The sequence below is a fragment of the Mucilaginibacter sp. P2_D11 genome (genome assembly GCF_056404435.1).
Map to the genome: position 1 here is coordinate 230,687 of NZ_JBFUEA010000010.1, position 49,324 is coordinate 280,010.

General features: G+C 46.0%; 48 protein-coding genes (1 of these 48 only partly in view). 19 read left to right on the forward strand and 29 right to left on the reverse strand.

Translation table 11 applies throughout. From position 1 onward, the window contains the following. Positions 1-380, forward strand: partial view of a Crp/Fnr family transcriptional regulator gene (locus tag AC1DXC_RS17430; RefSeq protein ID WP_477460445.1) — the 3' portion only. The gene continues 214 nt to the left of window position 1, outside the view; only the last 380 of its 594 coding nucleotides appear in the window; the start codon falls outside the window, past its left edge; the stop codon is at positions 378-380. Between the two features lie 62 nt (positions 381-442). Next, positions 443-1,261 (forward strand): sterol desaturase family protein, encoded by an 819-nt coding sequence (locus AC1DXC_RS17435; RefSeq protein WP_477460446.1) that lies wholly within the window; start codon positions 443-445, stop codon positions 1,259-1,261. A gap of 58 nt (positions 1,262-1,319) precedes the next feature. Here AC1DXC_RS17435 and bioD read toward each other — a convergent pair whose 3' ends face one another. From bioD to AC1DXC_RS17450, 3 genes are all read right to left on the reverse strand, one after another. Beyond that, positions 1,320-1,934, reverse strand: a complete 615-nt coding sequence (gene bioD, locus AC1DXC_RS17440) for a dethiobiotin synthase (RefSeq protein WP_477460447.1) — start codon at positions 1,932-1,934, stop codon at positions 1,320-1,322. Further along, entirely contained in the window at positions 1,924-3,054 is a 1,131-nt protein-coding gene (locus tag AC1DXC_RS17445) for an aminotransferase class I/II-fold pyridoxal phosphate-dependent enzyme (RefSeq protein ID WP_477460448.1), read from the reverse strand. The genes bioD and AC1DXC_RS17445 overlap by 11 nt, the downstream gene beginning before the upstream one ends. Before the next feature lie 72 nt (positions 3,055-3,126). Further along, positions 3,127-3,486 (reverse strand): Spy/CpxP family protein refolding chaperone, encoded by a 360-nt coding sequence (locus tag AC1DXC_RS17450; protein ID WP_477460449.1) that lies wholly within the window; start codon positions 3,484-3,486, stop codon positions 3,127-3,129. Positions 3,487-3,780: 294 nt separating this feature from the next. Between AC1DXC_RS17450 and AC1DXC_RS17455 the strand changes: the two genes are divergently transcribed. The 4 genes from AC1DXC_RS17455 to AC1DXC_RS17470 are packed head-to-tail and all read left to right on the forward strand — an operon-like array spanning position 3,781 to position 8,429. Next, the gene (locus AC1DXC_RS17455; protein WP_477460450.1) at positions 3,781-5,829 is read left to right on the forward strand and encodes a BatA domain-containing protein; all 2,049 of its coding nucleotides are present in this window, start codon (positions 3,781-3,783) and stop codon (positions 5,827-5,829) included. A gap of 27 nt (positions 5,830-5,856) precedes the next feature. Next, entirely contained in the window at positions 5,857-7,116 is a 1,260-nt protein-coding gene (locus AC1DXC_RS17460) for a dihydroorotase (RefSeq protein WP_477460451.1), read from the forward strand. Between the two features lie 2 nt (positions 7,117-7,118). Beyond that, positions 7,119-7,790: a hypothetical protein gene (locus AC1DXC_RS17465; RefSeq protein ID WP_477460452.1), complete on the forward strand. Its 672-nt coding sequence runs from the start codon at positions 7,119-7,121 to the stop codon at positions 7,788-7,790. Between the two features lie 27 nt (positions 7,791-7,817). Then, positions 7,818-8,429 carry a DUF4199 domain-containing protein gene (locus AC1DXC_RS17470; protein ID WP_477460453.1) on the forward strand — a complete coding sequence of 204 codons (612 nt, stop codon included), beginning with the start codon at positions 7,818-7,820 and terminating at the stop codon, positions 8,427-8,429. A 107-nt stretch (positions 8,430-8,536) separates the two neighbouring features. Here AC1DXC_RS17470 and AC1DXC_RS17475 read toward each other — a convergent pair whose 3' ends face one another. The 14 genes from AC1DXC_RS17475 to AC1DXC_RS17540 all read right to left on the reverse strand — a co-directional run bounded on the left by AC1DXC_RS17475 (position 8,537) and on the right by AC1DXC_RS17540 (position 24,634). Continuing rightward, positions 8,537-8,875, reverse strand: a complete 339-nt coding sequence (locus tag AC1DXC_RS17475; protein ID WP_477460454.1) for a hypothetical protein — start codon at positions 8,873-8,875, stop codon at positions 8,537-8,539. A 200-nt stretch (positions 8,876-9,075) separates the two neighbouring features. Beyond that, on the reverse strand, positions 9,076-11,334 hold the full coding sequence (locus AC1DXC_RS17480) for a M56 family metallopeptidase (protein WP_477460455.1): 2,259 nt from the start codon (positions 11,332-11,334) through the stop codon (positions 9,076-9,078). A gap of 11 nt (positions 11,335-11,345) precedes the next feature. Then, positions 11,346-11,702 (reverse strand): BlaI/MecI/CopY family transcriptional regulator, encoded by a 357-nt coding sequence (locus tag AC1DXC_RS17485; RefSeq protein ID WP_477460456.1) that lies wholly within the window; start codon positions 11,700-11,702, stop codon positions 11,346-11,348. A gap of 187 nt (positions 11,703-11,889) precedes the next feature. After that, a complete protein-coding gene (locus tag AC1DXC_RS17490) occupies positions 11,890-12,417 on the reverse strand; it encodes a DinB family protein (protein ID WP_477460457.1) in 528 nt (175 codons plus the stop codon). A gap of 237 nt (positions 12,418-12,654) precedes the next feature. Continuing rightward, entirely contained in the window at positions 12,655-13,956 is a 1,302-nt protein-coding gene (locus AC1DXC_RS17495; protein WP_477460458.1) for a DEAD/DEAH box helicase, read from the reverse strand. A gap of 148 nt (positions 13,957-14,104) precedes the next feature. After that, positions 14,105-14,521 (reverse strand): L-rhamnose mutarotase, encoded by a 417-nt coding sequence (locus AC1DXC_RS17500; RefSeq protein ID WP_477460459.1) that lies wholly within the window; start codon positions 14,519-14,521, stop codon positions 14,105-14,107. Positions 14,522-14,533: 12 nt separating this feature from the next. Next, positions 14,534-15,823 carry an alpha-L-fucosidase gene (locus tag AC1DXC_RS17505; RefSeq protein ID WP_477460460.1) on the reverse strand — a complete coding sequence of 430 codons (1,290 nt, stop codon included), beginning with the start codon at positions 15,821-15,823 and terminating at the stop codon, positions 14,534-14,536. 111 nt (positions 15,824-15,934) lie between these two features. Beyond that, positions 15,935-17,278: a BamA/TamA family outer membrane protein gene (locus tag AC1DXC_RS17510; RefSeq protein ID WP_477460461.1), complete on the reverse strand. Its 1,344-nt coding sequence runs from the start codon at positions 17,276-17,278 to the stop codon at positions 15,935-15,937. A gap of 100 nt (positions 17,279-17,378) precedes the next feature. Further along, entirely contained in the window at positions 17,379-18,512 is a 1,134-nt protein-coding gene (locus AC1DXC_RS17515) for an FAD-dependent oxidoreductase (RefSeq protein WP_477460462.1), read from the reverse strand. Positions 18,513-18,561: 49 nt separating this feature from the next. Next, positions 18,562-19,380: a DUF6597 domain-containing transcriptional factor gene (locus tag AC1DXC_RS17520; RefSeq protein WP_477460463.1), complete on the reverse strand. Its 819-nt coding sequence runs from the start codon at positions 19,378-19,380 to the stop codon at positions 18,562-18,564. A gap of 49 nt (positions 19,381-19,429) precedes the next feature. After that, positions 19,430-21,097, reverse strand: a complete 1,668-nt coding sequence (locus AC1DXC_RS17525) for a T9SS type B sorting domain-containing protein (protein WP_477460464.1) — start codon at positions 21,095-21,097, stop codon at positions 19,430-19,432. A gap of 96 nt (positions 21,098-21,193) precedes the next feature. Beyond that, complete coding sequence (locus AC1DXC_RS17530) at positions 21,194-21,859, reverse strand: Type 1 glutamine amidotransferase-like domain-containing protein (RefSeq protein WP_477460465.1); 666 nt, start codon at positions 21,857-21,859, stop codon at positions 21,194-21,196. Positions 21,860-21,963: 104 nt separating this feature from the next. Next, positions 21,964-23,490, reverse strand: coding sequence for an ATP-binding protein (locus AC1DXC_RS17535; RefSeq protein ID WP_477460466.1), 1,527 nt, complete (start codon positions 23,488-23,490; stop codon positions 21,964-21,966). Between the two features lie 16 nt (positions 23,491-23,506). Beyond that, positions 23,507-24,634: an FIST signal transduction protein gene (locus AC1DXC_RS17540; protein ID WP_477460467.1), complete on the reverse strand. Its 1,128-nt coding sequence runs from the start codon at positions 24,632-24,634 to the stop codon at positions 23,507-23,509. A 208-nt stretch (positions 24,635-24,842) separates the two neighbouring features. On the opposite strand from AC1DXC_RS17540, the gene AC1DXC_RS17545 reads away from it, so the two are divergent. Then, positions 24,843-25,379 (forward strand): glycosyl-4,4'-diaponeurosporenoate acyltransferase CrtO family protein, encoded by a 537-nt coding sequence (locus AC1DXC_RS17545; RefSeq protein ID WP_477460468.1) that lies wholly within the window; start codon positions 24,843-24,845, stop codon positions 25,377-25,379. Between the two features lie 73 nt (positions 25,380-25,452). On the opposite strand, the gene AC1DXC_RS17550 is transcribed toward AC1DXC_RS17545, so the two are convergent. Next, the gene (locus tag AC1DXC_RS17550) at positions 25,453-27,036 is read right to left on the reverse strand and encodes a hypothetical protein (protein WP_477460469.1); all 1,584 of its coding nucleotides are present in this window, start codon (positions 27,034-27,036) and stop codon (positions 25,453-25,455) included. Between the two features lie 271 nt (positions 27,037-27,307). Here AC1DXC_RS17550 and AC1DXC_RS17555 point away from each other — a divergent pair, with 271 nt between their 5' ends. From AC1DXC_RS17555 to AC1DXC_RS17565, 3 genes are all read left to right on the forward strand, one after another. Beyond that, positions 27,308-28,144, forward strand: a complete 837-nt coding sequence (locus AC1DXC_RS17555; RefSeq protein ID WP_477460470.1) for a phytoene/squalene synthase family protein — start codon at positions 27,308-27,310, stop codon at positions 28,142-28,144. 158 nt (positions 28,145-28,302) lie between these two features. Further along, complete coding sequence (gene idi, locus AC1DXC_RS17560; RefSeq protein ID WP_477460471.1) at positions 28,303-28,824, forward strand: isopentenyl-diphosphate Delta-isomerase; 522 nt, start codon at positions 28,303-28,305, stop codon at positions 28,822-28,824. Positions 28,825-29,079: 255 nt separating this feature from the next. Then, positions 29,080-29,763 carry a MarR family winged helix-turn-helix transcriptional regulator gene (locus tag AC1DXC_RS17565; RefSeq protein WP_477460472.1) on the forward strand — a complete coding sequence of 228 codons (684 nt, stop codon included), beginning with the start codon at positions 29,080-29,082 and terminating at the stop codon, positions 29,761-29,763. Positions 29,764-29,886: 123 nt separating this feature from the next. Here AC1DXC_RS17565 and AC1DXC_RS17570 read toward each other — a convergent pair whose 3' ends face one another. Then, positions 29,887-30,036 carry a hypothetical protein gene (locus AC1DXC_RS17570; protein ID WP_477460473.1) on the reverse strand — a complete coding sequence of 50 codons (150 nt, stop codon included), beginning with the start codon at positions 30,034-30,036 and terminating at the stop codon, positions 29,887-29,889. Positions 30,037-30,064: 28 nt separating this feature from the next. Here AC1DXC_RS17570 and AC1DXC_RS17575 point away from each other — a divergent pair, with 28 nt between their 5' ends. From AC1DXC_RS17575 to AC1DXC_RS17615, 9 genes are all read left to right on the forward strand, one after another. Continuing rightward, positions 30,065-30,655 (forward strand): Crp/Fnr family transcriptional regulator, encoded by a 591-nt coding sequence (locus AC1DXC_RS17575; protein WP_477460474.1) that lies wholly within the window; start codon positions 30,065-30,067, stop codon positions 30,653-30,655. Positions 30,656-30,824: 169 nt separating this feature from the next. Continuing rightward, the gene (locus AC1DXC_RS17580) at positions 30,825-31,403 is read left to right on the forward strand and encodes a YceI family protein (protein WP_477460475.1); all 579 of its coding nucleotides are present in this window, start codon (positions 30,825-30,827) and stop codon (positions 31,401-31,403) included. Between the two features lie 35 nt (positions 31,404-31,438). Then, on the forward strand, positions 31,439-31,975 hold the full coding sequence (locus AC1DXC_RS17585; RefSeq protein ID WP_477460476.1) for a nuclear transport factor 2 family protein: 537 nt from the start codon (positions 31,439-31,441) through the stop codon (positions 31,973-31,975). A gap of 76 nt (positions 31,976-32,051) precedes the next feature. Then, positions 32,052-33,740, forward strand: a complete 1,689-nt coding sequence (locus AC1DXC_RS17590) for a carboxylesterase/lipase family protein (protein ID WP_477460477.1) — start codon at positions 32,052-32,054, stop codon at positions 33,738-33,740. Positions 33,741-33,959: 219 nt separating this feature from the next. Then, a complete protein-coding gene (locus AC1DXC_RS17595; RefSeq protein ID WP_477460478.1) occupies positions 33,960-34,541 on the forward strand; it encodes a Crp/Fnr family transcriptional regulator in 582 nt (193 codons plus the stop codon). Positions 34,542-34,622: 81 nt separating this feature from the next. Continuing rightward, positions 34,623-35,513 (forward strand): MBL fold metallo-hydrolase, encoded by an 891-nt coding sequence (locus AC1DXC_RS17600; RefSeq protein ID WP_477460479.1) that lies wholly within the window; start codon positions 34,623-34,625, stop codon positions 35,511-35,513. Positions 35,514-35,581: 68 nt separating this feature from the next. Continuing rightward, entirely contained in the window at positions 35,582-35,980 is a 399-nt protein-coding gene (locus AC1DXC_RS17605) for a nuclear transport factor 2 family protein (protein ID WP_477460480.1), read from the forward strand. Between the two features lie 117 nt (positions 35,981-36,097). After that, the gene (locus AC1DXC_RS17610) at positions 36,098-37,447 is read left to right on the forward strand and encodes a PhoH family protein (RefSeq protein WP_477460481.1); all 1,350 of its coding nucleotides are present in this window, start codon (positions 36,098-36,100) and stop codon (positions 37,445-37,447) included. A gap of 214 nt (positions 37,448-37,661) precedes the next feature. Further along, the gene (locus tag AC1DXC_RS17615; RefSeq protein WP_477460482.1) at positions 37,662-37,898 is read left to right on the forward strand and encodes a hypothetical protein; all 237 of its coding nucleotides are present in this window, start codon (positions 37,662-37,664) and stop codon (positions 37,896-37,898) included. A 39-nt stretch (positions 37,899-37,937) separates the two neighbouring features. On the opposite strand, the gene AC1DXC_RS17620 is transcribed toward AC1DXC_RS17615, so the two are convergent. The 10 genes from AC1DXC_RS17620 to AC1DXC_RS17665 all read right to left on the reverse strand — a co-directional run. Continuing rightward, positions 37,938-38,987, reverse strand: a complete 1,050-nt coding sequence (locus AC1DXC_RS17620) for a hypothetical protein (protein WP_477460483.1) — start codon at positions 38,985-38,987, stop codon at positions 37,938-37,940. Between the two features lie 145 nt (positions 38,988-39,132). After that, complete coding sequence (locus AC1DXC_RS17625) at positions 39,133-39,828, reverse strand: adenylate/guanylate cyclase domain-containing protein (protein ID WP_477460484.1); 696 nt, start codon at positions 39,826-39,828, stop codon at positions 39,133-39,135. 199 nt (positions 39,829-40,027) lie between these two features. Further along, positions 40,028-41,278, reverse strand: coding sequence for a sulfate adenylyltransferase subunit 1 (locus AC1DXC_RS17630; RefSeq protein WP_477460485.1), 1,251 nt, complete (start codon positions 41,276-41,278; stop codon positions 40,028-40,030). Positions 41,279-41,431: 153 nt separating this feature from the next. Next, positions 41,432-42,337 carry a sulfate adenylyltransferase subunit CysD gene (cysD, locus tag AC1DXC_RS17635; protein WP_477460486.1) on the reverse strand — a complete coding sequence of 302 codons (906 nt, stop codon included), beginning with the start codon at positions 42,335-42,337 and terminating at the stop codon, positions 41,432-41,434. Next, positions 42,334-43,053, reverse strand: coding sequence for a phosphoadenylyl-sulfate reductase (locus AC1DXC_RS17640; protein WP_477460487.1), 720 nt, complete (start codon positions 43,051-43,053; stop codon positions 42,334-42,336). Before AC1DXC_RS17640 ends, cysD begins: the two co-directional genes overlap by 4 nt. Continuing rightward, a complete protein-coding gene (locus tag AC1DXC_RS17645) occupies positions 43,054-44,565 on the reverse strand; it encodes a TSUP family transporter (RefSeq protein ID WP_477460488.1) in 1,512 nt (503 codons plus the stop codon). After that, a complete protein-coding gene (gene cobA, locus AC1DXC_RS17650) occupies positions 44,543-45,334 on the reverse strand; it encodes a uroporphyrinogen-III C-methyltransferase (protein WP_477460489.1) in 792 nt (263 codons plus the stop codon). The genes AC1DXC_RS17645 and cobA overlap by 23 nt, the downstream gene beginning before the upstream one ends. Further along, entirely contained in the window at positions 45,331-47,424 is a 2,094-nt protein-coding gene (locus tag AC1DXC_RS17655; protein ID WP_477460490.1) for a nitrite reductase, read from the reverse strand. The genes cobA and AC1DXC_RS17655 overlap by 4 nt, the downstream gene beginning before the upstream one ends. 415 nt (positions 47,425-47,839) lie before the next feature. Next, positions 47,840-48,841: a hypothetical protein gene (locus tag AC1DXC_RS17660; RefSeq protein WP_477460491.1), complete on the reverse strand. Its 1,002-nt coding sequence runs from the start codon at positions 48,839-48,841 to the stop codon at positions 47,840-47,842. Between the two features lie 293 nt (positions 48,842-49,134). Next, positions 49,135-49,324, reverse strand: a 190-nt coding sequence (locus AC1DXC_RS17665; protein WP_477459077.1) for a hypothetical protein, incomplete at its 5' end; no start/stop codon positions are given.

The window sequence follows — 49,324 nt, forward strand, 5'->3', positions numbered from 1 at the left end:
TGCTGCTGCAGTGGGAGGGCAAGTTCATCGCCTCGCACGATGCCATCATCCACCAGCGGCCCTCTCGTTTTATTTACCAGGCGCTGGAGGATACCGTACTGATGGAGGTAGATTATGAAAAAGCGTTACCTGTGTTGAACAATAACCCCAGGCTATCATCAACCCAGGCCTCTTTTTTGCGAGGTATGCTGGCCGAATCTATGGCGCGGGTAGAATCCTTCATCCTGCTATCGGCAGAAGAACGTTATCAGCAACTCGTTCGCGAGAAGCCCGACATCGTAAACCGCGTGCCCGATAAATACCTGGCCACCTTATTGGGCATCACCCCGGTATCCTTAAGCCGTATCCGAAAACGTATTTCGATACAGGGTAAGCGTTAATTATCTTTTGTTAATTTTTTGCTGCGCAGCCTGCGCTAACTTTGGGCTATTGATATATAGATATGGAAAAGATATTGCAACCCATCATTACCATTTTCAGCATAACAGCTATCCGTTATTTTGTGCTGGCAGGCATACCTTTCCTGGTGTTTTATAAGCTGATAGCTAAATGGTACGAAAAAGGCAAGATTCAGGCCCGTGCGGCAAGCACCGCCGATTTTAAGCGCGAAATATTGCACTCAGTGCAAACCTCGGCCGTGTTTGCGGTTATCGCCTATATTATCCTGTTTACGCCGCTGCGCAAATACACGCTGCTTTACGATTCTTTTACCGACTTCCCGCTGTGGTACCTTCCTGTTAGCCTGGTGCTGAGCCTGGTGATACACGATACTTACTTTTACTGGATGCACCGCCTGTTACATCATAAAAGCCTGTTTAAATACGCGCATGTAACCCACCACCAAAGCACCAATCCCTCGCCATGGGCATCCTACTCGTTCCATTTTATCGAAGCATGGACAGAGGGCGCTGTATTGCTGGTCATCGTGATGGTGATGCCGATACATCCCGTAGTGGTAGTGTGGTTCACTATAGTCGGTTTCGTAATAAATGTTTACGGGCACCTGGGGTACGAGGTAGCGCCCAAATGGCTTCGGGGCTCGTTCCTGTTCCAGGTTGTTAATACATCCGTGTATCATAATATACACCACAGCAAATTCAAAGGGAATTACGGCCTCTACTTTAGGGTGTGGGACCGCCTGATGGGCACCGAGCACCCGGATTACGTAAAAGATTACGACCGGCTGCAGGCCAGCCGCTTCGGGAAGAAACAGGCTGAAAAAGAAAAAAATGTCGAAGACCCCGTATTGAATTTCGAATAATGACAACTTTTTACTTCATTATTCGATATTGGACATTCGGCGTTCGACATTCTTCTTCCTAAAAATCGAGGCACCCACCAGCCTCAGCAACGCTTAGTGGGTTGATATCGGTCAATGCCGGAATTCGGCCCAAAATCGGTATGCCGGTGTAAGCCAGGATATACTCTTCGGATGAAGCATCGGCATTGCCATTAAAAATAATGCCTTTGATCGTTATTCCCCGCTGTTTCAGTACATCTGCAGATAACAAAGTATGGTTGATGCTGCCCAGATAGTTTTGCGATACCAGTATTGCTTCCGCATCAAGTTGCTTTATTAAATCGACTATTAAAAAATGGTCGTTCAGCGGCACCATGAGTCCGCCTGCGCCTTCAATAATCAGCATATTATCTGTAGCAGGCGATATGATGGTATGCTCGTTGATGCCAATACTATCCAGCTTTGCCGATTTATGGGGCGAGTAAGGCTGCGTAAGCCGGTAAGCCTCAGGGTGGAAAACGGTTTGATGGTTAGAAACCAGGCTTTGCACCAACATGGTATCGGTGCTGTGCAAATCGCCGGACTGGATGGGTTTCCAGTAATCGGCCTTTAGTTTTTCTACCACAATGGCAGCTACCAGCGTTTTGCCAATGCCCGTGCCAATGCCGGTGATGAATAGAGGTTTATCCGGCATGTATTATCTTATTTAAGGTCGATGTCAAAAGGGTCATTTCATCTACGGTATTGAATGCGTGCAGGCATATACGGATACGTTCTGCCCCCGCAGCTACAGTTGGGCTTAAAATAGGGCGTACATCTAAGCCTGCGTTTTGCAGTTCCTTGGCTGCCTGCCTCGCATTTTCGTTACTGTGTAAAACCACGCATTGGATAGCGCTGTCGCTCGCCAATAGCGGGAACCGGGTGTTGGGTGCGATGTTTTCTTTAAAAAAAGCGATGTTTTGATGGAGTGAGGCTATTTCGTTACCCGCATCCACCAACAATTCGTAAGCCATTTTTACCGATGCTAACTGGTGGAACGATGCCGCCGTGGTGTAGATAAACGAACGGGCAAAGTTTATCAGGTACTCTCTTAGCGCATTGCTGCCAAGCACTATTGCTCCATGGCAACCTAATGCCTTGCCAAAAGTTACTATGCGGGCAAAAACGCGATGTTGCAGGCCCATTGTGGCTATTAGCCCGGCAGGGTAGAGGCCAACGGCATGCGCTTCGTCTATGATTAAATTCGCTCCGTAAAGTTCAGTTAGTTGCAATATCTCCATTATGGGAGGGGTGTCGCCGTCCATGGAGTAAACGCTTTCTATCACCACATAGCAATTGCCCTTGGCCTGCTTTAGCTTAGCCTCCAGGCTTTCCAAATCGTTATGGCGAAAGGTATATCGGTTGGCATGGCTCAACCTTGCACCGTCGATAACGGAAGCATGTATCAGTTCATCGTGGATAATGGTATCGCCTTTTTGGGGGAGGGAGGAGAATAGGCCAATATTGGCATCATAGCCTGAATTGAATAATAACCCTGCTTCAGCCTGGTGAAATTGGGCAATATGTTGCTCCAGCTCTTCGGCATACCTTAAATTACCGGATAGCAGCCGCGAGCCCGTAGAGCCATTTAAACTGTTAGGGTAGCGAGCTATTTCTTCTGCGATATGCTGTTTCAGCGTAGCCGACCGGGCAAACCCAAGGTAATCGTTGCTGCAAAAATCTATCAGATTATTCTCTGGTTTTAGCGCACGCAAAATGCCGGAGGCCTTCCGCTCGCCCAATCTCGTCCTGATAAATTCTTCTGCCGCTTTCAAATTGTGCTTAAATATGCGTCAAAAATAAAAAAAGCGGCTCATCGCCGCTTCCTTATTTTTCCTGTTAGGGAATTATTTCCGTGGAGGGGCACCGCCACCACCGCCTTGCTGCATGCGGGCGCGCATTTCGTCTATTTGTTTTTGCCATGCTGTGGCTTGCTCGGCAGTTAAAAGTGCTTTTACTTTATCATTTGTAGCTTGCCTAACCGGCATCATCGCCGACCTGTCGGCACCGGCACTGCGTAAGCTATCCATCTGTTTGGTTTGTGCCTCAAACAAAACGGTAATCTTGGTTACCTGATCGTCGGTTAATTTCAACGATTCTTTCATCGCCTTAACCCTATCGGCAGCGCTCATCCTCATACCGCCCTGCGCGCGGCTTACAGTTGCTATCCCGATAACGAAACAGCAAATCAACATGATCTTTTTCATTTTTGAATTTTTAGTTTTTAATTGATGTTTTGATAAAGATACTAACCAATAGTTTAAACGAAATGCTTGTAACTTAATTGTTGCCGTTTATGAGGCATGGTGTCGAACTTGTTACAAAACGGGGGAGGAGGTTGGAAAGTTTGAAAGTTGAAAAGTTAAAATGTTCTTCGATGTGGTGAGATCCGCACGTTCGCTCTTCATCTGCACATCTGAAATCTGCACACCTGCACATCTATCTAACCCTACATCCAATTTATTTTTGCAGATTTGTAGTACATCCAATCTGAGGCATACATGCACTTTTTGTATCCGGCTTTCCTGTTTGCACTATCTACCCTGGCTATACCTGTGGTGGTGCACCTGTTCAATTTCAGGCGGTACAAAAAGGTGTACTTCAGCAATGTGCAGTTCCTTAAAGAGGTGCAGGAGCAGCAGGCTTCGCGCCGAAACATTAAGGAGCGACTGATATTGGCCGCCCGAATGCTGGCCCTGGCCTTTTTGGTTTTTGCTTTCGCGAGGCCGTTTATCCCAGGCAAGGACGCGGCTGATGCAGGCAAACAGCAGTTGGTGAGCATTTTCGTAGATAACTCTTACTCTATGCAAACCCTCAACCGCGAGGGCAGCCTTTTAGATGAAGCTAAGCAAAAAGCCAAGCAGATAGCCTCCGCGTATTCGGTAAACGACCGCTTCCAGCTACTGAGCCAGGACTTCGAAGGCCGACACCAACGCCTGCTTAACCGCGACGAGTTCAACGATGCTGTAGATGCCCTCAGGATAAGCGCACAAAGCCGCAGCCTGACCCAAATAATTGCCCGGCAGCAGAGCCTGCTGGATATGCAGCCCGGCGCGCTGAAGCAACAGTATATCATCTCCGATTTCCAGAAGAATATGGCGGGCAGTGCAGATACCGCAAATAAAGATATAGCAGTAAACCTAATTCAGTTAAAAGCCAACGAATTGCCTAATGTAGCGGTAGATTCGGTATGGTTACTCAATGCTACGCACCGCCCCGGCGAAAGTGAGAAACTGGTGGTAAGATTAAAGAACTATGCCGGCAAAACCGCCGAGAAGATACCCCTGAAGCTTTTGATAAACGGTGAGCAAAAATCCCTGGGCAGCTTTACGGTTGCAGCCAATACCACCCAAACCGATACGCTCACCTTCTCGGGATTGCAGGCGGGGTGGCAGCGTGGCGAAATACAGTTGCAAGACAACCCAATCACTTTCGATAACTCCTTTTACTTCAGCTTCAATGTGAACAGTAAACTGAAGGTGCTGCTAGTAGATGGGGGCAAGCCAAACAAGTACCTCAACGCTGTTTTCGGCGCAGATGCTTTTTTTTCCATTTCCCGTACGCAGGACGGAAATGTAGACTATGCATCGCTTAGCACTTACCCCCTTATCGTGATGAGCGATATCGACGATGTATCTACAGGCCTGGCGCAACAATTAAAAGCGTATGTAAATAAAGGCGGCACGCTGCTGGTATTTCCGTCGGGAGAAGCTAACCTGCCATCATATCAGTCCTTTTTACAGCCGATGGGCACAGCTTACCCCGGCAAAACGATTGCCGAGGCAACAAAGGTTTCCAATCTAAACCTGCAAAGCGAGGTGTTTAAAAACATCTTTGAGTCTTTCCCGCAAAACCCGGATCTGCCACAGGTTAAAAAACACTACGCTTTAGGCGGAGCTACTAAACCAGCCGAAAGCCTGATGAAATTGCAAACCGGCCAGTCGCTTTGGGAGGGGTACAGTTTGGGCAAGGGTAAGCTATATCTCTCTGCCGTTGCACTTAATGAGGATTTCAGCAACCTGCCCCTGCACGCCCTGTTCGTACCCACTGTATTCAGGATTGCTTTGCTAAGCGGGCACGACCAGCCGCTGTCATACACGCTCGGCAGCAACCAGGCCATAGAAACGGTGCCGCTGCAGGCTACCGAAAAGCAACAGGTAAAATTGGTGAAGGGCAGCGAATCCGTTATACCCGATGTGCGGCAGCAGGAGGGGAGCACCATGCTTTATCTGCCGGGTCAGCTTAGCCAAACCGGTATATATGAGCTAAAAAAGCAGGACAGCACCGCAGCCGTACTGGCTTTTAACGATAACCGAAGTGAATCTGACCTCAGGTACCTCAGCAAGGGCGAACTGGCGAATTTATTCCGGCAAAAGGGTACCGTTACCGATGGCGAAAAATTTAACTTGAACAATATCAACACTGCCGAAAATTCGGGCCTGCAATTATGGAAACTTTGTATAATTTTGGCTTTGATATTTCTGGCCGCCGAAATATTGCTGATCAGGTTCTATAAAACCGGTTCGGGCATTGTGCAGCAGGCCGGATAATCATAAAACCCACCATAAACAGCGATAATGAATTTGCTTATCAAATCTGCCACTGTTGTCCATCCCGATTCTCCGTTCCATAACCAGGTTGCCGATATCCTCATCAAAGACGGTCTTATCAGCAAGATAGCTTCTTCTATCCCCGCAGAATATTCCGACGGCATAGATGCTACGGGCAAATACATCGCTCCGGGCTTCTTCGATCTGAATTGCAACGTGGGCGAACTGGGGCTGGAAACTAAGGAAGACCTCCAAACCGGTACCGCCGCCGCCGCAGCCGGTGGTTTTACAGGTATAGCCTTAATGCCTAATACACATCCACCCGTACACTCCAAAGCCGAAGTAGAATACCTGCTTAACCGCGCAAAAGGCAATCTGGTGGATATATATCCCCTGGGTACCATCTCCAATAAAAGGGAAGGGAAAGACCTATCAGAAATGTACGATATGTTCAAGAGCGGCGCAAGGGCTTTTACCGATGGTAACCGCCCCGTGCAGGATGCCGGCCTGATGGAACGTGCCTTGTTATACGTGCAGGGTTTTGGAGCCAAAGTGTTTTCTTATGCCGAGGATGCGTTCATAGCCGGCAAGGCCAAAATGAACGAGGGCGTGGTAAGCACTATGCTGGGCATGAAGGGCCTGCCATCGCTGGCCGAAGAGCTGATGGTAGCAAGGGACATTTACCTGGCCGAGGATTCGGGCACGGATATCCATTTTACCACCATATCAACCGCACGTTCGGTAGAGCTTATCCGCGAAGCCAAGAAACGTGGCCTTAAGGTAACCTGCGATACCGCTATCCACAATATTGTACTGACAGACGAGGCCCTGATGGGTTTCGACAGCTTGTATAAAGTAAAACCGCCGCTGCGCACCCAGGCCGATGTGGATGCACTGATTGCGGGGCTTAAAGATGGCACTATAGATGCCCTGGTAACGCAGCACACCCCGCACGAGATAGAGTTTAAGGATGTGGAGTTCGAGGTGGCAGAATATGGCATCATCGGCCTGCAGACGGCCTTTTCGCTGGCGCTTAAAGCCGGTCTGCCTATTGAGCTTATTGTACAGAAACTGGCCATTAACCCGCGGAAAATATTGAACGTTGACGTGCCGACTTTTGCTGAAGGGCAACCCGCCAACCTGGTTTTGCTGGATGCCGAAGCCGAATGGGAATACACCCGGGGCAGCAACCTTTCTAAAAGCTACAACTCGCCTTTCCTGGGGCAGAACTTAAAAGGAAAAGTTTTGTTAACCTGTAATAATCACCAAATAATTAACTCTAATTAACCATGACTGACCCGAAAGTAAGCAAAGGCCTTAGCGGCGCATTACAGGCTTTCACCGCATATGATGGCTTTGACGCTGTTGCCCTCAACGCTAAATTCGAAAAGCTTTTTTCATCCGACGATGATTTCCTGAAAAAAGTTGATTCTCTCGACGAGATCTTCAACGATAACCCTAAGTTGGAAGAATTGCACGAAGTGTTTTTCGATCTGCTGATGGTGAACTTTTTTAGCGAAGACGTAAAGAAGCTGGAAGACGATTACCTGGATACACCCGAATGGGAAAAAATAGAAGAACAAACGCTGGATAGGGGCACCGAACTGCTTAACCTGCTGCTGTACCTAAACGAATGCGAAGACGAAGGGATAGACCCCGAGCTGGACGATTACCTGAAAGAGTTTTTGCTGGTAGATGAAGACGAGTTTCAGGATGAGTACCGCATTTACGAACCGGTAATTGCCAACCAGATACTAATAGAAAGCCCCGCCGCCGAAATAGCGAAGGTGGCCGGTACGTTAGACGACGACTCGGAACTAAAGGAGTTATTTTACCCCATGATTTGCTTTTTCCAAAACCCGGAGCCAACGGCATCCGAAGAAAAAATTATCGCGGATAATGCTGTTGCGCCGGCTTTTGATATGGCGGTATTGGCTATTTTAACAAGCTTTAATTCATAAAGAAAATAAACTAAACCCTTAACCACCATGAGCGAAGAATTTGACAAACAACTAAAAAGCCAGAGCCTTAAAAAAGGCCTTATTTTAGGAATAATACTAGGCGTGCTTGGTATTCTTTCGTTTTATTTTATGACCACCATGGCCACATCCATGATGTTGGTAATTCTTGGGCCAGTATTGCTGTCTGTAATTATTCCTATCGTTATTTCCGTCCTTTTTTGCAGCGATCTCCGTAAAACTATCGGCGGATACTGGAATTTTAAGCAAGCAGTGACCGGCATTTTTATTATGTTTTTTGCGGCCTACCTGGTAAGTTATATTTTAAGCAGCGTGCTTTTTGCCAAAATTATCGAGCCAAATATGGTTGATAAAATGGAGGCAGCAATGGTTAACGTAACTACTTCGATGTTAGAGAAAAGCAACGCAGACCAAGCCGCTATAGATAAGCAGATGGAAAAAGTGCACCAGCAGTTTCAAGATCAAAAAAATGTTAGCATTGGCAAACAAATCCAATCCATTGTTATCGGCATTATCTTCGTATTTGTTTTTGCACTGATTTTTGCCGCCATCTTCAAAAAAGATCGGCCATTATACCTTAACGATACCGATGGGATAGATCCAACGGTAACCGAAGTTTAATCAGCACTCCACAGTATAAATGCAAACAAACAGGCCCCGGAAAACCCGGGGCCTGTTTGTTTATGGTTGATTTTTTTTGGGGGGATGTAAATTGATTCCTGTATTTATTACTCCAGGCAATCGATAGCGGTACCTACCACTTTTAGCAGTTTGGCATCCATATCCTGGCCAAGCAGTATTAACCAGTTATTTCCCTGGCGTTGCAGCCAATGGGTGCTGGTACCCTGGTTAAGGCTGCAGGGCATCACCACTTTATACATGGCTTCTTTCCCGGCATAAATCACTTTCATTACCTTGGTACGGTATGCTTTGTGCAAATAGGTGAACGATATACCGAATATCTTGGATGTGGCTACCTTGCTATTCGGGTTTTCGCTTGTAGTGCTTTGCGCATTAACAACCTTTAATTGAACATCGGTCGGGTTTTGGTATGCAGAGATAGACATATTTTGATATTTTTTAATAGATGTTTTAGGTCATTACCTGTTTATCAAAATCCCTGCCATGCGTGTTTTCTGCATAAAAAGTGCAAAATTATACCATCTATCGCCTTATTTACGCTACACAACCGTATAAAAATAAAACAGCGGGCCAGGCAAATCAATTGCCCGGCCCGCTGCTAATTAACTATATAAACCAGTCTAAATTATTTGGCTTTTTTGGTGAAGATGTAAACCACACCGTATTTGGCTTTGCTGCCGTATTTTTTCACGGTGTCGGCATCTGATGAGGTGCTCATCCTGTCGATATCGAAGGCCGAAAGTTTTTTCAAATCGCTTTCTGTAGCTTCTTTGCCATCGATAATGATGAGTTTATCGGATATACGGCTGATGTTTTTATCGTTGTAAAACAGGTTGCCTTGTAAGGCGCGCACCTCTACCACATCGGGGCTACCGGCAACAGCCCGGCCATATACTTTTACATTGTTAAGCTTACGGTTTACATCTGCCGATTTGTAGGTGAGCGCTCTTACCTGCACGTTATTTATGGTAGCGGCATCGCCGGTCAGCTGATTCAGCCTTACCGTGCCACCGCCTTTTAGTACAATAACCGAATCTATTTCCCGTGGCGAAAGGCCGGCATATACCAAATTGTCGCTTCCGTTGATTGTTACCCTTGTAAGTTTTTTGGTGGGTTTGCCCGCCCTTGCAATAACAATGGAGTCTATCTGGTGCGGCCTCATATCGCTGCCTATTTTCATGCGCTGGCCGTTCACGCTGATGCCGGTTACCCTTACATCGTTGAACTGTTCGGCCAGTTGCCTGCCTTTGTCAGAGTCGTTAGTGGCAATGAAAAGTATCTTGCTATTAGGTTTAAAATGCATGCTATCGAAGTCGTTCAGCATGGTTTTGGCAACTTCGGCAGTTACGATATTTACCGATACAATTTTGTTAGGGTCGATCTTATTGAACTCATCTATAGTAATCTTCTTTCCGTTCAATACATAGTTCAGTGAATCCAGCAGGCTGATGTTGTTTACTGTATAAACCGTCTTGAACTTTTGAATCGTATCTCTAACAAGCGCGCCGTAATTTTCTTTGTTGGGAGTAGAGGTGAAATTTTCTCTTACGTCTATTTGATCTGCATCAAATTCAGCAATCCTGTCATTGATCTTACGCAATGCTTGCGGGTTAAGTTGGTTACGTGCAATTTTATGCTCCGCAATCAGCTGCTCAATTTTATCTTTCATCACTTTTCCATCGGCAGAGTTTGCTGTAAAGGCAAAAGCAACGTTCTGTTTTCCATCGCCGGCATGGAAGTATTTTTTGGCGTTTGCGGCATTCAAAAAATACATACTTTCTGTATTGCTGGAAAACTGTGGCCCATCCTTATCGCTTTTTACACCGTTTACATAAAACATATAGCCTGCGGAAGCGTCTATGGCCGAAGTATCTGTATCATCTATCCCAAATATTTTTTTAGCGTTATCGGCCAGTAAATCCGGCACAACTGATTTTAACTCAATAGCTTTTAAATTAGCGGAGATGGTGGTGGTGATAGCTTTGTAAGCCTTTTCGCTACCTTTTTTTACCGTGGCTGCATTAGAGAAACTGAATACCAGCAGTAATGCCACGGCGGGCACTATAAATGCATAGCGCGTAAGGTTTACCCTCGAAGATCTTTTTGCGTTCATCATGATTATGCGTTTTTTGATGGTGGAAATATTGAAATGGTTTACGATGCCGGGCGTAGTGGCGTTGAAACTTACGTTCACCAGGCTGTATTGATAGGCTTTGGTATCGATACCTTTATTGAGGATTTTACGATCGGTAATAAATTCTATGTTTTCGCGCACGGCCTTTTTCATGAGCCAAACGCCGGGGTTGAACCAGTAAAAGATGCTGCTCAGTTCGGCCAGCAAAATATCCAGCGTATGCCAGCCGTTTACGTGCACCTGCTCGTGCAGCAGGATCGCCTTCAGGTCGGCCGCCGAGTGATTGGCCGGGTTTACATATATGCTGCGCCAGAACGAGAAAGGGGCCGCCTCGCCGCTGATGAGCCTCACATCGTGGTTCATGATGCTGGCCGCAGTCGACCGGCGGTGGAGCTTGACCAGCGAAAACAACTGCACCAGCAAGCGTATGCCCAGCAGTGCTGCGCCCGCCCAGAACGCTATGGTTGCCCATTGCCAGTAATCGGGCTGGGAGAGGGGCTTTACCAATTTTGCTGCCGGTGCCTGCCAGTTAAGCATTACGGTTTGCACGGGCAGCGCAATGTTCTCGTGCCGTTGCGCAAATGCCGTAAGGTCTATCTTAGGGTAGATACTGGCGAAGATGATTGCTGTTATTAAATAAACCCTGTTTAACGAATAAAAAGTAAGGTGGCGCAGCACCAGGTAATAGCCTGCGCAAAACAGCAGCAGGGCCATGTTCACTTTAAATAAAAAAACAAATAAGGTTGGCATTGCAATAGGTTTTAAGATTTTTCTATCAGTTTGATGATTTCTTTCAGGTCGCTGGCGCTGATTTTTTTGTCGTTGGCAAAAAAGGTAACCAGGTCCTTATACGAGTTTTGGAAGTAATCGCTCACGAACCCGCTCATGAAGCGTTTCTTGTATTCTTCCTCTTTTATAGCCGGGGTGTAGCGGTACGAGTTGCCGAATTTCTCGCTCTTTAAAAAACCCTTGTTCTCCAGATTTTTTATGGTTGATGCGAGAGTGGTGTAGGGGGGCTTCGGCTCGTTAAGCAATTCTAAAAATTCTCTTATAAAACCTGCTCCCGACTGCCAGGCCGCCTGCATTGCTTCTTCTTCCTGTTGTGATAATTTCTCCATCTTTCTACGATTGTTTCGTAAATCTACGATAATTTCGTAATAAACCAAATTAATTAACAAATTTTAACAATTAACAACGCGTAAAACAGGGACTTAAAAGGATGAGACGAAATTCAAACCACCCTAAAACAAAAAATGCTGCCCCGGTTATCCCGAAGCAGCATCTTTTCTATTTGTTCCTTATCGTTTAGAATAGCATTTCGTTTGGCGGGGCGATGCCTTTTAAGCGGAAGTAGATAGTGCTTTGCCCACGGTGGTGGGTTTGGTGCTCAAATGCTTTGGCCAACAGCAACCCGCGCGATGCTTTCATGGTGCCGCGCATGGTAACCACTTCGGTTAGTTGTGCATCAGTCATGCCTTGTATGGTTGCTATGGCAAAATCGTAGCTATCTAAAACCGCCTTGGTGGTGGCTTCCTTAGTTTGGGCTATGGTTTTTTCCACCGATACATCTTTTCCAAGGGGGCTATCCTTACCGCTAGCTGTGGTTAAAAAGAAGTAATTGGCATCGGCCAGGTGCAAAAACTGTTGGGCAAAGGTGCGGGTTTCGGGCGTGGCCTTAAAGGTGAAGCCGTCGGCAGGCATGGCATCCAGATAGGCTTTGGTGTAAGCTTTGGCGCGGGTCCATTCGGCGATGGTTTGTTCGCGGGTAATTTGCGCAATGGCGGCCGTACAGGTAAATACGATTACCGTAAGCAATAGTGATAATTTTTTCATGATGGTTTTAATTTAGTGGTGCTAAGATAGGCTTATTTAGATAAAATAGGCAGGGCTTTGTATTAAGGTTTGGTTATGAATACGCAAATGCCTAATTAGGATGCCGGCTTAAAAAAAGAAAAAATAATTTATGGAATTGTGCAGGCTGCTGCATCCTATGGTCGAACTTCAAAGTAGTTCAACCTAAACCATATCGCATGATTTAATTTGAAGAAGGCTGCGCATTGGGGCGCGGCCTTACTTCGATATCTCTATCTTAACCTTTTTCCCTTTAATTTTTTCATTCTTCACTAACGCCACAACCCGTTCGGCACGTACCCGTTTTACGGCAGCGTAAGAAGAGAAATCTAAAACTTCTATCAACCCGAGGTCTTCCTTATCCAATTCGCCTTTTTTCAGCAGGAGGCCTACTATGTCTACCTTGTTTACCTTATCCTTTTTGCCGGCGGCTAGGTAAAGCGTAGTCCATGGCGAGGGCGGTGGGATGACGATTTCGCCCGATAAGTCTTCGGTTTCGGGCAAGCCTCTGAGGTAGGTGGGTTGTTCGCCGGGCGATAACAGCAGGTAGGAGGTACCGGTGGCGTGCATGCGCGCGGTGCGGCCGTTGCGGTGGGTAAAGGCTTCTTCGGTATGAGGCAATTGGTAATGTATCACATGCTCAATCTCGGGGATATCCAAACCGCGCGAGGCAAGGTCGGTAGTGATGAGGATGCGGTGGCTGCCATTGCGGAATTTGATCAGGGCACGTTCGCGGTCGTCCTGCTCCATGCCGCCGTGGAAGATATCGTTGGGCAGGCCGTTATCCCAAAGCGTATCGCTGATGCGTTCTACGGCCTCGCGGTGGTTACAGAACACCAGCGTGGGCTTATCGCCAATTTTGCAGATGAGCGCAAACAGGGCCTCTAACCGGTCGGCAGGTTCGGCTATTATTATTTTTTGCAGCAGGTTGGGTGCTGCGGTGATGTTGTCGAGATAGTTAAGCCGGATGGGTTTGTTGATACCGGTGAAGCGGGGTATCTCGTCCATCTGGGTAGCCGAGGTGAGGATGCGTTTCCTTACGCTTCGCAACTGACCTATGATATAGCTCATATCTTCCTGGAAACCAAATTCCAGCGCTTTATCGAACTCGTCCAAAATAAGCGTGATGATAGTATCGGTACTAAAAGTTTCGCGGCGCAGGTGGTGGGCAATACGGCCCGGCGTGCCAACTAAAACTGCCGGCGGTTGCGAAAGGTTTTTTACTTCCGTGCGCACGGGGTGGCCACCATAGCAGCAATTTACCTTAAAACCGCTGCCCATGCTGCGGAAAACCTGCTCTATCTGCAAGGCTAATTCGCGCGATGGTACCAAAATTAGCACCTGTACGGTTGATACGCCGGCATCCAGCAAGCCCAGCAATGGTAACAAAAATCCAAGCGTTTTGCCCGAGCCGGTGGGCGACAATAATATCACGTCGCTTTTTTCGGCGGCAGCAATGGCGGCCACCTGCATGGGGTTGAGGGTATCTATCTTAAGGTTTTGGAGCGCTTGCTTTATCATATCGGTAACTGAAGGAATGGCAAAGATACGCTAAATGGGCGGGTTGTTGCCCAAGGGGCCTGGCTTTACCGTAGCTATGGGTTTCAAACCCATCGCTACGGTAAAGCCCCCAGAGATTGTAATGAGGCTTCGCCCGTTAACTATCCGTCTAATTGGTATGGAACACTTCCTCCATATCGCTCCATATTTTCCCTTTTGCAGCCGCATCGGGAAGCGGGATTTGGGTAGGGTCGGTTTCTTGCCACCATTTTCGGGTGATGCTATCGGCGGCCATTTTTTTCATATCTGCACCAAAGTCGTCGCCTGTGTATTCGAAATAGCTGAACAGGTAGGGCTTGCCATCAACCTGTTTAATATAGATGGAGTAGTTGCGTATGTTGCATTCCTTGATTTTTTTGAGGACTGCGGGCCAGGCGTGCGCATGCAGGTACTTGTATCGGTCAACCTTATCGGGCTTTAAGCCGGTAATGCTGGCATAACGTTTAGCCGGATGGTTGCCGGGCACATGGTTATAAACCGTTATGCAAACAATAAGAAGGAGCAACACGATTATAAATATCTTCATTTATGCAGCGTTTTATTTGATGACGGGTATTTTCTCCGCATCCTGGTTAAGTTCTAAAACCACCACGTTGCTGTTATCATCAGGCAATTTTGCGGGCAGGCTAATTTGTATAGAATTGCCCGTTTGGTTTATGGTGACCGCTTTACCGTTGAACAAATAGGCTTTGTTGATGGATACGCCGGGCATAGTTGGGATGTTCACAGCACCATTAGCGGCATTGAACACATGCAGATAAATTTTATTGCCTTTCCGGGTGGCAGCAAAATTATCGTTCGGCGCAAAGGGACCGCCTTTGGTGCCGTAGATGGTGCTGCCGTAGGTTTTCATCCAAAGGCCTATTTCTTTTAGGCGGGTTATCTGCCGACCTTCTATTCGCCCGTCCATCATCGGGCCCACATTGAACAACAGGTTGCCATTGCCGGCCGCGGTTTTTACAAGCGTTTGTATGCATTCCTTGAGGGACTTCATCTGGTCGTTCGGTTTCCAGGCCCATTGCTGGCAAATGGTGATGCAGCTTTCCCAGGGTTCGTTCATATTTAGCTGACCGATGCGTTGTTCGGGCGTAAGGTAATCGCCAACCGATTCGTTGTTGAGCACCTCGCTCACTTTGCCAAGCCGGTTATTCACCAATATATTGGGGTTGAGGCTTTTGATGTAGTCGTATATCTCGCGGCCATCGGCGTTCGTCCATGGTTTTTCCCAGTAGCCATCGAACCAAAGCAGGTAGGGGTCGTATTTGGTAATTAATTCTTTAAGCTGCCCCTTCATCCGTGCCTTAAAGGCAGGCATATTGCCCTTTACGTTCTTCGTAGAATCGTAAGGGTTGTGGATGGGGTAGTCGGCATCGTGCCAATCAAGCACGGTGCAGTAAATGCCGAATGTAATGCCCTGCTTTTTGCAAGCCTTGGACAATTCGGCAAGGATATCGCGCTTAAACGGCGAATGCATAACGTTATAAGCAGAGAATGCCGTAGGCCACAGGCAAAAGCCATCGTGGTGCTTTGCCGTAATGACCAGATATTTCATCCCGGCATCCTTGGCGGCCTTCACCCAGGTATCGGCATTGAACAGTACCGGGTTGAACTCTTTATAAAGGCTGTCGTAATCGGCCTGTGCTACTTCTTTATTGCGGCTCCAGCCAATTTCGGTACCCCTTAAAGTCACCGGCCCAAAATGGATAAACATGCCGAAGCGTTTTTTCATAAACCCCGGCATGCGGGCTTTTTGCTTTTGCTGGGCAAAGCCCTGCATAGAAATGATGATCAGTAAACAGGCAACAAAATATCTTTTGGCAAGCATCATGGCAGATTTATATTCCTACAAAATTGGTTGGAATAAAAATAGCGGGCTTGCTTATCGGCGCAAATGGATAATCCGAATAAGATAATGGATAATACAGCGGGCCGGGAAAACCTAAAATGCCTCGTTCAGGCCCAAAAAGAAGCCCCTTGCGCCGTATTTGCCCCAGGCATAATCCAGGCATAAATTGGTGCGGGTGGCTTTGTTGAACAGTACGCGCAAGCCGCCGCCTGCGCCGGGTTGCCAAACTTTAAAGATTTGAGTCCCTGCCTCATCGTTTGCGGTTTGCAGGTTAAAGAACGCCACGCCGCTAAGGAATTTATTGCGTGTTATCGGGAATCGGTATTCGGCCTCAGAGTAGTTGTATTTGGTTCCTTTAAAATACTGTGTAACGTAACCGCGCCCGCTACGGAAAGCCCCGTCCTTGGCCGTGCCGGGCAATTCGAGGTAGGGTATGTTCCCGCTTATCAGATACGAACCCCAGTTCCAAAACGCAATAACATGCTCGGGATGGCTGGAGGATAAGCTGAAGTACTTCCTGAAATCTGTTATGAATTGTACCGAGTTTTTAGAGCTAGCCATCCAGGTTTGGTTGATGCGGAAGCCGGCATCGGCATAAATGCCTTTGTAAGGCCGGTTCTGGTTATCGCGCGTAGTGTACTGCACGTTGAACAGCAAGCCGTTTGAACGGTAATGGTCGTTATCAAAACCATGCCGTTCGTTGTAGATGCTATAAGGCGTGGCACCTACGGACTTTTTGTCTTCTATTTTACTGCGGATGTCGAACGATACCCCTGCACCCACAAATAAATTCTTCTGCACCTCTTTGTAAACCTTCTCGCGCAGGTTGAAATAGAGCGAATGCAAGGCCCGGCCTTTACGCGCCGCATTGGCCAACGTTTGGTCGTCGGCACTGCCACTATTGGGCTCGGCTATGCCCAGCCCAAAATCGGGCGATACGGTTTTGGCGGCCACCAGGTTGCCCTGGAAATTCCAGGCGTTGCCTGGCGTGTAAACGTTATGGTTTACATAAAAATAAATGATGCCTTTGGTGGTGATTGAGGCGGAGGTTGCTGCAACAGAAAGTAGCGTGTTTGGGTCGTCGCCAAACTTACGGCCGGCCACGGCTTTGATGCCCAACTGCGAGCCAATACTGGGGTTGGAAGCGATATTGGGTATAATGGTTATGCCTGAGGGTTTCTTGAATACCGTATCAGGTTTTCGTTTGGGGTGGAAGATATCCTTGAACAAATCGGCAATATCATACTGCCGGGCCAGCTCGGCCTGCTGCTGGTTATTTTGCTGCTTTAGCTGGAGGGATTTCATTTTTGCGCTCTTTACGGTATCGGCAGGGATGGGCTGCACCTGCGCCGAGGCAGCCTCACACAAACTTAAAAATAGTACTGTTGACAGTACCGCAGCAATGCTTCGGTAGGTATTTGTATGTTGATTCTTCAAGTCGGAGCAATTTAAATGGCCGCTGTTAACCAGCACGCAATTTTTTAAACCTACAAAACCTCGAAAATGTTTTGGATAGGAACGGGAAGCCCAACTCTATCTAAAAAATAGCCAGCATATTCTCCAACGCACACGGGCTGTGCATCCGTTCACCATTTTCGAGCGACTGCCGGGTGGCTGTCGCCGCTCTTTGGCGCATAGCTGTTTCGTAAGCAGTTATGGCTTCCTGCAAGCCATTGGATTTATCCGATGTCAAGCATTCGCTTAGAGCCAGGGCATCCAGCATGGCCATATTAGCGCCTTCGCCGGCAAAGGGAGGCATTACATGCGCGGCATCGCCCAGCAGGGTTACGTTCGGCTGCGCTTCCCAGGTTTGGGCTAAAGGCATATAATAAATAGGGCGGGGGATGATTGGGCTGGTGGCGTTTATGATTATCTCGTCCCACATGTCGGCCCATCCTGTGTATTCGTTTTTAAACCAGGCCAGCAGATGGGTATTGTCCGCGTAATCCGCGTTGTTGCAGGTAGCCCAGGCCTCATCAACTTTTAAGCTCAGGTAAAACCCCAGGTCGCCGGTGCCTTTTTGGCCACCCAGTATGCATTTCCCATCGCCAAAGGCCATCACCTTGCCACCGTTGAGCAATTTATAAATGGCGGGAATGGTATTCGCGGCATCGTTGATATTCAATTCCACCATGGTAATGCCCGAATACAGGGCCGTTATGTTGGTAACGTAAGGGCGTATCTTAGAGTTAGCCCCATCCGTTGCAATCACCAAGTCAGCATAAGCGGAAGCACCGTTCCTGAAATGCAGCATCCAACCATCATTATGTTTCTCCATTGAGAGGAAATGCCTATCCCATACAACGGTTTCCGGTCGTAAGGATTCCAGTAATATCTTCCTTAAGGTGCCTCGGTCCATCTCGGGGCGGGAAGACATAGCCGTGGTATCGCTTTCATGGTCGCTGAAACATATCTCTGCGCACTCGTTGACGATAATTTTCTTATCAGCACCTATATGCACGCTGGCATAAAACTCGTTCAACAGGCCTGCGTGCCGCAAGGCATCCAGTCCCGAACCTTCGTGCATATCCAGCGGGGAGCCTTGCACGCGGGCATATTTGTCAAAATCCCTTTCGTAAACCTTTACGTTTGCGCCCTTAAGCTGTAAAAGCCGTGCTAAGGTTAATCCGGCGGGGCCTGCGCCTACTATGGCGATTTGTTTGTTGCGCATCAGCATGTTCGTTTCAGATTGATACGCAAAGGTGCAGGATGCCCAGGTCTTAGGCTTGTATAAATGCGACAAAATCGCTGCCCAAAGCCTGTTTGCTTTTTTTGGTGTTCCGCGAAAATGCCGCCGGCGTAGTGCCGCTGTAGCGTTTAAATTCGCGGCTTAGGTGCGATTGGTCGGTATAGCCCAGTTCATGTGCCAGGCCGGAAAGGTTGGCCTCCGGATGGAGCCATAAATGGTTCCTTACCTGCTCGAAACGGATTAGAGCTGATACATCTTTAACCGTATGGCCCGATGATTGCTTAAAGCCCCGCTCCAGCGTGCGCACCGTGGCATGGGCTGCCGCCGCCACCTGGCTTACCGGTAAGCTGCCGTTTGCCCGCCGCATGGCCAGGCCTGCTTTGGATAACATACCGTTGGGCGCAAGCTCCAATTGGGCATCGAGGAAATACTTTTTTACTATTGCTATGGCTTCATCTATTTCGCCGGCATCTATAGAAGCCTTTAATACAGGGTTTAGTTGGGCAATGGGATGATCAAATGTTTGTACACCATGCTTACGCGCTGGTAGCCCAAGCAGATCGAACACCGCCCAGGGGTAGCACCTGATACCGATAATCTGTAACAGTCCATGCGTGTAAAAAACAGCCGGGGTATTAAGCAGGCCCATCATAAACGGCGAAGGCAATTCCTGCAATGTGCCTTTTTTTGAAATGCTGCATCCACTCCCAAAATGGAATATAATTTCGGCATAACCGTCCGGTATAACCTCAAAACTTGTTGGCTGCTGTCCAAAATCGCCCTTGTTGTGCCAAAAGCATTTTATTGCTGCGCGTAGCTCTGGCGGCGATTCGAATTCCTGGTGCTGCATGGTTAAAGATAGCCAATTTGTGCCGGATGGGATAAATACGATACCACGCCTACCTGATGAGCGTGATAAAAGAAGACTCGCTAATCTTTTTGTGGTGATAATTATCATACCCCTCAAATACCCAATAATAGGTACCGGTACTTGCCTGCTGCCCCTTGATGCGCCCATCCCAGGTTTGCGTTTTGTTTGTAGTATGGAATATGAGCGTTCCGTTGCGGTTGTATATGCTCAAGCCATTAAACAATACGTATCCGGTAGATGTTGTGGCAAAATAATCGTTTATGCCGTCGCCGTTGGGCGTAAAGGTATTGGGTGCGGTTATGGTAAACGGGGCAGGCGGCTGCACGGTAACAACTACCGGCTGGATATTTACGCAGCCCTCGGCGCTTTCTGCTTTAATAAAGTACGTTCCGCTGGTTTGCACGGATACGTAATCCGAGACTGGTATGGTGGCCGCTTCGTTTGTATAATAGCCATAAGTTACTGATGCTTGCGGCGTAAAGCTTCGGGATAAATCGACGGTAGCAGGGAAGGTTACCACTGCCGGGTTGCTGATCGCTAACTCCGGCAACCCGAAAGTAATCGTTACAGGCAGCAGGTTGCTGCAACCGCCCGGGTTTGTTGCCCTGATGTAGTAAAGGCCTGCCTGGGTTATATGGTCGGGCGAGGGTAAGTATTCAAATGCATCTGTAAGATAATCAAACTTCAGGCCCGGGCTGCTTCCGGCGGTTACGCTGGCCTTCGTAAGGTCGATAGCGGTGCCCGGGCAACCTGCTATGGTTCCTTTTGCCACAAATTTAAATTCGGCATTGATATCGTGTACCGTCGTGTACAGCGTATCGGCGCAGCCAAGGCCATTAAAAGGCGTTACCAGGACAGCTAATTTAGTTTGATCTGGCGGAGGCGGTATGCTTAGGTATTGGCCTGTGCCTATGGGCGTTTTAAAATCGGCAGTTGACCAGGAGTAGCTGGCAAAGCCCGGTGGGGCTGATAAGGTAATGGCTGGTTGGTTTGTACAATAGTTATTGCCTTCTATCGCAGCGCCTATATTTTCGTTCACATCAATATACGCATAGCCAAAATGTTGACCGAAAAAGCAGTGGTTTACGGTGAACTCTATTCTTATCTCTTTATTGTTGAGGCCCGTAAGATTGATGGTAGCCGACGACCAGGGTTTAACAAACACGCTATCGCTCACCAATTTGAAGCCCGGCAGGTTTGCCGAAGAGATAAAATCAAAAGAGGGGCAGGCCAGGTATTTATCATCGGTAACGTTATAAATCTTCACGGTGAAACGCGGCTGCTGGTTAGGCTCGTGCCCGGGGCTCACTAACACCACAGCGTAATTAAAAATAATGCTGCTTGAGCCGGTTTGCGGCACCTTAAGTTTGTATGACATTTGCTGCGCCCTGTTGCCATATAAGGTGTTGCCCAGCTTTACGCTGTACTTGCCCCCGTTTGGCGAAAAGATGGAAAAACCACCGTAATCATCTTTCAGCCCCGATTGGTCTTTCATCAACATTTTAAAACTGTTCGGGTCGGCAAAAGCGTTGTAGGCGGTTACGCTGCCATCGGCCTCCAGCTTGCCTATTGCAAAATCCCAGTTATCGAAGTTGCCTTTTTCGAACCCGATATTTTCCTGCGCAAATGATAGCGACGACAAAAATATCGTAACGGCGATCAGGTAAATAATCAATACACCTTTTGTACTAAACATCTAATGGAGGCAGGCTTGTTATAATGGCAAAAACCGGACATAAAACGCCAGCGCGAATAACCGGATGCAGTAAATTTAGCCAAAAATACCTAAATATCAGGGCGTAAATAGTTTCCAATTCCCTTCGGAGATGACTTCTACAGCACCATCAACTACTTTAATGGCGGTTTGGTCATCTATGGCGTAAGACGGCATGGGTAGGGTAGCGGCGAGTTTTTGGATATTGGCCAGGGAATTGCTCGGGAACCATTCATGATCCAGATGCGGATGGATAGCAAAATTAAGCAGGTTGAGCGATTTATCGCTTTCGGCGGGTAGGGTATGGTTGCCGTAGGTTGTTCCGTAGCGCGTCATGATCATGCTGCCTGCACTAAGGCCAACATAAACCATCTTCTTTAATAACGATGGCAACAAATCGGTCAGGCCGCATTGCTGCATCCAATAGCATAAGTACTGGCAATCGCCGCCGCCTACGAGCAAGGCATCGGTTTCCTGCAGCATGGGTACCCAAAGCTCTTGTTTGATGCTTGGGAGTGCTGTTAGCTCGAGCACGCCCAGAGATTTCCAACCCAACTGGCAAAATGGATCGCCTAAGGTGCCGCTAATTACTTTTTGTATGATTTGAGCCCCGCCCGGTATGCCGTATATGGCCGTGGGCACAAAAAGCGCGCTGGCTTCGGCAATTGGTTTGCCCAGCAGTTCTATCAATGCGTTATGGATACTTTTGTTGCTGATGCCGGCAGAAGTGAGGAGAAGTTTCATAATAATCCAAAGTTAGCGGATTAATTCATCCGCAATTAGGGGCAATCGGGACATAGTACAGGTTGAATTGAGACAACCGGCGTAGCAGGTACTCAATGGAATCCCTAAATTATTGCCCTTGCGTATTGAGCTATTTTTCGATGAAGGTCGTCCGGATTAAAGGGCTTGCTTAGGTAATCGTTCATACCTACTACAAAGGCCTGGTCTTTAATATCCAGCATAGCCGAAGCCGTAAGCGCTACTATTGGTAAATTTTTGTATTTCTCATGAGGCAGGTTGCGTATGGCCGTGGTGGTTTGGTAGCCATCCATTTCGGGCATCTGCAAATCCATCAGCACCATATCATAGTCATTTGTTTGCACAAGCGTTAAGGCTATTTCGCCATTCTCGGCTACATCGCAATCTACATCCCAAAGCTTCATGAATTGTTTGGCCAGTATAACATTTATCTGGTTGTCCTCGGCTATCAGCAACTTTACACCTTTAAGGCTTTTTGTTTCGAAACTGCTTTCCTTAATGGGTTTTGAGGCGAACTGCTTGTCGCTGTTCTTCATCTTAAGGCTGAAGTAAAAGGTAGAACCTTTGCCTACGGTACTCTCAACCTTTATTTCGCTTTCCATCAGTTCCAGCAGTTTTTTGGTAATGGTAAGCCCTAAGCCAGTACCTCCAAATTTGCGAGTGGTGTCTGAACTTGCCTGCGTGAAACTTTCAAAGATATTCTCTATTTTATCAGCCGCGATACCTATGCCTGTATCCGTTATTTCAAAGTCTATAACGGTATATTCGTCGGTGCGTTCATTCAGTGAAGCAGTGATAGTTACCTTGCCTTCTTTGGTAAATTTAACGGCATTGCTTATCAGGTTGGTTAAGATCTGGCCAAGCCTTACCGGATCGCCCTTAATAGCATTGGGTAATTCCTGGTCTATCAACAGTTTAATTTGGATGTGTTTTTCCTGCGCTTTTTGCAGTAGCGCCAGGCGTATATTGCCCACCAGATCTTTAATGCTGAAATCGGCTTCTTCAAATTCTACTCTGCCCGCTTCAATTTTGCTAAAATCCAGTATGTCGTTTATCAGCACTAGCAAGTTTTCAGCCGAAAACTTCAACATGCCGAGGTATTCCATCTGGTCCTCGCGGGGTTGCAATTGCAGCAGCAGGTGCGTAAAACCAATAACAGCGTTCATCGGTGTGCGTATCTCATGGCTCATGGTTGATAAGAATTGGGCCTTCGTCAGCGCTGCCTTTTCGGCCACATCTTTCGAAATAATGAGCTGATTTTCCAATTCTTTTGCTTTTTCTATCTGTTTCTGCAAAAACTTGATTATCGTGATCAGGTCGTCGTCGCTATGGTGTTTTTCTGTAACAGCATCGGGCGATAAGGAGGCGATAGCCTTTTTTATCTCGGAGATAGATTTGTGTTTGATCTCATTTTCCTTAAGCAGAAAGTTGTTCACTTCCTGGTATTCGCGCTCGCTTACAGCAAAGGCATGTTCTGATAACTTTTTTGTTTTTTCGAGAGAGGCGTATGAGTTACTTACCGTTTCCAAAAAGCTCTTCATTACAGGGTCTTCCAGGTATTCGTCCGGAAGAAGTTTTTTTATCTGTTTACTTAAAACGTAGTGATATTCCATACGTGGTTCCTGTAGGCTAAAATTCTGTGAATGTGGTGATGGTCATAGTTTGGTTATGCAGTTCACATTGTACGCTATCGTTAAACGGAGATATTTCGCCATAGCTATAAAAACCGGTTATGGCGGTAGCATCGCCCAGTACTTCTTTGGCGGCTTCGAGCTCTTCGAACGTCCTTTCATGCAGGATGAGCTTGCGGCCCACGCAACTGATGAGCACGGCGAGGTCGGGTGCGCTTGCTTCTATCCCTGCAAAGTTGGCCGCTTTTGACGATGCTTCGATTATTTTATCGAAGTTGGCTTTCATCAACCTTACCTTGCTTCCTTCGGGCAGGTTACCGGCAAAAGTCATCGATTTTTGCTCTTCGTTTATACTCAAAATGGTGCGTACCACCTTTTGCCCATCTTTATGGCGTAAAGACAGCGGGAACAGCAATGCCGATCCTGGCAGTTCATCAACATAATCGCCCAGATATTCTTTATAAAGATCGAGTGCGTTTTTATTATCTATTTCGAACAATATATTTTGATTCGATTTGGTGATGGTGCGTTCCTGGCCAAACTCATCCCAACCGCCAACCGAGCCATGGCCTATGCGGATGTCCGTACCGTAAAAACCGATAGCTATTACGTTTCCTTGCGATGGCGCTTCGTTTAAACCTGTTAGCGTCTTCTCAAAACGTGCAGCATCGCCGGCCAAACCACCGGTAACAGGTACGCGGTGCTTATTATCTTTATTGAGGCCGCTAACCAGTTCGCTGCCGTTGATAAAAGTACCGTCTGATATCACAAATACGCAGTTCAAATCCTCAGCAGCGAGTTTCTGCATTAAAAATAAGCCGGTATCAAAACTATTGACATGGTGTTTTATGTTGGTTTTGATACTTTTAATATTTGTTTTTTCAAATTCGATAGCGGTAACCACTGCGCTATCGTCGTAAACGGCATCGCCCAGTATTTCGCCGGCCGTTGATGAAAATGCGATATCCGCATGCGTATAGACTGACCGTAGATGCTTATAAATTTCGGGTTGGGTTATAACCGCAGGCGAACCGAATACCAATACTAACTGGGATTTTTTCGGGTCAGGGCCCGACGGTCCATCCACCCATCCGCCGTTTACAAAATGGTGCTGTCTTGTTTTCATTACTAGAGTTTTTAATCAATGGCATTTGCTCAAGGGGGAGGGCAAATATATACGGTATAAATATATTCAAATATCACGATTGTAATATTAATATACTAAAAAGATACTTTGGTGATAAATAGCTAAAGGGTTGCATCCAAAAAAATAAAAAACCACTTGTTATATTTGGGCGGTGTGCGGCATCTGAGAATCGTACCCGAATTAATAGATGAAAAAATCCTTATCCTTAATTTTAATTGCAATAGCTGCGATTGCTTCCATTTATGCCTTGGTTAAATATATCAAAATGGATGGTCTTTCCTTCGCATGGTCGCTGAATTTTGTGTTGATGATATGGGTACTCGCTTTTACGGAAGTATTAAAAAGTAAGCTTACGTCTTCTCACTATAATGAAAAGGAATGGGAGCGGGGAGGGAAAATATACGAGCGTTTTGGGGTGAATTTTTTTAGGAAATTACTTGTGTGGATTGGCTGGGAGAAGCTAAATAAAAAAGCTAACCCTGTAGGTAAAAACACAGAAGCCTTGGCGAATTTGCATTATCAAACAAAAAAGAACGAACTGGGACACCTCATTATTTTGTTTATCGTGCTGGGGTTTAATGTATTCGTGGCATTCAAATTTGGAGTTATCAAATCGTTGTGGTTACTTGTATTGAACGTTTTATTAAATCTTTACCCGGTTTTATTGCAACGATACAACCGGCCACGGATACAAAGAGCCCTGAATTTAAGTAATAGGAGATAAACGTGCCCGCATCATATGGCCCAATCCCAAGGTTTCCTGTAATAGATTATAGGCTGTTCACCTCAGCGCGTACCTACTTCGGGTTAATTGACAGGCCATTTTTCTCCCGGATAAGCTGAAAAAGATGATCGGGGCGTACGATTACATAATCTTCATTAAGTGAATTAGCCACATTTTTAAAACTTGTTGGCGATACACCCTGCCAGGGTTGCGCCTGTATAATTACGAAACGTGGCGAAACCCTGTTCCAACCGGAGGCGGCTCTGGCGATATGGTCTTTCATCGCCTCTTCGGTTGTACAATAGTTACAGGAAAGCGCCATCCCGGGCAAGCTGTTGTTATAGATAGTGAGCCCGCCTCCGGTGTTCTGGGCAGTTAGGCCGAGTAAGGATTTTGCCTCGCCTGCATAAATCTTCCCAACATTAGGGTTGATACCGCCGGTAATCGTGTTCCAGATGGTGATTACCCGTAAACCAGCGCGGTTATTATAGTCTTGGGTTTTAGTGACAAACTGTTTCAGCAAATTTTCATCGGCCCAGGTATTAGGATAAGTATAGCCATAGCCGGAAGGCCCCGAAATCAGATTGTCATTTTTTGTAGAAGTTTGATAAAAATAGTTAAGCGCGCCGGGCATGGCATCCAACATAGCAGGCGACACCGTCCAACCCATCGGGACAGCGCCCCGGTCGGGGTTATCCCAAAGTTTACGCATCGCATGCTCTATAAATTGTAAATTATCTCCGTCGCTTAATATAAATGCAACATAAATCTTGTTTTTGAGCGCCGGCTTTGGCGGAATTGGTTTTATATGTACGATTCGGGAGGTACCGCTATGCACCGTTAGGTTGGTGCTCCAATCGCTCGCGATGGTTGCGATGCCATACCTGGAAGCCCGCTCTATTCCCGGCGCTTCCTCAGGCCACCAGCCCATAAAGCTTGCACCGGGCGACATGGAAGACAAGAATTTGTCCAGCAGTTCACTTTCGCCAGCCACTTTAGGGTCGAGCCATATTACCGCAGCGCCTACTGCTATTGCATATTCGCGAAGAGCCGCTTTATGCACCCCCGGATTTAACCCGATTAGTAATCGGTGGTCAAGAGTGGGCCAATAGGTATCATATAGCGATTGGTAAACGGCTAGCTTACTGTTGAATTTTCCCCGCAAATCAATCAAGATGGGTAAATTATAAGGAGGGGCCGTTAATTTGGACAATAATAAGGGCGAGGCAATTAAAGCGCCTTTGCTTTTTGCAAGCACCATAGCCAGGTTAATGGTATGTACCTGAGCGGAATCATAAACGATCAAACCCGAAATTTCACCACGGTATTTGGTAATCAGGTCCCATTTGTCGGTAGGGTCAGTCCACTTCAAACCAAGGGATTGTAGCCAGGTATGCGGCCCTTCGGCCAAAGCATCACCCTCATAAGAGAAAATACGTGGTTTTTTGCGATTCACCAAACCCTTCAGCGAAGCAAACAGGTACATTTCTGCCGAGGAGTAAGGAGAGCTATCGCGGAGCATGATCAAATCCTGTACCTGCGCAGGAGCCGGGAAAGATGGCAGCAGCTGACCATCCGGCCATTTAATTTGGGCGATGGAGGGCGTGACAAACAACAAACAGAACAAAAAAAGACAAGCGGCTTTGATCGTAGGCATTTTAATCAGTTTTATCGTCGGATAAATATAGCTGGTGTTTGGTGAGAATAGTAATAAAACGATTTATTATGTAACTAAGACCGGTATTTAAGTCAGGAACATCGATTCAATATAGTACAATTTTGAATTAATAATGAGATTATGATACCAAATTGTTTTATATTTGACCGGAATTTGTGAAACGCCACAGTTTAATTCCAGGCAGGAGTGCCGCCCTGTATTATTCGAACAAGATTTCGGCCTGATTATGCATTAATACCGCTATGATAAGATGAAAGAACGATTTGATACTTTATCTGCTAAATGCAGCATGGAAACAACGCGGCTTTATAGCACGAGTTTTTCGCTGGGTATCCTTTTTTTAAGAAAAGAAATCCGTGAACCTATATATGCAATTTATGGCTTTGTAAGACTGGCTGACGAAATTGTGGATAGTTTTCATGATTACCCAAAATCGCAAATGCTCGCAGAATTGAAATCAGAAACTTTTATGGCAATTAAGCGGGGGATAAGTATTAACCCCGTGGTTAATTCATTTCAGCGGGTGATTAATAAATTTAGTATTAGTCACCACCTGATCGAGGAGTTTTTGAACAGCATGGAAATGGATCTGCAACAACAAGCGTATGACGCAGTTAAATATCAGCAGTATATTATGGGATCTGCTCAGGTAGTAGGTTTAATGTGTTTACATGTTTTCACCAATGGCGACTATGATGAATTTGAGAAATTAAAGGCACCGGCAATGAAATTAGGGTCTGCTTTTCAGAAAGTAAACTTTCTTCGGGACCTTAATGCAGACTATCAGGAACTGAACCGGACTTATTTCCCCAACATTAACCTGTCTGATTTCTCTGATGAAAATAAAAGGGCTATCGAACAGGATATCCTTACAGAGTTTAATGAGGCTCTGGTCGGGATAAGGCAATTGCCGCGTTCCTGCCGCAAAGGCGTTTACCTGGCCTACGTTTATTACAAGCAGTTATTTCGTAAGATTGCCAAAGTACCTGCAGAAAAAGTGATGTCGGGAAGGATACGGGTGTCTAACGGCCACAAGTTTTATTTAATGTTCGACTCATTGGTCAGGTACAAATTGAACGTATTGTGAGCTGTTTAGTTTGGCTTTGGGTGTTACCGCTGGGCGCTTTTGCAATACAAACAACTGGTTTTTATAGGATGGAGAGCTATTGATTACCATACGCAATGATTTTTAACTGTTCATCTGGCTTAGCTGCGGGTAAACGAAAGAACTAAACAACTGAAAAATTGAAAAATAGTGTAATGATAGTAGATGCCGATGGCCAAACCAGAGGTACTATGGAAAAGATGGCCGCTCACCGTACAGGGACCATGCACCGCGCCTTCTCTGTTTTTATATTCAATAACAACGGTCAATTACTGCTTCAGCAAAGAGCTTTAGATAAATACCATTCGGGCGGGCTATGGACAAATACCTGTTGTAGCCATCCGCATTTAGGCGAAGTTACGCTTAATGCTGCTCATCGCCGCTTACAGGAAGAAATGGGAATCAATTGTGAACTTACGGAGCTTTTCCAGTTTAGTTATCGCCACGAATTTGAGAATGGTTTGATTGAGCATGAATACGACCATGTTTTTATGGGCATAAGCGACGATTTGCCCTTGCCCAACGCGACGGAAGTTGCCGATTTCAGGTATATGGATACCGATGTTTTAATATTTGAATTGTTTGAACAGGCGGATCAATACACCCCCTGGTTTAAAATATGCCTGGAACAGGTGTTGGAAATCTACTTTCAAATTAATTAAAATCATTTTGCTCATCAATATTGCTATTTTATCGGCTGCGTTTTTCGGCATGCAGGAGCGACCTGGTTAACCACCAAATATGTAATGGCATTTAGCAGTAATACATTTTCATGTTAAAAATGAAATAGTGAAAAGCTTCAAGCTGCATAGTGAAAATTATGGACGGCCGTGCTGCCTCTAAAACGCTAAAACCTGTACCAATTAAAAGTTACTAAATTTGAACGATTAGCCGGTAGTCATAAAATATATAGCATCATGCAATCATACCAACTCATTCATCAATTATTAAACCTTGTAGAAGAACTGGAACAGGAAAACCAGGGGCGAGAAGTTTCAATTCAGGATTTTACCGGTTTTTTGCTGAATAACGCGAACAATCCGACGGCGTATAGGGTAAACAATGAGGTGAGATTTGGTGAAAGCGATGGTGCAGCATTAGATATCGCTTATCAGTTGGATAATAACATTGGCCGTTTATTTGTTTTTATGAGCCGCTATGCAAAGTCTTATATAAAAAAGGCTTTGGAAGGAACCCCGCTGCAAACCGCCGAAGATTTCACAGCCTTAGCAATTTTGCTCACTCATACACACCTGTCTAAAAGCGCATTGATCAGCCATAATTTGCAAGAAAAAACCTCAGGCACGGAGGTAATCAGACGCTTGATAGCCTCGGGACTTGTAAGACAATGGGATGACGAAAAGGATAAAAGAAGCAAACACATAGCCATTACCGATGATGGAAAAAAATTATTATTCCAGGTTTTTACGCATACAAACTACGTGGGTAAAATTATTACAGGCAGATTGACGGTATCCGAAAAATTCACACTACAATATCTATTGCAGAAGTTGGAAGCTTTTCATTTAGAGCATTACGAAAAGAAAACCATTCTTAATAAGGACGATCTTAAAAAGGTTGCTGAAGAAAACCACGACTAATTAAATTCCCAAGCGTCTTCCCATTGAGTTTTGGTCTACCGTTAAACGGCTACGGCAAAATCTTGTACTTGGCCCGATATGGATTCACAATAAAAAAAGCCTGTGAAAACAAAAAAAACGGTTTCACCACAGGCCAGTACCCAGCGCCGGAGTCGAACCAGCACGATTATTATAGTCCTGAGTTTTGGCAACGAACTGTTTCAGCAAATTTTCATCACTCCAGGTGTTAGGATAAGTATAACCATAGCCGAAAGAGGCAATTAAATCGGCCAAATAAAGTTAAATTAGTGGTTTAAATAATATGCTGGATATTTTCTTCGATAAGCTGTCAAAATGGGTAACACTAACAGAAACTGAAAAAGAAATTTTCAGGCAGCATGTTACTGTAAAGAAATTAAGAAAGCATCAGTACTTTTTGCAGGAGGGAGAAACTTGCAGATCGGTGGTATTTGTGAGTAAAGGCATGCTGCGTTCGTATTTGGTAGATGAGAAAAATAACGAACACATTATACAATTTGCGCCGGAGGGTTGGTTTATATCTGATATATCCAGTTTTATAAATGAAGACAAATCCGATCTGAATATTGATGCAGTAGAAGATTCTGAATTGATATTGATAAGCAAAACTGCGCACGTTTACCTGGAGGCTGCTGTTCCCGAATTTTTCAAGTTTAACTACACCCAGTATCGGGGTGCATATATTTCGCTGCAAAAAAGGTTAATAGACATGTTCACCCTGTCGACCGATGAAAGATACACCAAGCTGCTAAGCATATATCCGGATATTACCCAGCGTGTGCCACAACATATGATCGCTTCTTATCTCGGATTAACCCCCGAAACGCTAAGTCGTGTCAGAAAAAGGCTTTTTGTAAAAAAGGCTGAAGTATGATTATCGGCCAATTGACCAAAATCAATATAATTTCTTGATTCGAATCAAGATATCGGAACCCAATCCCTTCTATTTTTACCCCGAAGCTTCTTATCGTCAAATTAAGCATTCCAATGCAATTGGCAGCGCTGAAGTTTTCATTTAGCTGGATTCAAACCAATTATTAAACATGAAGAAATTATTACTATCAGGAGTTATCCTGCTTCTGCAAACCTCGTTATTTGCCCAAACGGTCACCTGGAAAAATGATAAAATGCATTCCAAACTTAAGTTTACCGTTACCCATCATTTGCTTTCGGACGTAGATGGTTTGTTCAAAAATTTTAATGTTACCATAACTGCAAGCAAGCCCGATTTTAGCGATGCCGTTTTTGAACTTTCGGCAGATGTGTCCTCCATCAACACCGAAGTTGAAATGCGCGACAATGACCTTAGAAGTGCTAACTTTTTTGATGCTGCAAAATACCCGGCTATCACTTTCAAAAGTTCATCATTAAAGGCAGATGGAGCGAACAAGTATAAGCTCACCGGCAACCTTACCATGCATGGTGTTACAAAACCTGTAACGATGGATCTTTGGTACCGGGGCACAAAAGAGAACCCAAATAGCAAGCAAAACGATGCCGGTTTTAAATTACGGGGTACATTAAAGCGGTCAGACTTTAATATTGGGGCAAACACGCCTACGGTACTTGTAGGCGACGAGGTAGAGATCGCAGCTGATGGTGAGTTTGCAAAAGCACAGTAATGCATTGCATCTAAAATGTTTTTGCTTTCTTACTAATGATCAACGGAACTTCTTTACACGCTAACAATAAATTACAAATGCATAAAAAATTTATTATACTTTCTATAGCCATCATGGCTTTATTTAAAAATGACATTTTTGCACAATTGCAGGTCATGCCGCTCGCAAATCAAAAAACATTATTACAAAGCAGCGATCCTAAACTTGCAGCCAATAAAAAGCTGGTGTACGATTGCTGGCGTGAAATTTTGGAAGGCGGCCATCTCGAATTCGCAGATAAATATCTCGCCGAAACCTATATGCAGCATAATCCAAATGTTCCAACAGGCAGAAAAGGGTTTGTTGAAGTATTTTCAAAGTTTGCAAAACCTAAACCAATTGTGGATACCATACAAGCGCCGGTAGTCGCTATTGTTGCAGAAGGTGATTTGGTTGTGATAAGCTTTGCCACAAAATTGCCAGACCCTGCAGACAGCACAAAAACGTACACATCCACCTGGTTCGATATGTTCCGCATAGAAAATGGAAAGCTTGCAGAACACTGGGATGGGGCCCAAAAAACAAAGAATTAACACTGATTTCCATCCTAATATCAGGCCAATAATGAAGCGTGGTAACATTTCATGAAGCGCCACCTAACATAAAGTTATGTACATATCAAGCAGAAGAAAATTTTTAGGGCAGTTGTCAGTTATTACTGCTGCGATCACCCTCCCCAAATTCGCGAGTTCTTCAGTCCCAACTGAAGACGATTTCGTAATCGCCGAAGCCGCTGAGGGTAAACTCAGGGGCATCAGAAAGGATGGGGTTTGTTTATTCAAGGGCATTCCTTACGCCGGTAGCCTTTCGGGCGACAGGCGATTTACAAGGCCAGGTCCCTTGAAACCCTGGACGGGGGTACGTGACGCCTTACAACTCGGTGCTCCCTCTATCCAACCTCAATTTCAGTCTCGTGCCGTAAACGAACCTAAGCCGGCTGAAGACTGCTTGTTTTTAAATGTTTGGACGCCAGCTAATGATAATAAGAAACGGCCTGTGATGTTTTACAATCATGGAGGAGGTTTTTCTAACGGCTCTGGTGGCGCCCTTGATCAGGATGGCTCAAACCTCGCCCGCTTTTTTGATGTGGTCGTAGTAGAAACAAACCACCGGTTAGGGCTAATGGCTTTTCTGTACCTGGAAGATATTGCAGGCCCGGAATATGCCGGTTCTGGTAATAATGGCCTTCTGGATATTGTCGACGGCTTAAAATGGGTGAAAAAGAATATTGCGGCCTTTGGAGGCGACCCAAACAATGTGATGATCTGGGGCGAATCGGGCGGAGGCGCAAAAACGAGTTGTTTATATGCTATGCCCGCTGCAGCGCCATATTTCAATAAAGCTTCAATTGAAAGCGGGCCTGGCCTAAGGATGATGCCAAAAGAGGCGGCAATAGAAATGACGAAACTGGTATTTAAGGAATTGGGTATCGATGCAAAGGACTGGAAAAAAATACTCGATGTCCCCGTGAAAGACCTGATGGATGTTCAAAATAAAATTCCCGGCCTTATGGCTAATACCGACTACGTTAAAAAAAACGGTGCTGTAGGGTTCGTTCCAAACAATTTTGCGCCTGTGGTTGACGGGGTTGCACTGCCCCATGACCCGTTTGACCCGTTTGCGCCGAAAATTTCAAAGGACAAGCCGCTCATGACGGGGTGGAATGAAGATGAATGGGCGTTTTTTGCAATGTATTCGCGTGATACCGCTCCCCTTCAAAAGGATTTTACATTTGAAGCATTGCAAGCAAATTTCCAACAGGAGTTCGGAGCCGATACGCAAAAAATTATTGCGACGTACAGGCAAACCCGACCGAATGCATCGGCAACGGATATCTGGATGGCTGTAAGATCAATTAATATGATGGGGCTTGGCTCCATTGCCATCGCAGAAAGGAAAGCAGAACAGGGGGGCGCTCCTGTGTACCTATACAATTTTTGTTATAAATCCGAAGCAAAGATCCCGGGTACCGATTACCCATTGGGCACGCCGCATGCTATGGATATCACATTCAAATTTAATAACGAAGTGCCAGGCGCACCGGCCGGTTTTTTAAGCGGGAACAAGCCTGAACGCTTTGTTGCATCGCATCACATGGCCGAACTTTGGACTACGTTTGCAAAGACCGGTAAGCCTGCTGCCAAGGATGTGCCGAAATGGCCAGCCTATAATTTGACAGACCGGCCTACTATGCGTATTGATGCTAAATGCGAAGTAATTAACGACCGGTATAAGGAAGAACTGGCAATGTGGCGGTCTATTGGTAGGATAGGCTATCACTCACTTAATTCAAAGTAGCAGCATTTTAAGGCATTAATCAGGAGGTTTTCAATCGGAAATCGGCAAAATCCTGTAAAGTTATCTTGATTGATTTAGAGTTCTTGCGAGCTGAAAAATGGCAGCTTCTCAGTAAATACTATTTCAATATTGGGTCGCCTTGATACTATAAATCAAATACAGCGGAAAAGAGGTCGCGCTCCTTCGTCGGATTATTGGTAACTTTACAGTACCTACTACATGATAAACCTCCTTAAACAAAATATCGCTAAACATATTTCTCTTTCTGAAAAAGAAACAGAAGAATTTTGCAATTTATTTCAACCAAAATCAATTAGAAGAAAAGATTTTTTATTGAGGGCCGGCGAAGTTTGCAGATTTGAAGGTTTCGTTACCAAAGGGCTTTTTCGTGTTTATCATATCGACCAGAACGGCTTTGACCAAATACTTTATTTTGCCATTGAAAACTGGTGGATTACCGATATTGATAGTTTTACCAATGGTACGCCCTCACAACTTTTTATTGAGGCACTGGAAGACAGTGAGGTGCTTTTAATTACAAAAAAGGACAAAGAATTTGCCTATACAAACCTGCCTGAAATAGAAAAATTATTTAGGGTGATGACCCAAAAAACGCACGTTGCCCTGCAACGGAGAATGATAGATAATTTAAGTAAAACTGCCGACCAACGCTATCTTGACTTTATTGAAAAATATCCGCAGCTCTTCCAACGGCTATCCAATCTCCAGATTGCTGCATATTTAGGTATCAGCCACGAATTTTTGAGTAAAATCAGGCGAAAGATTTCCGGCCGAAAATAAAATTGCCCGCATTTATTGAACTTGTTCAACGTTTTGAGGGTTAAACAGTAAGCATCTTTGTTTCATCATTTAAATCAAAAGATGAAACAGATTTTTTCAACGGTATTACTAACCACTTTAATTTTATTCAAAATGGATGTACAGGCACAAAGCTTCAAAACAATTGAAGCAAACAACTTAAAACTTGAAATTTACAACGCATCAGAAAATGCCTTTGGTGTGGCGTCGGTCATCATATCCGGCAAAACCGATGCAGTGTTGATTGATGCGCAATTTACCCTGGCCGATGCTGAAAATGTAGCACAGGAAATTAAAAATTCTGGAAAGAAATTAACGGCTATTTATGTTTCTCACGGCGATCCCGATTTTTACTTTGGCTTAGAAGTATTCAAAAAGTACTTTCCTGAAGTAACCGCTTATGCTTCGCCGGCAACGGTAGAGCATATTAAGGCAACCGCTCAAAAGAAGTTAGATGTTTGGGGTGGCCAACTGGGCAATAAGGTAACCTCAAATGCTATTTTACCACAGGTATTAAAAGGCAACAGCATCGAGCTGGAAGGTCAGAAAATAGAAATTGTGGGCTTAGAAGAGTTCCCTGCTAAAACTTTTGTATGGATACCTGCTATCAAAGCCATTATAGGCGGTATCAACATCTTCGGAACCACATTTAATTTATGGATGGCTGATGCACAAACAGCAGATGCCCGTAATCAATGGATTGCTGTTTTAGAGAAAATTGAAGCATTGCATCCGGCTATCGTAATCCCCGCCCACGCCAATAACGCCAGTCCGTTTGATATCAGTGCTGTTAAACATACCAAAACGTATATCCAATTTTACGAAGAAGCTTTGAAAACCAATAAAACCTCAACGGCATTGGTTGCGACTATAAAAGCAAAATATCCTGCGCTTACTTTTGAAATAGCCTTGCAGATTGGCGCGAAAGTAAACACCGGCGAAATGAAATGGTAAAATAAGCAATTTTGTTCAACCTGGCAGTGCTTATTGTGCTGCCGGGTTGTGCCGTAAAACAAAAGAAAATGACCAATTTAGAAATTGTTAGAAGCACCTACGAAGGCAAAACTTCCGAGGAAAATGGTAGAAACCTGGCTAAATATGTAGCCGATAATATCAGCTGGACAGAGGCCCATGGCTTCCCTTATGGCGGAACATACATCGGCATGGATAACATCACCAAAAATGTTTTTAGCCGCCTGGGTAGCGAATGGATTGATTATAAATTCACACCCGAAGACTATGTGGCCGGCGATGATAAGGTGGTAGCCTACGGTACCTATACCGGGACTTATAAAATTACCGGCAAACCTTTTGAAGCAAGGGTGGCCCATGTATGGAAACTAAAAGATGGAAGAATTATAAGCTTCGAACAATTTGTAGACAGCAAGCCGGTGCTTGATGCCATTGAAGAAAAACAATAAATCGCGCTTTAGAAGCACTTAACGCGCAGCCGAAAAGTTACCTGCTTTTTTGTAAATCTTTGTGCGGACAGTGTTGCCTTGGTTTTTTATCCATCAAAATCATTAATTTAGCCATTGATGAATAAGGATACTACAGACAAGGCCGACCGGAAAAAGAAGATATTTGTGCTGGATACATCGGTTATCCTATATGACCACAACGCTTTCGAGAACTTTCAGGAACATGATGTGGCCATACCCATACAGGTGCTGGAAGAGCTGGACAACATGAAAAGCGGTAACGATACCCGCAATTTTGAGGCGCGCAGCTTTATCCGCCTGATGGACGATATATCCAAAAATCAACTCATCAACCAGTGGATGCCCTTGAACGGCAAAAGCAAGGGCAGCTTTAAGGTGATAATGGACGTGAAGAACAGCAGTGCCGATGCCGAAGAGGTTTTTGGTTCTGAAAAGATAGACCACCGCATCCTGAACGCAGCCCTTGGCGTACAGTTCGAGAACCCGGATAAAAAGGTGATACTGGTATCTAAAGACATTTGCCTGCGCCTTAAAGCCAAGGCCTTAAACCTATATGCCGAAGATTACGAAACGGGCAAAGTAAAAAACCTGGAAGAACTGTACAGCGGCAAAACCGTGCTGAACAAGGTAACTGAGAAGCTGATGGCGCGGCTGAATAAAAACGATACCATCCCGGCAGAGGACTTGGAGATAAAGGCCCAAAGCAACCAGTTTTTTGTATTGAATAGCAAAAACGCAACCGCATCGGCTTTCTACAACAAACAAAGCAACCGGATAGAAAAGGTTACCGAGCAGCCTGTACTCAATATACATCCGCGCAATTTGGAGCAGGCTTTCGCCATACACGCCCTGCTGCACCCCGATATTAAGCTGGTGACCATACAAGGCAACGCCGGCACGGGTAAAACCCTGCTGGCCCTGGCCAGCGCACTGGAACAACGCAAGCATTACCGCCAGATTTTTGTTACCCGCCCCATTGTGCCACTAAGCAATAAAGATATAGGCTTTTTGCCGGGCGACGTAAAATCGAAGATAGACCCTTACATGGCGCCTATTTGGGATAACCTGAAGTTTATTAAAGATCAGTTTGCCGACGATGAAAAGATGCAGGGCAAAATAGATGAGCTGGTGGCCAACGATAAGATATCTATAACCCCACTGGCTTTCATCCGTGGGCGCACGCTGGCCAAAATATTTTTTATTGTAGATGAGGCCCAGAACCTTACGCCTCACGAGGTGAAGACTATCATCTCCCGCGCAGGCGAGAACAGTAAATTCGTTTTCACCGGTGATATTTACCAGATAGATACCCCATACCTGGATGCCGAGAGCAACGGCTTATCGTATCTGATAGATAAAGCCAAAGGACACCCGCTATACGCGCATATAACGCTGCAAAAAGGCGAGCGCAGCGAACTGGCAAATTTGGCTACGGATTTGTTGTAAGTGCCATATAAACGCTATTGCCGTGGGCATGCAAAACAGGTTGGCCAAATTTCTTGAGCCTGTAGATAATCTTTTTTCTTAATCGTTAATAAAACGCCCTGAATGATACGTGTTTACCATATTTTGAGTTAAATTTAACATTTGATGACACAATAAGGCGGTTTGTTTGCCGTATTTATAGCACATCTACATTTTAAAAATACTGACCCCAAAAATGGATTACAAAGTTAAACTGACAGACGGCAAAGCGCAGTTGGTAAACATCACCAGCGCTTATTTTAAATCGTGGCAGGTGTGGCACGTGAGGTTTATAGACGGGCGGGTAGCCATGTTATTTAAGCTCGGAAGCGAGTGGATGCAGCGCAACGAAGATTTCCTGGAAGAAGAGGTGTTGCAGGTTATAGGCAGCACCATTGATAGGATTATTTATAAACGGAACATCGCGTTTTAACGCAGGAGGCGTATTTTGACAACCAAACTGCACGCTTTTTTAATCCCAGCCGTCGTTTGTACTCGTTGCTTTTACAGCCGGTAGCTCTTTTAGCTTGATTATAGAGCCGTTTTGATGGTCGATCATCATCTCGTACGTGCTTTCATTGCCTGAACTTGCCGATGTTCCGGTGGTGCCAAACATTCCGTTGACGATTATTAAACTGGCAGCACTTGGCGGGGTTTTGGCCATGCCGGTAAAGGTAAACTCGTTCTTGACTTTTTTAAGCGGATAAAAACCGAACGCTGTAACAATGTACGGCGTTCCTTTGTACACAATAGCGTAAGTTTTTTTCAGTTTAACATCCCTTAGTTTTCCTTTTTCATCGGGCGCTTTTACAAAACCCGGGTAAACGTAATCGTTCTCTATCGTTATGCCTTGCTTATCGGGTAACTGGGTTTTAAACGATTGATAAGTTAAATACAAGCCATCAGTATAGCTGCTGGTATTGTATAATGGCAAAGCTTTTTTTTCAATGCTGTCGATATGCATCACATCATTGTAAGTGTAAATCCGTGCATCAGTTGCAGGTAGCATGGTAAGGCTTGCCTGTATAAAAACGGTTAACAACATGCTTCCGCTACGTAATATCGGATTGGTGACATCGATAGACGAACGGAGCTGCACAAGCGTATCCAAAGAATTTATTTTTAGATACCCGGTTCCCTTTTTGGCGTACATTTCGGCTTTTACAGTACAATAGCCATATTCGCCAATAGCGTTTGTCAGCTCCGCGAAACTAAACTGCCTTAGCTGTAATAATAATTCGCTATTGCCTGCATCAGTGCCTAATAACGAAGCAAGAATCCGTTTTATTTCTGCCGAAAATGGGGCAGGGGGCGTAACTTTTGTTACCTTGTTATATACACCCGTTTGCACGTAACCCAAACCAGCTACATTTGTACGTGAATCTTCCAGGTTGATGGAATTATATAAGCTATGCTCTACTTTAGCATCTGATAAGGTCACCTCGAAAATAACCTTGTTTTGCGCGAAAGCATTGGTGCAAAAGAGCAAAAGAAATACAGGGAGAAGAGTTTTGTTATACATCGTCATAAGATTCAGGCAAATTTAAATGTTAAGGCCAAAATAAGCACAAATAACGCAACATTCCTTTTACAGGCAACAAAAAATCCCGGGAGGATTATCATCTCTCTCCGGGATTACTATAAGGGCCGGTTTGTACTGCGCCGCCTTAGCCCGATATGGCAAGCAAGTAGCTCATTTGCAAATCGGGTTCGGCCAATGCTTTGGGCACATAGTAAGGGCTACCGGCAAGGCGTATCTGCTGCCCCTGCGCTATGCCCTGCAGCGTAACCGTTTGTAAGCCCGCTGCGGTTTCCGGCTCGTTTAAAAAGTGGTAAGCGTATTCTGAAATGAGCAAATCATTGTTCAGTTCCCTGGTTTTTGCCTGTAGCCGGGCCGTAATGTTTACGGGCAGGCCCATTACAGCCAGCTGCGGCGTGCCTTCCAGCGAGAATTCATCTATAAAAACACGGCCGGCGTGTAAGCCCGCACCCATTTCAAGGGGAGCGTTTTCGGTGTCGATAGCATACGAGTCGTTGAACAGGCCCACTGTGCGGAACATGGCCCTGGTGGCCAAATAGGCGTTATTTACGGCCTCGGGCAGAGTGTCATGCAAACCAAATACCGCGTACAGGCTGTCGCCGGCGGTTTCTATCACCTTGCCGCTAAAGCTTTTGATGATTTGGTTAAAGGCGGTGAACAAGCGGCGTACTATCTGGATAATGTGCTGCTCGGGCTGCGACACCATCAAGCCGGTAAAGTTGCGGATATCCAGGAACAATATGGCAAGCTCTTTTTCTTCATATGGTATTGCCGTAGCTATGGCCGGCAACAATGTGGTATGGGTGAGGTAATTGTTTTTCATGAGTATGTGTGTTTGTTACCTATCAGACGACCGATAACCCCAAACATTTCAAAAAATATTCAATTTTTTATTTGCTGATGTTTTGATGACAAAAAGAGAGCTGTAGCAAGTGGTCATTAAACAACAAACCCCGCACGAGTTGCACCTCGCGCAGGGTTTTTCTGCATCACTTTAACAGAATATAATTGGTCAATTATATTTAATCTACGGCCTGCCTTAGCATCAGCGCGCCCACGGTAACATTGGTGCGGCTATCGATGATGATAGCGCCACCGTTGGCTTTGTTTAACTGGTAAGGGTCGAAGGCAAGGTGTTCGGCGGTTTTGATAACGATGCGACCGATATCGTTCAGCTTGAAATCTTCATCGTAATCTTTCTCGAGCGTATTGATGTTCACCTTATAAAGCACCTCGCTTATTCTGCAGCGGATGGTTTTGGTGTTGTGCTGTACCAGGTAGGTGAGCGAGGTGTCCAGCGGGCGGGTGTCCATCCAACAGAGGTCGGCCTCTATCAGGTTCGATAGCTGCGGCTGCCCGGCACTGTTTACAATAATATCGCCGCGGCTGATATCGATATTATCTGCCAGGTGCACCGTTACCGATTTACCAGCCAAAGCCTCTTTAAGCTCCTTATCATAAAACTCTATTTTAGATATGGTGGAGCTGAAGCCGGATGGCAGTACCGTTACTTTATCATTCACTTTAAAAGAACCGCTGCTTACACGGCCGGCGTAGCCACGATAATCGTGCAGTTCGTCGGTTTGGGGGCGTACTACCCATTGTACAGGAAGGCGTGCATGCGCCGAAGCATCGTCTATCTCCAGTTCTACATTTTCCAAATGCGTAAGCAGGCTGTCGCCGGTGTACCAGCCTATTTTTGCGGATGGGTACACAATGTTATCACCTTTTAATGCGCTAACGGGGATGTAAGTAACATTTTTAAGCCCAACCTTACCGGCCAGCACTTTGTAATCGGCCACTATTTTGTTGAATACATCTTCGCTGTAATCAACCATATCCATTTTGTTTACGGCAACTACCACCTGCTGTATCTGCAGCAACGACACTAAAAACGAGTGACGGGTAGTTTGCTCGATAACGCCTTTACGGGCATCAATCAGGATAATGGCCAGGCCGGCATTACTGGCACCGGTAACCATGTTGCGGGTGTACTGGATATGCCCCGGCGCATCGGCAATGATGAATTTACGCTTGTCCGTCTCGAAGTATTTGTAGGCTACATCAATGGTGATGCCCTGCTCGCGTTCGGCCTTTAGGCCGTCGGTAAGGATGGCCAGGTCGATGCTGCCGTCATCGTTTTTGCGGTTAGATGCATGGAGAGCCTCCAATTGATCTACCAGTATCGCTTCGCTATCGTACAACAGGCGGCCAATCAATGTGCTCTTGCCATCGTCTACGCTGCCTGCGGTTATAAATTTTAAAATGTCCATTCTTCTATATTTCGGAATTCGGATTTTCGAATTCGGATTTTATGTCCGCTCTCTTGATTTGCTTATCGTAGCCTCACCTAAATCCTCTCCAAAGGAGAGGACTTGAAGAAGCTTTTTTTACCTCCCTCTCCTTTGGAGAGGGGCGGGGTGAGGCTAAAAATATCCCCCTTTTTTTCTGTCTTCCATGGCGGCTTCGCTTACTTTATCGTCCATACGGGCGCCGCGTTCGCTTATTTTAGAAGATGCTATCTCGTTGATAATATCATCTATTTCAAAGGCGTACGATTCTACAGCTGCGGTACAGGTCATGTCGCCAACGGTGCGGAAGCGTACATTCTTGTTTTCTATCTTATCATCCGCATCCATATTCAAAAACGGCGATGCAGCCATTAACTGACCGTTACGGGTAATGCAATCGCGCTGGTGCGCAAAATAAATGGTTGGCAGGGCGATATTCTCGCGGCGGATATAGTTCCATACGTCAAGTTCCGTCCAGTTGCTTATCGGGAACACGCGTACGTTCTCGCCTTTATGAATTTTGCCATTGTAGATGTTCCAAAGCTCGGGGCGCTGGCGTTTCGGGTCCCATTGGCCAAATTCATCACGCACCGAAAAAATGCGTTCTTTAGCGCGGGCTTTCTCCTCGTCGCGGCGGGCACCACCTATACAGGCATCAAACTGGTGTTTGGCGATAGTATCAAGCAGCGTAACGGTTTGCAAAGCGTTACGGCTGGCGTTTTTGCCTTTCTGCTCTATCACCTTACCCTCGTCAATACTATCTTGTACGTGACCCACGATGAGTTTTTCGCCAATGCGGGCTATCATATCATCGCGGTAAGTAATGGTTTCCACAAAATTGTGCCCGGTATCTATATGTACCAACGGAAAAGGGAATTTACCCGGGCGGAAGGCCTTTAACGCCAGGTGCACCAGGGTAATGGAATCCTTACCGCCCGAAAATAACAGCGCAGGTTTTTCGAACTGCCCGGCTACCTCGCGCAATATATAAATGGCCTCTGCCTCTAACTCGTCCAGGTAATCTAACCGGTATTTGCTCATTCCTTTAAATCATTTAGTTCAACTGCATGCAGGCCGCATTCTTTTTTACTTTGGTCTTCCCACCACCAGCGCCCGGCCCTGAAATCTTCGCCGGGTTGTACGGCACGAGTGCATGGCGCGCAGCCAATGCTCGGGAAACCTCTGTCGTGCAGTGTATTGTACGGTATATTGTATTGTTTAATGTATGCTTTTACGTCCACCAGCGTCCAGCTGAAGATTGGGTGGTATTTGAACAGGTTATTGCCATTATCCCATTCCACATTGCTCATGTCTTCGCGGTTGGCACTTTGGTCGGCACGGATGCCGGTTACCCACAATTTATTGCCCGCAACGGCACGGTGCAGGGGCTCTATCTTACGGATGCCGCAGCATTGCTTACGGTTCTCTACCGATTCGTAGAAGCTGTTTGGGCCCTTAGCGTTCACCATAGCCTCCAAAGCAGTATGCTCGGGATAGTAAGCGTGGATGGGTTTGCCGTATATTTCCATAGTGCGGTTCCAAACATAGTAAGTTTCGGGGAACAAGCGGCCGGTTTCCAGCGTGAAAACTTTAATGGGGATATCGTTGGCGAATATCATATGCGTTATCACCTGGTCTTCCCAGCCAAAGCTGGTAGAGAACACGATCTCGCCCGGGAATTCTGCAGCTAGTGCACGTAGTGCATCCACAGGCTGCTGCTCAACAATCAATTGCGATATGTAACTAGTATCTGCCACTTAGAATACTTTGTTGATAAATTTGTAAATACTGTAAAGGCTTATCAAAATTACGATGATGCCCACTGATGCCATAATTGTTTTTGCAGAAATCTTGTTGGAGATTTTTGCCGCGATTGGCGATGCCAGCGCGCTGCCGATAACCAGGCCCGCCACGGATTCCCAATACTTGCCGTTGAGCATTAAAATGAAGGTAAGCGAACTGGTTAACGCAATAAAAAACCGCGACAATTTTACAGTGCCTAAAGAGAAACGGGGATGGCGCCCGCCGGCGATGAGGGTTGAAAGGACTATAGAGCCCCAGCCGCCGCCGCCAACAGCATCAATAAAGCCACCGCCAAGCCCAAGCAGCGAAATATTTTTGATTTTTCCTGATGTACGTTTACGGTTGATGTTGATGGCTTTGGATAAAATAACGCTCCCTAATACCAGCGTGTAAAAAGATACAACGGGCTTGGTATAAGTACTGTAATGTTCGAGCGATGAGAGCAGGTATGCGCCTGTAACCGCACCGATGATGCCGGGGATTAAAAGCAATTTGAACAGCTTCCAATTTACATTGCCCATGCGGTAATGCATCCAGCCCGCTATGCCGTTACTCAGTATCTCTGATAAGTGCACGCCCATGCTTGCCGGTGCAGCGGGTAAGCCCATGGATAAAGAGAACGTGGTTGATGTAACGCCGTACGACATGCCTATCGCCCCATCTATCATGGCAAAAACAAAGCCTGCCGCTAAAAAATAGTAAAACCGAGGGTTGATGTTTTCTACGAAAGATTGAAAACCCGGCTCCCTCAACCAAAGCGATGTAATCGTAATAGCCAGGAAAGCCACAAATGTACTCCACACCACCAGTTTTAATGCATTGTTGCTTGGGGGAGTTTTGCCGCCTACCAGTACAGCGGTAACACGGTTAAGTTCTTCAACTTTATGCGCAAAATCTCCGGAAAGTTTGTTCCTTATTTCGCTCATGTGTTGTAACGTAACATCCAACTCATCGGGCAATGCATCACTGAAAACTTCTTTAAGGCGTTTGGCTACCGTTGGCGATTTGCCGTTGGTAGAGATACCTATCTTGAGATCGCCCTTTTGCACTATAGAGCCGAGGTAAAAATCGCAAAGCTCGGGCTTGTCGGCTACGTTGATAAGCAGCTTGCGGTCGTGTGCCGACTGGCGGATATACGCGTTCAGTTCTGCATCGTCGGTTGCGGCAATAACCAGGTCGGCATTGTCCAGATCGGTATCTGCAAATGCTTTTTTGATGAGAGCCAGCTTTGGCGTGCCCGCTGCCACTGCCTCTATCTGGGGCAGGAAAGTTTTTGCAATAACGGTTACGGCCGCATCGTGGCTATTGTTCAGCATGGCTGTCAGCTTTTCAAGGCCAACATTGCCACCGCCAATAAGCACGGTATGCAGGTTATTCAGCTTTAAAAACACAGGGAATAATTGGTTTCCCTCTGATTTTTGCGGCGGAACGTCCGTTATATGATTATTCCTGGGCAACGATGTCATAAAATTCCCTGATGGGCTGAAATTTTGGATGTAGAGAAACCACTTCGCCAAAAACAATTAAGGCAGGGGAGGTGATGCCATTATCTTCGGCTGATTCCACAATGGTGTTCACGGTACCAACTACTACTTTTTCGTTATCGGTCGTTCCGCTTTGTATTACGGCAACGGGTAGCCTGTGTTTGCCTTCCGCTTTAAATATTTCGGTAATTTGAGCTAATTTATGGATGCCCATCAATACTACTATGGTAGCATTGGTTTTGGCGGCGGCGTACAGGTCTGCAGACACCTTACCATCGCTGGTGGTGCCGGTTACTACCCAAAAGCTTTCGCTCAAGCCACGGTGTGTTACAGGGATGCCTTGCAAGCCCGGTACGCCAATAGAACTTGATATACCAGGTATAACCTGCGCAGGGATGCTGTAATCTGCTGCATGGTCCAATTCCTCGTACCCACGACCGAATACGAACGGGTCGCCACCTTTTAAGCGGACAACGTGGCCATAGTTCAGGGCATAATCAATCATCAGTTTATTGATATTTTCCTGCGAGAAAGAATGATCGCCGCTGCGTTTGCCCACGTACACTTTGGTAGCATGCTCCGGGGCAAACTCCAATAATTCTTCATTAACCAAAGCATCATACAAAACCACATCAGCGGTTTGCAGGGCTTTGATGCCTTTTATAGTAATAAGCTCGGCATCGCCGGGGCCTGCGCCCACTAAGGTAATGCGTGGCTCTTTTACAGTAGTTTTTGTTTGCGTTTGTATCATGATTGCAATACTGCCTCTCTTTTATCTTTTACCGATTGCAGGAATGTTGCCGCCTGTTGCAAATAGGCGGTCGCGAATGCCTCGGATGGTTCGTTCTTGTTTATTTGCAACACCAGGTCGTTAAAGGTACCTGCTAAGGTAAACTCGCCGGTGGCTACGTAGTTGTTATCGAATTCTTTGATGATGCCTGTTTGGGTGCTGCTGTTTAAGCCTTTATCCAGCAATAATGCCTTAGCCGCGCTGATCATGGTGTTGTAAGCATGATAAATAGCATCGCTCCACAAACCTTTGGCATAAGCGCCGTTACTCCAGCCCAGTTTCTCCTCGCTCTCGAATAGCAGGGTAGCAACCAAATCGATGATTACGCCGGCGCATTCGCCTACGCCAATGGCGCTCACATAAGTTTCCTGATGGCCCCAGTCAACAAATTCATCATCGGTTAAGGTGGTGAGATCTGCCAACGGTTTTAACAGGCGGTAAAAGTAATCTTTACCTTGGCGGTCGTAATAGGCGTGGTAGGTTTCGTTTTCCTGCGCGGATGCTTTGTAGTCGTCCAGTACAGCACGTAAAGCATGCGTAGCACGTTTTGAAGGGACTTTGATAACCCTGTCTGCAGCGCGGCCTTCGCCATTGCCTACGGTGCCGCCACCCAGCATTACCTGTACAGATGGTAATACCCTGGCACCCGCTTTTAGCGAACTGCCGTGGAAGCCGATATGCGCCAAACCATGCTGGCCGCAGCTGTTCATACAGCCACTAATTTTTATCTTGATCTCGCGGTTGTAAATAAAGTCCTCGTATTCGTTGTAGATGAGGTCTTCCAACACCTTAGCCATGGTCATGCTGTTGCTGATACCCAGGTTGCAGGTATCGGTACCGGGGCAGGTGGTAACATCGGCAATGCTATCGAAGCCCGGCGCGGCAAAATCAAGGGCGTTAAGGCCCTCGTATAATGCCGGTAAAGCCTCTTTGCGGATGAATTTCAGCAGCAGGCCCTGGTTTTGGGTGATGCGTATCTCATCGCCAACGTAGGGGCGGATGGCATCAACCAGTTTGCGGGCAACATCGGTAGGGATATCGCCAACGGGTACTTTAATATACACGCCGAAGAAACCCTCTTGCTTCTGTTCGAAAACATTGGTAGCCAACCATTGCTCATAACGGAAAGGATTGGCAATCTCTATAGTTGGGTATTCAGTAGTTTCCGGTAAAGCAGGGGCGGGGACTGTATCGCGGTTGATTGGGTAGGTTTTTACCTTGATGGCGATGCGTTCTTCTTTAGCCAAACGCAGTACTTCCTCCAAACCAATCTTCTGAATCAAATATTTTAAACGGGCCTTGTTGCGGTTATTACGCTCGCCATGGCGGTCGAACACGCGGATAATGGCTTCGGCGTAGGGGATAAGCTGATCCTCAGGCAGGAAATCTTCTACCGGGCTGGCCAGTAAAGGCTGCGCGCCAAGGCCGCCGCCAAGCATTACTTTAAAGCCGCGTTCGCCGTTCTCATTTACTTTCGGGATGAAACCCAAATCGTGTATGTAAGAGAAAGCAGTATCCTCGTCGCTGGAGGAGAAGGAAATTTTGAATTTACGACCCATTTCCTGGCAGATGGGGTTCCGTAAAAAGTAGCGGAACATCGCATCTGCATAAGGCGAAACATCAAACGGTTCCTTTGGGTCGATGCCCGAAGTAGGGGATGAGGTTACGTTACGCACAGTGTTACCGCAGGCTTCGCGCAGGGTGATATCGTCGCGCTCCAGTTCGGCCCAAAGTTGCGGGGTACGATCGAGGCTTACGTAATGTATCTGTATATCCTGGCGGGTGGTGAGGTGCAGGTTGCCGCTGCCGTACTCGTCTGATATATCGGCAATCTTCAATAATTGTTTAAAAGTGACTTTACCGAAAGGTAATTTGATGCGCACCATTTGTACACCCGGCTGGCGCTGGCCATACACGCCGCGTGCTAAACGCAGGCTGCGGAACTTCTCATCGTGTATCTTACCCTCGCGGAACGCGCGTATCTTCCTTTCAAGGTCGATAATATCTTGTTCCACAATCGGATTCTCCAGTTCGGTCCTGAAGCTCTGCATATTAGTATTTAATTTAGTTTTAGTATAAAAAAACCCCTTCGCTGTGGCTGAAGAGGCATATATTTTAATTTACATATACTTACAACCACACTTTATCGCCTTGCATACAGCAATATACGAATCTGGTTTGATATATGTAATCTTTGTTTGTCATTATTACACCCCAAATATATACATACTATAGGGGATTAGTAGAATTTATTTAAAAAAAGTGAGGATTTGATTTTAGGATGACGGACGGACGTGACTATTCACTTAGTATTGTCATTGCGAGCGCAGCGCGGCAACCTCATAGGACATTGAACATAGCAGAGCTAATTTGCATATCCGCTTGTCCTATGAGGTTGCCACAGCCCCCGCCCGCTTTCCACCGCTTCGGCTTCGCAATGACATGGTGTTGAATTGGATGCGCGGATTATTGATACTGAATATAAAGCGGTGCAGGCTTCAGGCTAAGAACTTCTTTTGGCGTCAGCATACGGTTTGGCGCATTCTTGATATCGTTTTTGTAAAACAGCTTAAAGCCGGTGAATTGTACCGGTTCGCCTTGCACGAAGTATTTGTAAGTGCCCTTCTTTAGTTCGGGCGGGCCCCAGCCATCCATATCCATCACGAATTGTACGTTCTCGCGCAGCTTAATATCCTGATAGTTGGTCACCATGCGCTTGGTGAAACGGTGCACCACGAATATTTTAGGCGGCAGGTTGTATTTGATGCAAAGCTTGCTGAGGTAATCGCTCACGTAGTTGATGTCTGCCGCATCGAAAGTGCCGATGCGTTTACCCGGCACGCTGCCCTCTTTCATGGAGAACTCCGGGTCGATGCCGAAATGCACGTTGGGCATCCTCAAATATTTCTCCAGTTTGGGTAGTTCAGTCTGTACCGTGCTGAAACCCACCTGTATATCCAGGAATACCAGCGCATTGATGGGCTTGGCCATTTCTATAGCCTTATCTATCTGGCTAAAGGGCATGCGCAGATTGTGGAGGCCGTTGCGGCCGGCATCGGCCTGGGCGGTTACGCATATATAATGCAAAGCGGGGACTACAGACGTGAGCGTATCTGCAGCTTGCCAGGCTTTTACTTCGGCCATTAGCCTGCGGCGCATTTCAACGGGTTCGTACTGGCCAAGGGCACCCATATTTTTGGAGTACATATTGCCGTAATAGGCCACTATACGGTTAAAGGGAAGTATGGCGCCGGGCAGGGGGTAAGGAGCATGTTTAACCGGCCAGCGTTTGTCGCCATTGGCCATGCGGGCCATCAATGAGTCGTAACGGGCGGTATCGAGGGTGGGTTTTAAGGTGGTATCCTTAACGGCCACTTTTAAGGTAGTATCTTTAACGGTGACCTGTGCGGATGCGGAAGTTACAGAGGCTGCGAAAACGATAAGCAGCAGGCGGAAGGTGTTTTTCAAGTGTGTTTGCGTTGGGTGATATTAACGCGCAATATAGCGTTAGGTTTGCTCAGATTCAGCAATATTTTTGAAATTCACGGTGATTTTCGTTGCGAGGATACTGCCCTTGCATGGCCTTAGGTTCAGAATGTGGGATACGGTGAGGATTATAGTTAATGGGACTAAATAAAGTGTAAACCCATAGCCGGATTATACCCTAAAGGTGTTCCACTTTTAGCAAAAAAAGTGTTCCACTGTCTCGTCCTGAAAAAAGTTTACACTTTTACTGATTAGTCCTGTTGTTGGTTTACACTTTATTTTAGTCCTGAATTAGGTTTACCCTTTTCTAAAGATAAAGAATAATTGTTGTGGTTTGCTTGTCGTGTTGGAATGTGGGAAACTCCTTCAGTTTTCCATATTCCAACACGTTTTTCTTTTTTTGCTTCTTTTTTTCTTTTTGTAGGCTCCTTTCTTTTGTTGAAAACTATGATACCGGTTTTTTGC

Excerpts from the sequence above, each read along its gene's own strand:
- AC1DXC_RS17435 (WP_477460446.1), top strand. The coding sequence starts at position 443 with ATGGAAAAGATATTGCAACCCATCATTACCATTTTCAGCATAACAGCT.
- bioD (WP_477460447.1), bottom strand. The coding sequence starts at position 1,934 with ATGCCGGATAAACCTCTATTCATCACCGGCATTGGCACGGGCATTGGC.
- AC1DXC_RS17450 (WP_477460449.1), bottom strand. The coding sequence starts at position 3,486 with ATGAAAAAGATCATGTTGATTTGCTGTTTCGTTATCGGGATAGCAACT.
- AC1DXC_RS17455 (WP_477460450.1), top strand. The coding sequence starts at position 3,781 with ATGCACTTTTTGTATCCGGCTTTCCTGTTTGCACTATCTACCCTGGCT.
- AC1DXC_RS17460 (WP_477460451.1), top strand. The coding sequence starts at position 5,857 with ATGAATTTGCTTATCAAATCTGCCACTGTTGTCCATCCCGATTCTCCG.
- AC1DXC_RS17465 (WP_477460452.1), top strand. The coding sequence starts at position 7,119 with ATGACTGACCCGAAAGTAAGCAAAGGCCTTAGCGGCGCATTACAGGCT.
- AC1DXC_RS17470 (WP_477460453.1), top strand. The coding sequence starts at position 7,818 with ATGAGCGAAGAATTTGACAAACAACTAAAAAGCCAGAGCCTTAAAAAA.
- AC1DXC_RS17475 (WP_477460454.1), bottom strand. The coding sequence starts at position 8,875 with ATGTCTATCTCTGCATACCAAAACCCGACCGATGTTCAATTAAAGGTT.
- AC1DXC_RS17480 (WP_477460455.1), bottom strand. The coding sequence starts at position 11,334 with ATGCCAACCTTATTTGTTTTTTTATTTAAAGTGAACATGGCCCTGCTG.
- AC1DXC_RS17485 (WP_477460456.1), bottom strand. The coding sequence starts at position 11,702 with ATGGAGAAATTATCACAACAGGAAGAAGAAGCAATGCAGGCGGCCTGG.
- AC1DXC_RS17490 (WP_477460457.1), bottom strand. The coding sequence starts at position 12,417 with ATGAAAAAATTATCACTATTGCTTACGGTAATCGTATTTACCTGTACG.
- AC1DXC_RS17495 (WP_477460458.1), bottom strand. The coding sequence starts at position 13,956 with ATGATAAAGCAAGCGCTCCAAAACCTTAAGATAGATACCCTCAACCCC.
- AC1DXC_RS17500 (WP_477460459.1), bottom strand. The coding sequence starts at position 14,521 with ATGAAGATATTTATAATCGTGTTGCTCCTTCTTATTGTTTGCATAACG.
- AC1DXC_RS17505 (WP_477460460.1), bottom strand. The coding sequence starts at position 15,823 with ATGATGCTTGCCAAAAGATATTTTGTTGCCTGTTTACTGATCATCATT.
- AC1DXC_RS17515 (WP_477460462.1), bottom strand. The coding sequence starts at position 18,512 with ATGCGCAACAAACAAATCGCCATAGTAGGCGCAGGCCCCGCCGGATTA.
- AC1DXC_RS17520 (WP_477460463.1), bottom strand. The coding sequence starts at position 19,380 with ATGCAGCACCAGGAATTCGAATCGCCGCCAGAGCTACGCGCAGCAATA.
- AC1DXC_RS17525 (WP_477460464.1), bottom strand. The coding sequence starts at position 21,097 with ATGTTTAGTACAAAAGGTGTATTGATTATTTACCTGATCGCCGTTACG.
- AC1DXC_RS17530 (WP_477460465.1), bottom strand. The coding sequence starts at position 21,859 with ATGAAACTTCTCCTCACTTCTGCCGGCATCAGCAACAAAAGTATCCAT.
- AC1DXC_RS17535 (WP_477460466.1), bottom strand. The coding sequence starts at position 23,490 with ATGGAATATCACTACGTTTTAAGTAAACAGATAAAAAAACTTCTTCCG.
- AC1DXC_RS17540 (WP_477460467.1), bottom strand. The coding sequence starts at position 24,634 with ATGAAAACAAGACAGCACCATTTTGTAAACGGCGGATGGGTGGATGGA.
- AC1DXC_RS17545 (WP_477460468.1), top strand. The coding sequence starts at position 24,843 with ATGAAAAAATCCTTATCCTTAATTTTAATTGCAATAGCTGCGATTGCT.
- AC1DXC_RS17550 (WP_477460469.1), bottom strand. The coding sequence starts at position 27,036 with ATGCCTACGATCAAAGCCGCTTGTCTTTTTTTGTTCTGTTTGTTGTTT.
- AC1DXC_RS17555 (WP_477460470.1), top strand. The coding sequence starts at position 27,308 with ATGAAAGAACGATTTGATACTTTATCTGCTAAATGCAGCATGGAAACA.
- AC1DXC_RS17565 (WP_477460472.1), top strand. The coding sequence starts at position 29,080 with ATGCAATCATACCAACTCATTCATCAATTATTAAACCTTGTAGAAGAA.
- AC1DXC_RS17575 (WP_477460474.1), top strand. The coding sequence starts at position 30,065 with ATGCTGGATATTTTCTTCGATAAGCTGTCAAAATGGGTAACACTAACA.
- AC1DXC_RS17580 (WP_477460475.1), top strand. The coding sequence starts at position 30,825 with ATGAAGAAATTATTACTATCAGGAGTTATCCTGCTTCTGCAAACCTCG.
- AC1DXC_RS17585 (WP_477460476.1), top strand. The coding sequence starts at position 31,439 with ATGATCAACGGAACTTCTTTACACGCTAACAATAAATTACAAATGCAT.
- AC1DXC_RS17590 (WP_477460477.1), top strand. The coding sequence starts at position 32,052 with ATGTACATATCAAGCAGAAGAAAATTTTTAGGGCAGTTGTCAGTTATT.
- AC1DXC_RS17595 (WP_477460478.1), top strand. The coding sequence starts at position 33,960 with ATGATAAACCTCCTTAAACAAAATATCGCTAAACATATTTCTCTTTCT.
- AC1DXC_RS17600 (WP_477460479.1), top strand. The coding sequence starts at position 34,623 with ATGAAACAGATTTTTTCAACGGTATTACTAACCACTTTAATTTTATTC.
- AC1DXC_RS17605 (WP_477460480.1), top strand. The coding sequence starts at position 35,582 with ATGACCAATTTAGAAATTGTTAGAAGCACCTACGAAGGCAAAACTTCC.
- AC1DXC_RS17610 (WP_477460481.1), top strand. The coding sequence starts at position 36,098 with ATGAATAAGGATACTACAGACAAGGCCGACCGGAAAAAGAAGATATTT.
- AC1DXC_RS17615 (WP_477460482.1), top strand. The coding sequence starts at position 37,662 with ATGGATTACAAAGTTAAACTGACAGACGGCAAAGCGCAGTTGGTAAAC.
- AC1DXC_RS17620 (WP_477460483.1), bottom strand. The coding sequence starts at position 38,987 with ATGTATAACAAAACTCTTCTCCCTGTATTTCTTTTGCTCTTTTGCACC.
- AC1DXC_RS17625 (WP_477460484.1), bottom strand. The coding sequence starts at position 39,828 with ATGAAAAACAATTACCTCACCCATACCACATTGTTGCCGGCCATAGCT.
- AC1DXC_RS17630 (WP_477460485.1), bottom strand. The coding sequence starts at position 41,278 with ATGGACATTTTAAAATTTATAACCGCAGGCAGCGTAGACGATGGCAAG.
- cysD (WP_477460486.1), bottom strand. The coding sequence starts at position 42,337 with ATGAGCAAATACCGGTTAGATTACCTGGACGAGTTAGAGGCAGAGGCC.
- AC1DXC_RS17645 (WP_477460488.1), bottom strand. The coding sequence starts at position 44,565 with ATGACATCGTTGCCCAGGAATAATCATATAACGGACGTTCCGCCGCAA.
- cobA (WP_477460489.1), bottom strand. The coding sequence starts at position 45,334 with ATGATACAAACGCAAACAAAAACTACTGTAAAAGAGCCACGCATTACC.
- AC1DXC_RS17655 (WP_477460490.1), bottom strand. The coding sequence starts at position 47,424 with ATGCAGAGCTTCAGGACCGAACTGGAGAATCCGATTGTGGAACAAGAT.